This is a genomic window from Streptomyces sp. SX-6 (assembly GCF_059089585.1).
The window spans coordinates 1-54,566 of sequence record NZ_JBTHHU010000040.1 but is presented as its reverse complement, the minus strand read 5'-3'; the positions used below and the strand labels follow the sequence as shown (position 1 = coordinate 54,566).

Below are 54,566 nucleotides of genomic sequence, written 5' to 3'. Positions count from 1 at the left end.
TCGTCGGCGGGCCATTCCGCGGCGAGCGGATGGCCGAAACGCACCGACCGCACGGCGGGGAGGTAGTGCGCGAGGAAGTCCGCGAAGGCCGCGCGCTGGACGACGAAACGGGGATAGGCCGTGCAGCGCTGCTTGGCGTACTCGAAGGTCTTGCGGATCCGGGGCGCGAGGTCCTCCCAGTCGGTGAAGTTCCAGATGCCCCAGGTGTTGAGGCCCTCCTGTTCGAGGATGTGGCGCTTGCCGAGGTCGGCGACGGCGGTGGCGACCCGGGCGCCGGCGTCCCGGCCGCCGACGAAGGAGACGCAGCCGATCTCGGGGGCGCGTATGAGCGCCTCGGACAGCTCGCCGCCGCTGCCGCTGACGAGGGTGACGGGAAGGCCCTCGCGGGCGGCGAGGGCGCAGGCCAGGGTGAGGGTGGCCAGACCGCCGTCCGTCGGGGTCTTGGCGATGACCGCGTTGCCGGCCAGGGCCTGGACGAGCATGGCGTGCACCAACACGCTCATGGGGTAGTTCCAGCTGGCGATGTTCGAGACGGGTCCGGGCAGCGGGCCGCGGCCGGCGAGCATTCCGTCGATCCCGTCCGCGTACCAGCGGACTCCGTCGATCGCCCGGTCCACGTCGGCCCGGGCCAGCCGCCAGGGCTTGCCGATCTCCCAAACGAGGAGGAGGGAGAGGAGGTCGCGGTGCTCGTCGAGCGCGTCGAGGGCGGCGCTCACCCGCGCCGCGCGGTCGGCGAGCGGCACCTGGCGCCAGGCCCGGTGCCGGTCGAGGGAGGCGCGTACGGCCCGGTGGGCGGTGGCCGGGTCGAGCCGGGGCGGGCCCGCGATCGGGGTGCCGTCGACGGGGGTGGTGGCGGGCAGCGGGCGGCCGTCCGCCTGCCAGGCACCGTTCCAGAGGTTGAGGACGCGCTCGTCGCGGAACGCCTCGGGAGCGGCCGCGAGGCAGCGCTGCCAGGCGGTGTCCCATGCGTAACCGGGCTGGAGCAAGAGGGTCTTGAGGGTGGGTGCCATCGTCGGTCTCCGCTCTCGGTGCACAGTCGGGGCGGGGAGGAACAGCACGTACATACCGAACGGTAGCCACCGTGCGGAGCGCCGGGAGTCCGCCCGCGTGCGATGAGGCCGACGTCACGCGGGAGCGCGGCACCGGTCGGCGGACAATGGGGCGGTCCACCGCCGCCACCAGCACCTGGGACTGATCAGCCATGGGACGGGTCACCGAACGCCGCCGCGTCATCCGCATCCGGGACGGGGCGGTGAGCACCCGCCCCGACACGCTCGTGGCGGAGGAGCCGCTGGAGATCCGGCTCAACGGCAAGCCTCTTGCGATCACGATGCGCACCCCGGGCGACGACTTCGCGCTCGCCGCGGGGTTCCTGGTGAGCGAGGGCGTCCTGGGCCGGGCCGAGGAGCTGGCAAACATCGTCTACTGCGCGGGCGCGACCGACGAGGGTGTGAACACCTACAACGTGGTGGACGTCCGGCTGGCCCCCGGTGTGCCCGTCCCCGATGTGAGCCTCGAGCGCAACGTCTACACGACGTCCTCGTGCGGGCTGTGCGGCAAGGCGAGCCTGGACGCCGTACGGACGACCGCGCGCTGGCCGGTCGCGGACGGGCCCACCCCGATGCGGCTCGGCCCGGGTCTGCTCGCCGAGCTCCCGGGCCGTCTGCGCGAGGCGCAGCGGGTCTTCGAGCGCACGGGTGCCCTGCACGGTGCCGCGCTGTTCTCGCCGGACGGCGAACTGCTGGACGTACGCGAGGACGTGGGCCGGCACAACGCGGTCGACAAGATCGTCGGCCGTGCCCTGCAGCAGGGGCTGCTGCCGCTGTCCGGGACCGTGCTGCTCGTCTCGGGGCGGGCCTCCTTCGAGTTGGCGCAGAAGGCGGTCATGGCGGGCATCCCGGTGCTCGCGGCGGTGTCGGCGCCGTCGTCGCTGGCGGTGGACCTGGCCGCGGAGACGGGGCTGACGCTGGTGGGGTTCCTGCGGGGGACGTCGATGAACGTGTACGCCGGGGAGCAGCGGATCGCCCTGGGGTGACGGGCGTCGGCGATCTGGCGTCGGCAATCCAGCGTCAGCGATCCAGTGTCAGCGATCTATTGGCGGTCGTCTTCGACGATGCGCTGGAGGAGCGCCAGGAAGAGTTCGCGCTCGACGGGTGAAAGGGCGGACAGCAGCGCCTCGTTGGCGTCGTCGCCGAGCTCGGTGAGACGGGCGAGGCGCTCGCGGCCCTCGGGGGTGAGGGTGATGGCGTTCTTGCGGCGGTCCTTGGGGTCGGGTGCCCGGGTGACGAGCTGCCGGGCCTGGAGGTCGTTGAGGATGCCGACCATGTCCTTGGGGTCGAAGCCGGTGGTACGGCCGAGTTCGGCCTGGGCGACGGGGCCGAGGTCGGCCACGGCCGACAGGACGGCGTGGTGCGCCATGCGCATGTCGGCCTCGGCGAACGCCTCGGTGACGAGGCGCCGGCCGCGGGCGGAGGCGCGGTTGAGCAGCCAGCTCGGGAGGGTCTGGATGCGGGCGAGGGCGGGCTCGCCGGCCGTGTCTGCGTCGGTGTGTCCCATGCCTCGAGCGTAGCCGGAAAGTCGTTGGAACTCCCCACGGAAAACCATAGGAACTCCCAACGGTTTCGTGTACCGTTGAATCCGTTGGGAATCCCAACGACCGCCTGGCGGCGAGCGCCGCCGTCCTGCCCTGGAGGTGCACCATGCGTCGTGTCCGCTATCACGAGAACGGCGGCCCGGAAGTCCTGCGGCTCGAGGAGGCCGGGGTCCCCACGCCCGGCCCGGGCGAACTGCTGGTGCGCACCCGGGCGGTGGGGGTCACGCTGCCCGTCGTGCGCAAGGTGCGCGAGGGCGGGCTCCCGCTGCCGGCGAGCATCGGCGGCGAGGTGGCCGGCGAGATCGTCGCTCTCGGCCCGGACGTGACGGGCTTTCTGGTCGGCGAGCGCGTCACCGGCCTGTGCTTCGCCGACGGCTATGCGGACTACTCGGTCCTGCACACCGCCATGACCTCGCGCATCCCGGAGCATGCGAGCGCCACCGATGCCGTCGCGCTGGTGCGCTGCGGGCTGGTCGCCATGGGCGCCTATGAGGCGGCCAAGCCCGCCGAGGGCGAGTCCGTGCTGGTGACGGGGGCGGCAGGCGGCGCCGGGCATCTTGCCGTGCAGCTCGCCAAGGCACGCGGCGCCGGGCGCGTCGTGGCGGCGGTGAGTTCTGCCCAGAAGGCCGATTTCGTCAGGTCGTTGGGCGCTGACGAGGTCGTCACCTATGACCAGGACTCCTGGGGCGAACCCGTGGACATCGTGCTGGACGCGGTCGGCGGGGATCTCCTCTCCCCCGCCGTGGCGGCACTCGCACCCGGCGGCCGGCTGGTGGCCTACAGCTCCGGCGGAGGGACGATCTCCGCCTACGACTTGCTGGTGGGCGCCAAATCGGCCATCGGTTTCCAGATGGCGCTCATAGCGCGCAACCGCCCGGCGCTGATGGAGCAGTGGCGGCAGGAGCTGTGGAAGCTGTTCGCCGCGGGGCGGCTGCGGCCGCGCATCCACGCCGAGTTGCCGCTGGAGGATGCCGCCAAGGCACACGAGATCATCGAAGCACGCGTCAACCAGGGCAAGGTGGTGCTGCGTCCGGAGTGACTTCCATGACCCCATGGAGTTCCTTTCGCCTTGCGGTCCTTGAGAGAAGCAGGTCGGCCCCGTACCTTGGCGCACCGGACACAGGGCATGCGGTGTCCGCCCTTCGCTCGCAAAGGACGAACCCATGGCACCGCGTCCCCGTTACGGTCACCGCCGCGCCGCAGGTTCCCTGCTGGCGGGTGCGCTGCTCGTCCTCGCCGCGCATCCGGTGCGGGCGGCACAGCAGCCCGACCCCCCGGCCCAACTCTCCGCCGACCGCGGCGGGTTCGAGGAGCGCGCCCTGTTCAAGGCCGGGCAGGAGCCCGGGTCCGAGTACGCCTGCTTCCGCATTCCGGCGCTCGTCACCACCACCCGGGGCACCCTGCTCGCCTTCGCCGAAGGGAGGAAGAACAACTGCGGTGATGCCACCGACATCGATGTCGTCGTCAAGCGCTCCACCGACGGCGGCCGGACCTGGGGCCCCCTGCGGATCGTCGACGCCGGGGAGGGCGACACCCACGGCAACCCGGCGCCGGTGGTGGACCGCCGCACCGGGCGGATCGCGCTGGCCACGACGTACAACGAGGGCCGCGACGACGACGGCAACTGCGAGACGCCCTGTGACCGCACCCCGCACATGCAGTACAGCGAGGACGACGGCGTCAGCTGGTCGCGTCCGCGCGATGTGACCGCACAACTCAGGCCGCGCGGCTGGAACTCCTGGTACGCCACCGGGCCCGGGCACGGCATCCAGCTCGCCCACGGCCCGCACCGCGGACGGCTGGTCATCGGCATCAACGCCGAGAGCCACAACGGCCGGCGCACCACCGCGAACCACGCGGCACTGGCGCTCAGCGACGACGGCGGGGCCCACTGGCGCCTGGGCGCCGTGGACACCTGGCGGGTGGCGCCCGACGGCACCTACCGGCAGAAGCCCTCCGAACTGACCCTCGCCGAGCGCTCGGACGGCACGGTGTACATCAACGGGCGGGAGCAGGGCGGCACAGACCTCGGCAACCGCGACGAAGCCGTCAGCCACGACGGCGGCCGGACCTTCGCCGCGCCGTTCCGCGCCCTGCCCGACCTGTACACCCCCATGGTGCAGGGAGCCGTCGTGCCGCTGCGCCCGGGCCGCTGGCTGTTCGCGGCACCCGCCGACCCCGACCGCCGCCGCACGATGACCATCCGTTCCTCCTACGACCAGGGGCACACCTGGGAGAGCGCCGAGCGCGGCACCCGCGTCACCGCCGACTGGTCCGGCTACTCCGACATGACGGTCACGACGACCAGGAAGGCCGCGGGCCATGGCGCGGCCGGTCTGCTCTACGAGGCCGGGAAGACGGACGCCCGCCAGGAGATCCGCTTCGCCCGCCTCACCGAGGGCGACCTCGTCCCCCGCCGGGGCCCGGACCCGACCACGGAGGACCGCGCGCCGGGAGCCCCGGGCGCCCTGGTGCTCGGCGGCGCCCGCCGTATCGGCGGCCGGTTCGGCGGCGCGCTCCGCTTCGACGGCGAGGACGCCGCCGTACGCCTCCCCTACCGCCCGCAACTCCCGCTCGGCGCATCGGACTTCACGGCGGTGCTGTGGTTCCGCTACCGCGCCGGGAGCGGCGTGCAGCCGTTCCTGTGGATGGGCGGCATGGGCGGCTCCCCGCAGGTGGCGCTGTTCGGGGAGCCCGCGGCGGAGCGGATCACCGGCCGGGTCACCGCCGTCACCGGCACCGCCCCGGCCCGTACGGCCACGGTGCACTCCGCACCCGGGACCGGCGCCGGCAACGACGGGCAGTGGCACCAGCTCGCGCTGCGCCGCGGGGGCGGGCGGGTCGTGCTCACCGTCGACGGCGAGTCCACGGCCGTCCGCGATGTACCGGGCACCGTGAGCCGTACCTCCACCTTCGGGGTGCATGTGGCACAGCAGCCCGACGCCCGGGCGTTCCTCACCGGGGACCTGGACGAGGTGCGGGTGTACCGAAGGGCGCTGACGGACGAGGAGTTGGCCGCCCTGCGGGAGAAGAACACCCCGCCGGGCGGCCATGAGGGGATGGTGCTGTGGCTGCCGTTCGATCACGTGGACCGTGACCGTGACTGAACGCCCTTACTGCGCCGGGGCGTTCGCCGGTTCCAGGACGGCACCGCCGGCGACGGCATCCGTGCCGTCGCGCGCGTACCGCTTCGCGAGAACCGCGCAGACCATCAGCTGCAGCTGGTGGAAGAGCATCAGCGGCAGCACGGCCAGGCTCGCCTCCGCCCCGAACAGGACGGTGGCCATGGGCAGTCCGGCGGCGAGGCTCTTCTTCGACCCGGCGAAAGTGATCGCGATCCGGTCCTCGCGGTTGAACCCCGCCCACCGCGCCCCGTTGCCGGTGAGCAGCAGCATCACCGCGAGCAGCACCGCCTCCACGCCCAGCAGCGCGAGCAGCCGCCAGGGCGTGACCTGGTGCCAGATCCCCCGGACCATGCCGGCGCTGAACGCCGCGTAGACCACCAGCAGGACCGACCCCCGGTCGACCCGTCCGAGCACCTTGCGGTGACGCCCGAGGAAGCCGCCGACCCACGGCCGCAGCAACTGCCCAGCCAGGAACGGCACCAGCAGCTGGAGCACGATCGACAGCAGCGAGTCGAGCGAGACTCCCCCGCCGCTGCCGCCCAGCAGCAGTGCGGCCAGCAGCGGCGTGAGGACGATGCCCACCAGGCTGGAGAAGGAGCCCGCGCAGATGGCCGCCGCCACATTGCCGCGCGCGATGGAGGTGAAGGCGATCGACGACTGGACGGTGGACGGCACCAGGCACAGGAACAGCAGCCCGGTGTGCAGCTGCGGGGTCAGCACGTACGGCACGAGGCCGTGCGCGGCGAGACCGAGCAGCGGGAAGATCAGGAACGTACAGGCCAGGACCGTCAGATGCAGCCGCCAGTGGCGCATCCCCTCGATCGCCTCGCGGGTGGAGAGCCGGGCGCCGTAGAGGAAGAACAGCAGGGCCACCGCGCCCTTGGTCACGTCGTCCGCGTACACCGCGAACTCGCCCCGGGCGGGCAGCACCACCGCCACCAGGACCGTGCCGAGCAGGGCGGCTATATAGGGATCGACCGGGAGTTTCCTGAGGAAGCTGAGCGCATCGGGACGGGGCATGCCCTCAGCGTGCCTCTGACCTGGGCTCATCCGGAACCCCGTTCAGCATGCTCACTGCTATCACATATGACGATAAGCTTTTCTCATGTTCGAGCCGGTCCAGCTGCGCGCCTTCCTGACCGTCGCCCAGACCCTCAGCTTCACGCAGGCCGCCCACCGCCTTGGAGTGCGGCAGTCGACCGTCAGCCAGCAGATCCGCCGGCTCGAGGACGCGGCCGGGCGGCAGCTGTTCGCCCGGGACACGCACAGCGTGGCGCTCACCGAGGACGGCGAGGCGATGCTCGGCTTCGCCCGCACGATCCTGGAGGCGAACGAGCGGGCCGCGCAGTGGTTCGCGGGCACCAGGCTCCGCGGGCGGCTGCGGTTCGGCGCCTCGGAGGACTTCGTGCTGACCCGGCTGCCCGAGGTCCTCGAGGGCTTCCGCCGCGACCACCCGGAAGTAGACCTGGAACTCACCGTCGACCTGTCCGACACCCTGCACGAACACCTCACGGCCGGACGGTTCGACCTCGTCCTGGTCAAACGCCACCCGGACGAGCCGCACGGCCGCCCGGTCTGGCGCGACCGGCTGGTGTGGATCGGCAGCGAGCGCCTGCGCCTGGACCCGCACCGCCCGCTGCCGCTCGTCGTCCTCCCGCCGCCCGCGGTGACCCGGGCCCGCGCCCTGGAGGTCCTGGAACGCCACGGCCGCCCCTGGCGGATCACCTGCACCAGCCACAGCCTCAGCGGCCTCGTGGCGGCGGCCCGCGCCGGGCTGGGCGTGATGGCCCATACGCACGGCATGATCCCGCCGGGCCTCGAGCGGATCCCGGCCAGGGCCGCCCTGCCCGAGCTCGGCGCCATCGACGTGGTGCTCCTGCACGGCCCCGCCCGGGACCCCGCGGTGCGCGGCAGCGCCGAGGCCCTCGCCCGCGCGATCCTCGCGGCCGGCGACCGGCTGCAGGCCGCGGCCGCCCTCTCCTGAACCCGTAGCTGAACCACACCCCTGAACCCGCTGAACCCGCACCGCGGGCAAGTGAATCCGCGCCGCGGGCAAGCCACGCCGAAGCCGCGAGGAAGGGTTCACTCCGCCACGGGACCGGGTACGGTCACGGGCGCTGTACGGAGTGTCGCGAGGAGCGAGGATTTGCGCGAGTTCACCGTTCCATCCCTGGTACCGGAACCCCGCCCCGGCAATCTCGCGGACACGGTGTTCGACCACGCCGACGAGGCCCCGGACCGCGTCGCGCTCGCCCGCAGGATCGCCGGGCAGTGGCGGGACGTGACCGCCGGCGCGTTCCGCGACGAGGTGCTGGCTCTCGCCAAGGGCCTGCTCGCGCAGGGCGTCGCCGTGGGCGACCGGGTCGCCGTGATCTCCCGCACCCGCTACGAATGGACGCTGTTCGACTACGCGTTGTGGTCCGTCGGCGCCCAGTCCGTGCCGCTGCTCCCCGCCACCTCCGCCGAGCAGGTCTTCTGGATCCTGCGCGAGGCGGGCGTCTCCGCCTGTCTCGTCGAGCACGAGGACCACGCGATGACCATCGGCTCCGTCATCGACGGGCTGCCGCTCCTCACCCGGCTGTGGCAGCTGGACGCGGGCGCCGTCGAGGAGCTGACCGCGGCCGGGGCCGGCATCGCGGACGACGCGGTGCACCGCCGCCGCCTGGCGGTCGCACCGGACTCGCCCGCCACCGTCATCTACACCCCCGGCACCACGGGGCGCCCCAAGGGCTGCGTCCTCACCCACGCCAACATCACGGCCGGCAGCGACACCGTCATCCGGTGCTTCGCACCGGTCTTCGGCTCCCGCCCCGGCCACGAGGCCTCCACGCTGCTCTCGCTGCCGCTCGCCCATGTCTTCGGGCGGATGATCCAGGTCTCCGCGGTGCGCGGCCGGGTCAAGCTCGGGCACCAGTCGCCGCCGCAGGGCGGCTGCTCGCTGCTGTCCGACCTCCGGTCCTTCCGCCCGACGTTCATCGGCGCGCTCCCCCACCTCCTGGAGAAGATCTACACCTCGACCCTGCACACCGCGGAACGCCTGGACAAAAGAGGCCCGTTCGACAAGGCCGTCGACGTGGCGGTGCGCTACACCCAGGCGGTGGAGAACCACGCCTTCGGCACCGGCCGCGGGCCCAGCCCCTCGCTGCGCGTACGACGCCAGCTCTTCGACAAGGTCGTCTACACCGGGATCCGCGAGGCCCTCGGCGGCCGGCTGCGGTACGTCCTGTCGGGCGGGGCCGTCCTGGAGCGCCGCCTGGGGCTGTTCTTCGCGGGCGCGGGCATCACCGTCATCGAGGCGTACGGGCTGACCGAGACCGCCGCCGCCGCGACGGCCAACCCGCTCGAGCGCCCCCGCTTCGGCACGGTCGGCCCGCCGCTGCCCGGCACCACCGTGCACATCGCCGAGGACGGCGAGGTGTGGCTGCGCGGGGACCAGGTCTTCTCCGGCTACCTCGGCGACACCCGGCCCACCGGCTCCGTGCTCAAGGACGGCTGGCTCGCCACCGGCGACCTGGGCGCGCTCGACGAGGACGGCTACCTCACCATCGCCGGACGACGCACGGACCTGCTGGTCACGTCCTTCGGCACGAGCGTCCTGCCGACCGCCCTGGAGGACCGGGTACGGGCGCACCCGCTCGTCGACCGCTGCGTGGTCGTCGGCAACGGCCGCCCGTACCTCGCAGCGCTCGTGACCCTGGACCGGCCCGCGGTCGAGCACTGGCTGGCCATGCGCGGCAGACCTGTGCCGGAAGCGGGTGAGCTCGTGCACGACCCGGACCTGGAGGCCGAGATCCGGCACGCGATCGTGACCGCCAACGCCCTCGTCCCGCAGGCCGAGTCGGTCCGCGCCTTCCGCATCCTCGCGGGACGGTTCACCGAGGAGCTCGGCCTGCTGACGCCGACGCTGAAGCTCAAGCGCCGCGCGATAGAGAAGGCGTACGCCACCGAGGTCGAGGCGCTCTACCAGCGGACCCCTTACCGGGAACCGTAAGGGCCGAAAATTTGTGCACGCCCCCGGGAATGCCCGGGTGGGAGGGCTTGTTGACGCCGGAAGCAAGCCGAAAGCAAATCTCCGAGAGCTTTAAGGATCGATTGCCGGATGAGCAAGGCTCCTTCCATCACCCTCAACAACGGCGTGCAGATGCCCCAGCTCGGCTACGGCGTCTGGCAGGTTCCGGACAACGAGGCGGCCGCGGCCGTCGCGAACGCCCTCGAGGCCGGGTACCGGAGCATCGACACGGCCGCGGTCTACCAGAACGAGGAGGGCACGGGGAAGGCCATTTCCGCATCGGGCATCGCGCGTGACGAACTGTTCGTCACGACGAAGCTGTGGAACAGCGCCTCCGAGACCTGGACGCGCGAGAACGTCCTGCGCGAGTTCGACGCCTCCCTGGACAGGCTCGGCCTCGACTACGTCGACCTCTACCTGCTGCACTGGCCGCGCGCCATGCGCGACGACTACCTGACGATCATGCGCACCTTCGCGGAGATCGCCGAGAGCGGCAGGGCCAGGGCGATCGGCGTGTCCAACTTCCAGCCCGCGCACCTGAAGCGGCTGATCGCCGAAACCTCGGTGGTCCCCGCCGTCAACCAGATCGAGCTGCACCCCTACCTCCAGCAGTCCGAGCTCCGTGCCGTGCACGCCGAGCACGGCATCGCCACGGAGGCATGGTCCCCGCTCGGCCAGGGCAAGGAACTCCTCGGTGAGGCGGTCGTCACCCGCATCGCCGGCAAGCACGGCAGGACCCCGGCACAGATCGTGCTGCGCTGGCACCTCCAGCTCGGCAACGTGGTCATCCCGAAGTCCGTGACCCCCTCCCGCATCCGCGAGAACTTCGACGTCTTCGGCTTCGAGCTGGACGCCGAGGACCTCGCGGCCCTCGGCACCCTCGACAACGGCACCCGACTGGGGCCCGACCCCGACGAGTTCGACCAGTTCTGATCCGCTTCCCTCCGCCGGCCGCCGCACCCACCCGGTGCGGTGGCGGCCGGCCGGGGCTCCGTCCGTGTACCGCGGGGGTAGTACACGGACGGGGCCGCGGATCGCTCCTCAGCGCACGGACCGCTCTCAGCGCACGCCGTGTGCCGGGGCCACCGCCTCGATCCTGCGGGCGAGTTCGAAGTCGAGGCCGGTGACCTTGCCGCCCACGCTGTGCGTGTTCACCTCGAGCATCACCGTGTTGTAGCCGAGCACCAGATCCGAGTGGTGGTTCAACTCCTCCTGGATCCGCGCGATGTTGACCACCATCGCCACCGCCGGGAAGTGCCCGTCGAAGGAGTACGTACGGCTGATCCGCTCGCCGTCGGTGGTCCAGCCGGGCAGTTCCTTCAGACGGTCTTCGACATCCTTCTGCGAGAGCGGTTCGACGGTCATGGCGCATCCCCTTCATCGCGTTCATCTTCATCGTGTTCATCGCGGAGCCCGCGGGTATCGGCAGGGCAAGCCTGCCACGTGAGAGGGACTCTTTCGCGTCAATGTGCGCGGGCAAGGGTTACGGTCGGGTCATGACCACTGTTGCAGCCGCCCCGGGGGTGGGCCCGCTTCTGCGCGAGTGGCGGGACCGACGACGCATCAGCCAGCTGGAACTCGCCCTGCGCGCGGACTCCTCCGCCCGGCACATCAGCTTCATCGAGACGGGACGCGCCCGGCCCAGCCAGGACATGCTGCTGCGCCTCGCGGACCACCTCGACATCCCCGTCAGGGAGCGCAACGCCCTTCTCCTGGCCGCCGGTTACGCCCCGCACTACCCGGAACGTCCCCTGGACGACCCGGCGCTGCACGAGCTGCGCGAGGGCCTGGAGCAGCTGCTGCACGCGTACGAGCCGTTCCCGGCCCTGGTGGTCGACGGTACGTACCAGGTGGTGGCCGCGAACCGCGGCATCACGATGCTGCTGGAGGGCGTGGCCGAGGACCTGCTCGCGGAGCCGCTGAACGCCATGCGGCTCACCCTGCATCCGCGGGGCATGGCTCCCCGCATCCGCAACTACGGCGAGTGGCGCGGCCATCTGCTGCACCAGATGGAGCGTCAGCTCGCGGTGCTGCGGTCGGCGCCGCTGCGTGCCGTCTACGAAGAGGTCAGCGCGTATCCGCCGCCGGAGCCGTGCGGCGAGGAGGTGGCCGCCTCGGGGAGCGGCACGGCGCCGTTCGCCCTGCCGCTGGTGATCGAGCACGGGGGCCGGACGCTGTCGTTCGTCTCGGCCATCGCCACGTTCAACACCCCCATGGACGTGACCGTCTCCGAGCTGGCGCTGGAGACCTTCCTCCCCGCCGACCCGGAGACGGCCGCGTATCTGCACGGGCTCAGGCGCTAGGCACCCGGTCCAGGAAGCCGTGGACGGTACGGATCCGGCCGTCCCCGGCCAGGGTGATCACGTCGGATCCGGCGACGGGCGCGGAACCGTCCGCGAGGGAAACCAGCTCCCACGAGAAGCGGGCGGTGTCGTGATGCCCGTCCACGGTGCCGGCCTGCCGGAACGCGAAGCCGGGGAACTGCTCCTGCGCGCCCGCTATGACGGCCGCGATGCCGTCGTGCCCGCGGACGTCGGCGAGCGGGTCGGTGTAGGAGCCGTCCTCGGTCCAGGCCGCGGCGACGGCCTCGGCGCGGTCCGGGGCGCTGCCGGCGTTCCACGCCTCGAGGTAGCGGGCGACGGCGGTCTCGTACTGCGAGTGCTGCGAGTGCTGCGACATGGCGAATCTCCTTGGCAGGGACGGTCGTTGGAGGCAACCTCCGGACCCGAGTGCGCGGGTCCGAAGGCCATGCCCTCATCCTGTCGGGACCGGTCGAGGAGGGCGATTACCGCGGAGGTAATGCGATCCCCGCGTCCCGTGCGCACAGCGCGGCCTGTACCCGGTTGCCCACCTCCAACGCGGCCAGGATCCGGCTGACATGGGCCTTCACCGTGCTCTCGCGCATGCCCAGCTCCGCGGCGATCTCGGCGTTGGACGCTCCCGCCCCCAGCAGCGCCAGCACGTCCGTCTCCCGGGGCGTCAGCCGCCCGGCCCTGGAGCGTGCCGCCCGGTCGCCCGTACGGGCCGTGTCGTGGTAGCGGTCGATGACGCGGCGGGCGGCCGAGGGGTGCAGCATCGCCTGCCCCGCCGCGACGACCTCGACGGCCCGGACGATCTCGTCCGGCTCGGTGTCCTTGAGCAGAAAGCCCGAGGCCCCGGCGGCGAGGGAGTCGTACACGTACTCGTCGAGGTCGAATGTCGTGAGCATCACGACCTGCGGCGGCGAGGGCAGTGCCCGCAGCCGGGCGGTGGCCTCGATCCCGTCCATGCGCGGCATGCGCACGTCCACGAGCGCCACGTCGATCCGCTGCTCGCCCGCCCGGTCGAGGGCTTCCAGGCCGTCCGCGCCCTCGGCGACGACCGTGATGCCCGGGGCGCCGTCGAGTATGTCGACGAGCGCGAGCCGGACGAGCCGGTCGTCGTCCACGATCATGGTCCGGATCATGCCGCCCCCGAGGCCCGTGAGGTGTGCTGCCCGGCGAGCGGTATGCCCGCGGCGACGCGCCAGCCCCCGCTTCCCGACGGCCCGTACTCCAGCCGGCCGCCCAGCGCCGCGACGCGTTCGGTCAGCCCGATCAGCCCGTACCCGCCGCCGGTCGCGGCGGTCGCGGCCGAGACCCCGGCCGCGTTGCGGACCTCCACCGTGGAGCGCGGCGGACCGTAGCCGACCGTGACCCGGACCGGCGCCCCGGCGGCGTGCTTGCGGGCGTTGGTCAGTGCCTCCTGCACCAGGCGGTGGATCGCGAGCCGGTGGCTGACGGGTACGGCCCCGTCGTCCCCCTCGATGTCCGCCGCGACCTCCTGCCCGGCGGCGCGCGCCTCGGCCAGCAGCTCCGACAGGTCACGCAGGCCCGGTACACGCGAGGCCCTCCCCTCGGTGCCGCGCAGCACTCCGAGCACGTCCCGCAGGTCGTCCAGTGCCTCGGTGGAGGTCGTGCGCAGCAGCGTGATCCGCTCGGCGACCGGCCCGGGCAGGCCGTCGGCGCGGCGTTGCAGTGCGCCGGTGTGCAGGGCCAGCACGGTCAGCCGGTGGGCGAGCACGTCGTGCATCTCGGCCGCGATACGGGCCCGTTCGGTGAGCCGGGCCTGCTGCGCGCGCAACTCGCGTTCCACGCGCAGCCGGTCGACCCGCTCGGCGAGCGAGGTCACGAGCCGCCTGCGGCTGCCCGCCCACAGGCCGAGGGCGAGGACGAGGACGAACGGTGTGAGCGGTCCGTAGAGATGGGCGGCCCAGAGGTTCTGCCAGGAGTCCACGAACCAGTTGCCGGCCATGGCCGCGCCCGCGCACAGCAGACCGGCGCCGACCCGGCCCAGGTGGGCGAGGTGGAAGAGCACGACCAGCAGGGGCAGTACGCTGCCCACCGCCGTGGCGGCGCATACCGCGACCAGTGCCACGGGCACCGGGTGCCTCCGGAGCGCGAGCAGCGCCGCACTCGCGGCCACGGCCAGTGCGACGTCCGGGCTCAGCCAGTGGGCGCCCGCCCGTACGTACGCCTCCTGCGCCGAGAGCCATCCCACCAGGCACAGGACCAACGCCTGGGCCCACCCCGTCCACTTGCCGCTCACCACGTCCGCCACGCGCCCAGCGTAAGCAACGAACTGGAGCCGCCCACCGGCCCTTTGGCCACGGCTACCCCCTCCTTTCGTCGGGGGTGGCCGTGGCACGACGGCCGATGGCCGGAAGCGCGCCGGTTCCTAGCGTCGTTGACCATGAACGCGACACCGACCATGAACGCGACGCCATCCGCATCCGCCCTCGCCTTCCTCCGCGAGGCCACCCGTACCTTCCGTACCACCGGCGCCATCGCGCCGAGCGGCCACAGCCTCGCCTGCCGCCTCGCCGAGCCGCTGAGCTCCATGACGGGGCGGCCCCGGGCGGTGCTCGAGGTCGGCGCGGGCACGGGGACGGTCACCCGGGTGCTGGCCGGCCTCGCCGGACCGGCCGACCGGTTGGACGTGGTCGAGATCAACCCGCGGTTCGTGCGCATGCTGGACGGTCTGCTGCGCACCGACCCGGCGCTGGCCGAGGTCTCGGACCGGGTCCGGATCGTCCCCGGTTCGGTCATGGATCTCGATCTGGGCGAGCGGTGCTACGACGTGATCGTCTCGTGCCTTCCGTTCACCAACTTCGAGCCCGGGGCGGTGCGTTCGATCCTGGCGCAGTACCGGCGGGCGCTCGTCCCCGGCGGGCACCTGACCTGGTTCGGCTATCTCGGACCCCGGCCGCTGCGCTCCCTCTTCGCGAGCCGCGCGGAAGCGGACCGGCATCGCGCGGTCGCCGCCGAGCTCGCGGCGTTCGAGGGCGCATACGACGTCGGGCGGCGCGTTGTCTGGGACAACGTGCCGCCCGCGCGGGTCTTTCATCTGCGGACTCCCGCGGAACGCGGGGCCGCGGTGGTCAGCCCTTGACCGTCTCGGGGACCTTCACCGGCTCGGGGACCTTCACCGGCTCGGCCGCGACCGAGGCGGGCTTCTCCCCCGCCGCCGGGCGGCGGGCAGCCATCCACGCGTAGACGATCACGCCGACGAATAGGAAGAGGACTCCCTGGTAGACCGCCTCGTAACCGGCGCCCGCGACCAGCCAGAAGGAGAAGGCGAACGCGCCCAGCGCGAGCACCATGTCCCTCGTCAGCCGACCCGGGTTGACCTTCTCGCGCTGACCCTTCAGCAGGAAGAACACCTGGGCCGCGGCGGCCAGCAGGTAGGGGATGGTCGCGGAGAAGGTGGTGACCAGCACCAGGATCTCGAAGACCCCGCCGGAGCCGGAGACATAGTTGATCACCGTCAGCCCGGTGGCCAGCACCGCCGCCGCCAGGACGCCGACCGTGGGCACACCGCGCCGCTTGCGGGCGAAGGCCGCCGGGAACAGGCCGTCCTTGGCCGCCGCGTAGGGCATCTGGGCGCTCATGAGCGTCCAGCCGTTGAGCGCGCCCACGATGGAGATCACCGCGCAGGCCGCGATCAGGGTGCCGCCCCAATGGCCGCCGAACATCGCGTTCATGGAGTCCGAGAACGGCGCGGTGGACTGGCCCAGCTTGTCGTGCGGGACGGTGCCGAAGACCGAGACCGTGCCCAGCAGGTACACCACCGCCGCGCCGATGGTGCCGAGCACGCTGGCCCGGCCGACGTTGCGCTTGGGGTCACGGACCTCGCCCGCGCTCATCGCGGCGGACTCGACGCCCACGTAGCTGTAGAGCAGGATCGCCGCGGAGGCGGTCAGGCTGCCGGTCCAGTTGGCGCCGCCCTCGGTGAAGTGACCGAGGTTCTTCGGGTCGAAGTAGAACAGCCCGACCACGGCCACGAACAGCAGCGGCAGGAACTTCATCACCGTCGAGATCAGCTGCACGGCAGCCACCCAGCGCGTACCGGCCAGGTTGGCCAGCGCCGGAAGCCACAGCATCGCCAGGGCGATGGCCAGGTCCGTGCCCTTGGAGGAGGTGCCGCCGGTCAGCACGTGGAAGTAGCCGACGCCGGCCACGGCGAGGGCCGAGTTGCTCACCCAGCTCATGGTCCAGTACGACCACGCCGACAGGAACCCGGCGAAGTCGCCGAACGCCTCACGTGCGTATACATACGGTCCGCCGGTCTTCGGATGGCGCTCTGCGAGCCGCCCGAAAACCAGAGCGAGCGCGATCGCGCCGACCGTCAGCACGCCGAAGGCGAGCAGGCTGACGGTTCCGAACGGGGCGACCGAGGCGGGCAGCAGAAAGATGCCGCCGCCGATGATGTTCCCCATGACCAGCGCGACCGCTGTGGGGAGGCCGAAACGGCGCACGGGTGTGCCGTCGGTGTCTTGCATGGGCTGGTGTGCCTCTCATCCTGCGGGCAGGTCGCAGATCTATGCGACTGAGCACATAGTGAGTGGTCCGGGGCGGGCCGCAAAATCGCAGATTTTTGTCCCGCGGAGCGCCCCTTACAGCCGTAAAACGTGCCGTGATCTTGCCTGTGGGCCGTGATTCGTCCATGTCAGGCGGATCAAGCGGAAGCGAAGGATCCGCCAATGCTTCGCTTACGAGAAACAGCCACGCGTCGGCCATATCCAAGCTAGTGTGGATGTCATGACTGCGGCCTATGAGGACGTGCCCTTCAGCGAACTGCTCCACCACCCCGCCGCGACCACGCGCCGTCTGGACGCCGTCAGAGCGCTGCGGCTGCGGCGGCGCGATGCCGGCGACCTCGCACTCATGCGCGTCGACCAGCTGGAGCGGGACACCACCGTGGTCGACTTCACCGCCCGCCTGCTCGCCGGACTGGTACGCACGGAGAACACCGCCGCGTTGCGCCAGGCTCTGCCCGACGCCTTGCCGTGGACCACGTTCCTCCCGCCGGAGGACGTGGACACGCTGCTCGCCGAGCTCGTCGACACGGCGCGGGGTGCAGCGGCCTTGGAGAACCTGGCTCCGATCGCTCTCCTGCTGACCCAGTGGCGTCACAGCGCCGAGATCTACGCGGACCCGGCCCTGCTCGCCGCCCTCACCCGTGAGCCCGAAGGAGACCTCGGCCCCGTACCGATGCCGCAGGTCACCGAGTGAGCCCGAAGCGAGGCGACCGAGCCGCTCCGCCTCCGCTCGACGACGAGTACGACATCCGGTTCGCCAACACCGAGGCCGCCGATGGCTGGGAGCACCTGTCCCGTCACGCAGCAGGCAACCTCCGCCGCGCCTTCGAGAAGATCCGCTCCGCCCCACGCGCGACGGACAACCCCGAACGTCAGCATCGTCTCAAAGGCAAGCTCGGCACCACCACCTTCAAGGGACAGCCCTTGGAACGCTGGCAGTACGAAGTCACCGGCGGTGGCCGGATCTGGTACCTGCTCGATGACACCAACCGCACGGCCTGGATCACATACGCGGGAACCGGCCACCCCAAGGCCACGGACTGACTCCGGGCGAGGCCCATGGCCACGCGGCAGCACGGAGGCGATGAAGCTGCTCAACACCCCCTTCCGGGGTGGGGTTTCCCCAGGTTCGCCCAGGAGGTTTCCGGGCCTCAGCCGTCGCAGAACCCCATCCGGCAGTCCCAGGGCAGCAGTTCGCCCGCGCTCTCCCGGACGCTCTCCACGCGCTCCCGGTCGGGATCCACGATGGTGAGGATCTCGAACGCGGTACCGGCGTCGGACACGGAGCGGCCCGACGTCACCTCCGCATAGAGCGACCAGATGCCATGGGCAGCGATCTCCTGGCATTGCGCCTCCAGATCGAGCCCGCGCCTGGCCGACTCACTGTCCGTGCCCTCGCCCGCCACCATGATCAGCAGGATGTCGAGGAATTCACTGCGGGCGGATGGGGAGATGTCGTCCGCGAGAGCGGCGAGGGCGACCGCGGTCACCGCGGGAGCGGGCTCCCAGAGAACGGAAGGAATCCACACATGACCTTCCAGGCGGTCGTACTGCCAGGTTCCGCTGTCCGCGAGGCGGAGCAGATCCTCGGCGAGGTGCGCGGCCGAGTCGCCGCACGCGCAGCGCATACGGCTCCAGTTTCTCCGGGAGATCTCCAGCTTTATCAGTCGCATGACGCAACCAGCATAGGCCGGGGCAACTGCCGCCCGGCACACGGAGGATTGGAGACCACCGACCACGCACGAGGTGGCCGGTTCCGCGTATGGACGACTGCCGTCGGCCCGACTAGGCATGACCCCGACATGATGCGCGACCTTCCGGACCCAGGAAAGGACCGTCCATGCCTCGAAGACACGTGGTGATCGGTCTGGCGCTGACGACCGCGCTGCTCACCGGAACAGGACTCGCCACGGCCCAGCCCAGCGGAAGCACCGACGGCGCCCGCACCCTCGGGCAGCGGGTGCAGGCCGGGGTCGTAAGAATCACCAGCCTCTACGGACCGACTCCCGGGCAGTGCCTCGACGCGGATGCCAACGCGGGCGGCAACGGGACCAAGGTGCAGGTGTGGGGGTGCAACCTCAGCGCCCAACAGGCCTGGATCTCCTGGGAGAACGGGTCGCTGGAGAGCGCCCGCTTCCGCGGCATGTGCCTCGATGCCGACACCAACGGCGCCGGCCGCGACGGCACCAGGGTGCAGCTGTGGCAGTGCAACGGATCGGAGCAGCAGCGATGGCTCACGTTCTCGGGTGATCTCGCGATCTACAACGGCCTGTTCTACAACGGTGGCAACACCGTCCTGGACCGCGACATCAACGTGCCCGGTGACGGCGCGCAGGCGCAGTTGTGGGGGAAGAACTTCCAGTCCCAGCAGTGGTGGCGCGTCGACGCCGTGTGATGGGCGAACCGCGGGCGTGCCCACCGGGCACGCCCGCACACTCTTCCTCGGTCAGCGACCGCGCTTCGCCAGGCCGAGACCATCACTCCTGTGCGCCCACAGCGTGGCCCCCGGATCCACATAGGGCAGCCCGCCCGCCGTTTGCGTACGGTCGTGCCCGCACCGCAGAGTGACGCTCGCGTCCGTGGCGCTGGTGAACGCCCCCTGGAGACTCACGGTGGCCACGTACGTCCCCGTACCGGCGCTGCCCGAACCGGGGTCCCCGACCATCGCGGTCGCCCCGCCGACGATCGTATTGCCCACATACAGATTGCACCGCGTGTAGTCGCTGGGAGCCCAGCTCACCAGCGAGGCGTTGGCGGACAGCACCCACGATCCGGCGGGCAGCGACTCCGAGACCACCGTCGACGAGACCCCGCCCGTGGCGCTGAGCTGCACCACGGACGAGCTCTGTCTGACGACGTCCTGCGACGTCGTCAACTCTGGTGCGGTCACCGCGGATTTCGCGGCTCCCGCCGATGCCGAGCCCGTCACCAGGACGCTGCTCAGCAGGACCCCACTGGCACCCAACACCATCATCAACCGGGACGATTTCTTCATCTTCCTGGCCTCCTCCGGGTAAGCGGGTGAATCCTTGCGGGGCAGAGCATGCTGTCCGGGACGACGGCAGGACAGGCTCAGTTCGGCCAACCCGGTTGTGCTCGAGGTGCAGCTGCGGGACACGACAACCTGCGACACGGAGTTGACCATGGGGTCCACGGTGACCATCACCGGCACACGCTCCACAGAGCACCGCGCCAGGGACGCGTACGACGCTCTGTTCCGCGAATTCCTCACCCCATTCGCGACCCCGCACGCACGCTTCTACGTCGGCGGCGCTGTGGGCATCGACGCCCTGTCCCTTGTGTGGCTTGCCGAACAGACCGAGGCACGTATCACCGTCGTGGTCCCCGACACCCTCGACCGCCAGCCTGAGGACGCGAGGCAGGCCATTGCCCGGACCCGAAACAGGATCGACCAGCTCGTCCAGCTCTCGGCAGGTGAACTGACGGCCGCCACCTACCACGCCCGGAACCGGTGGATGGTGGACCACAGCCGAATGACCATCGGGTTCCCACTCCAGGGCAACAGCGATGCATCCGGCACGTGGCAGACCCTGAACTACTGTGCGCAGCGCGCGAAACCACATCTGATCGTGCCTGTGTAGGGCACAACTCAGTGCGCTTCCCGCAGATGGCGCCCCATGGCTACGCACCAGCCCTCCGCTGCCTCATGATTCCCGGCCCGCGAAGCCTCGTAGTACCGCGCCTTGATCCTCACGCACTCCGTACAACACTGCGATGCCTGCAACGGGTTGATCTGCTCCGCACTCACGCCAGCCCACCCCGCCGACTCCTCGCGTTCGCCTCCGCCACCCCGGCCCGCAACCGCTCGGGCCGCCGCCCCTTGTAGGCCCGCAACGCATCGGTCACCAACTGGGCCTCGTCTCCACGAAGCGGCCCGAACACGCTCACGTACACCTCCCCCTCCGTGGGCGGTTCAGGAACGACGTGGATCGCATACCCGTGCACCCGGAACGCGTCATGAAGATCGCGGGCCGTACGGGCCGCGGCCTCCCGGATCCGGTCCGGTGGCTGTTGTGATGGCGGAGACGCCATGGCGGTACCTCTGCTTCGTTCGCTCGGTCGTGCGGCCTTCGCCGCTTGCGCATCGACGATGTCCCCAGCAGCGGTACGTTCAACAGACCCCGGGATTTGACAACCCCAAACGATAAATTCTGCATGGCCGTTGAGCTGGGAGGACCCATGCCGCTCAAGCCCCTCGATCCGTCAACCTCTGCTGCCGCGTTCTACGCCTGGAACCTGCGCGAGGAGCGGATCAAGATGCGGATGACACAGCAGCAGCTGGGTGCGGCCATCCACGTATCGAACACCCGGATCGCTCAGCTCGAGCGGGTCAAGGCGGCTCCGCCGACACTGGACAACTCGCGTGATTTCGACAGGGTGTTCAACAAAGGCAAGTTCTTCGAGTCTCTGTGGCACATGGTCCGACGTGAACGATTCCCGGACAAGTACCGCCGGTTCATGGAGCTCGAGGCGCAGGCTTGCGCGATCTCGGAATATACGGCGGCCTCCATCCCCGGACTGCTGCAAACCGAGGACTACGCACGTGAGCTGCTCCGCCATGGCCTGACCACGTCCGAAGACAAGCGCGAGGACCTGCTGGCAGCACGGCTGGGCCGTCAGACCATGCTCACCACCTCGGACGTGCCTCACTACTGGGCCATCCTGGATGAGGCCGCGCTGCGGCGACCGTGCGGAAGCCGCAGCGTCATGCGCGCTCAGCTACTCCGCCTCTTGGAGGCATGCGAGCAGCCTCGCGTGACCATTCAGGTGCTCCCCTTCGCGAGCGGAGCACACCCGTCCATGGGCGGTTCGATGATTCTGCTGGAGCTGCCGACCGGCAAGCGTGTTGCTTACACAGAGGACGCATTCTCGGGAAGGCTGACAGAGGACAAGCCCGAAGTTGCCCTCTACGCCGTGGCTTACGATCAGCTCCGCGCCATGGCGCTCTCGCCGACCGACTCGGCAGTCCTCATCATGCGTGTGCTGGAGGAAAGTTACCGTGACCCGAATATCCCCACCCGATCTCGGCGCCGCCGTCTGGCGCAAGTCCAGCTACAGCAATCCCGACGGGGGCGCATGCGTCGAAGCTGCTGACGGGGTTCACGGCAGAGTTCCCATACGGGACAGCAAAGCCCCGTATGGCCCGATCCTGATATTTCCCACAACTCCGTGGCACGAATTCGTCGCAGCCGTCAACGGCGGTCGGCTCAGCGGAACTCGTGCACCAGCTGGATCTCGCCGACAATGTGCGCGTTGAACTCCTCGAGCTCCTCGGCCGGAACCCACAGCTCGAGGATCGTCTCCCCGCCCGCCTGCTGCACCGGATAGCGGGCCACAAAGTCGGAGTCGACCTCGAAGCAGGTGACGAAGCCCGCACCGTCGTGCTTGACGTTCCAGTCCCTGGCGATCCGGATCGCGTAGTCCTCGTTGAGCACTGGATAGAAGATCGGCTGCTCGGGCAACCGCGGCGGCCATGCGCGCCAGTCGAGTTCACGGACCAGGTCCAGTTCCTTGGGGCCCGTCGGGCGCCAAAGGGTCGTCGTTGCTCGCCGGCCGGTCATGTGAATCGCTCTCCAACTTCGAACTCGGGGATCGAACAATACCTGCCGGTTGAGGTGTCATGCGTCACAGGATGACGTGCTTCCTCCCCCACCCCCGGGGAAGGATCACCCCATGACGCCGACCCTGCACACCCCCCGCCTCACACTGCGCCGATGGCGCGCCGACGACCTCGAGCCGATGGCCGCCATCAATGCCGACCCGGAGGTGATGCGTTGGATCAGGGACGGGTCCGTGCTGGACCGGCAGGAGACGGCGGCCGGGATCGAGGCGTGGGAGAAGGAGTGGGAGGAGAGCGGGGTCGGGCTGTTCGCGGCGGAAGTACGAGGAGAGGAGCGGGAGTTCGCGGGGTTCGTGGGGTTGACCGTGCCTCGGTATCTGCCGGAGATTCTGCCCGCGGTCGAAATAGGGTGGCGGCTCGGCCGGCGGTTCTGGGGGCGGGGGCTGGCCACTGAAGGGGCGCGTGCCGTGCTGGACTTCGCGTTGCAGGAGCGGGGGCTGGCCCGGATCGTCAGCGTGCACGCGGTCGGGAACACAGCCTCGGAGCGGATCATGGGCAAGCTCGGGATGCGGCTCGAGCGGGAGACCACGCACCCGGAACTGGGAGTGCCGTTGCGGGTGTACGTGCTGGAAACCTAGAGCAGCACCTCCGCATCGACCGGCGGCAGGACGCGCGAGCCGCCGACCGGCAAGTCCCACAGCTCGTCGCGGGGCCGCCCCGTGGCGCCCCACGCCGCGCGGACGCGGCGCAGAGGTTCGAGGGGCGGTTCGGCGGAGAGCAGGAAGGCGCCCCAGTGCATGGGCGCCATCGCGCGGGCGCCCAGGTCCTGGCAGGCCTGGACGGCTTCTTCCGGGTCGGTGTGGACGGGGGCGAGCATCCAGCGCGGGTCGTAGGCCCCGATGGGCAGGATGGTCAGGTCGATGCCGGGGTAGCGGGAGCCGATGCGCTCGAACCAGTGGCCGTAGCCCGTGTCACCCGCGAAGTGGACGCGCCGGCCGCCGGGGGTGGTGATCACCCAGCCGCCCCACAGGGAGCGGCAGGTGTCGGTGAGGGTGCGCTTGCTCCAGTGGTGCGCGGGGACGAAGTCGAAGCGTACGGGCCCGGCCGGGCCGGGCAGTTCGGCCGCCTCCCACCAGTCGAGCTCGGTGACGCGGGTGAAGCGGCGGCGGCGTGCCCAGCGGGCGAGGCCCGCGGGCAGGAAAAGGTGGGTGTCGCGGGGCAGGCGTTTGAGGGTGGGGGCGTCGAGGTGGTCGTAGTGGTTGTGGCTGATGATGACGGCGTCGATGCGCGGTAGGTCCTCCCAGCGCACTCCGACCGGGGTGACGCGGGCCGGGGTGCCGAGGATTCTGCGGGACCAGACGGGGTCGGTGAGCACGGTGAGGCCGCCGATGTTCAGTACCCAGCTGGCGTGTCCGGCCCAGGTGGCGGCGCAGGTGGCGGCGTTGACGACGGGCAGCGGCCCGGGTTCGACGGGCAGGTCGGCCAGTTCGCTCAGGGAGGCGGTGCTGGGGCGCAGGCGGCCCTCGCGGGCGAGGCGGGCGAAGGCGCGTACGCCGGGCAGGGGTGCGGTGAGGCGGTCGGTGAATGACCGGGGCCAGATGCGGATTTCACCGACGGGGCGCGGTTCCGCGAGCGGGCGCTCGGTCTGTTCGGTCATCGAGGGACTCCATTCGGCGAGAACGGCGAGAACCGCGTGAACCGGGTGGCGGTGGCATGCTCATCGACGGTAGGTCAGACAGTGGCGAGTTCGCTGAACGTTCCTCCAAGAGTGGCCAACGCCTGGTCGACGACCGGTGACCGCAGCGGGTCGGGAGTGTCGAGGGCCTGTTGGCGCTGGTCGTCGGTGGTGCCGAGGAGCGGCAGCACGGAGAGCCGGACCCGCAGCGCGTCCGGGGCGTCGCCGAAGCGGTGGCCGCCGGGCACGTGGTGGCCCAGCGCGGCGCCGAGCCGCTCCTCCAGATCGACCGAATCGGCGACCCCGCGGGCCGCGAGGGCCGCGCGCAACTCGCCGAGGTCGGCGTAGATGTGCGGTCCCGCCTGGGGCGGGAGGCTGAGCGCCCCGGCGGCGGTGAGCCGTTCCCGGACGGCGGCGGCCAGGGTGCCGTACAGCCGCCCGGCGGCGGCGGTCCGGGCGGTGACGACTCCGGGTTCGGCCAGGGCGTAGCGGGCGGTGGCGGCCAGTGGCGGCGGGATCTCCGCCCGCAGGGCGGTGAGGACGGAGGCGGCGCGGGCGCGCAGCGGGGTGCCGGACGGGAACAGGGCGACGGCGACGGGCCAGGCCGCGGGCACGAGGGCGCCGGAGAGGTCGGTGAGGACGACGACCCGGTCCCGGTACATCTCCGCGGGGCCGATGAGGACGGTGGCGTGCGGGTCGTGCCGGACGTCGCGCCAGGTCTCGTCGCTGACGACGACCAGATCCTCGGCGATCGCCGCCTCGCAGACCTCGTGCAGGAGCTCGGGCGGGGCCACGGTGCCGGTGATGTCGTCGGCGACGGACAGGACGAGGAAGCGCGGTCTGCCGCCCTCGGCCCGGATCCTGCCCACGGTCTCGAGCAGGGCGAACGGGTCGGGCACGCCGCCGCACTCGGCCGGTACGGGCACGTGGTACGCCAGCCGGCCCGCGAGGCGGGCGAGCGGCGCGTACCAGGTGGCGCAGGGCCTGGTGAGCAGGACCTCGCCGCCGGCCGAGGCGAACAGGGCCAGCAGCAGGCACTGCGCGCCCGGGGCGGCGACGACGTCGGCGGGGTCGGCGGGCATCCCCCGCCGGGCCCAGTAGCCGCAGGCGGCGGCGCGCAGTTCGAGGCTGCCGCCGACCGGTTCGGGCGCGGTGCGGGCGGCGGAGTCGGCGAGCCGCGCGGCGAGTTCCGGCAGCACGGGCAGGCCGCGTTCGGGGGCGGGGAAGGCGGGGGGTGCCGGGAAGCCTTGCCGCATCCGTCCACACCTCCGTGCCGCGCCCCGTCTTCCGTCACCTTCGCAGACCGCAGCCAGACGCGCCGGGTTGGCGCGGGCGTGCGGGTGACGGACCGTCTCGGATCGCAAGACACGCCTCTCGCATCCTGAGAATGGGCGCGTACGGTGGCAGGGACAACGAAGGAGGGGACCACCATGCCCGACGCGCACGAAGAGCCGAAAGGGCGCACGGACGAAGCCGTGTACATCCACGGTCACCACGAGTCCGTACTGCGCTCGCACAGCCGGCGGACGGCCGCCGACTCCGCCGCCTACCTGCTGCCCGAACTGCGGCCGCACCAGCGGATCCTGGACATCGGCTGCGGGCCCGGCACCATCACGGCCGATCTGGCCGCGCTCGTCCCGCAGGGGCGGGTGACCGGCCTGGACCGGGCGGCCGACGTGCTGGAGGAGGCCCGGGCGGTGGCCCGTCAACGCGGCCTGGAGAACGTCGACTTCACGACGGGCAATGTCATGGCCCTCGATTTCCCGGACGGCGCGTTCGACGTCGTCCACGCCCACCAGGTGCTCCAGCACCTCGCCGACCCGGTGGCGGCACTGCGCGAGATGCGCCGCGTGTGCCGGCCCGGCGGGATCGTCGCGGTGCGCGACGGCGACTATGCGGCCATGACCTGGTACCCGCTCGTACCGGGCCTGGACGAGTGGCACCGTCTGTACGAACGGGTCGCCCGTGCGGGTGGCGGTGAACCGGACGCCGGGCGGCGCCTGTTGTCCTGGGCCCGGCGGGCGGGGCTGACGGACATCACCGCCACGGCGAGCGCCTGGTGCTACGCGACCCCGGAGCGACGGGCCTGGTGGAGCGGCCTGTGGGCGGACCGCACGACCGGCTCCGACTTCGCGCGGCTCGCACTGGAGGGCGGGCACGCGGACCGTGCCGCCCTGGAGCGGGTAGCCGCGGCGTGGCACGAGTGGGGGCGGCACGAAGACGGCTGGTTCGCGGTCCCCTGCGGTGAACTGCTGTGCCGCGTTTGAGCGCACCCTCCCCGACCGCGCGCCCCGCCAACTAGCCTGGTTTCCATGAACATTCTGGGGACCTCGCTACGGGTGTGCGTCGGCGATCTGGACGCCGCAATTGCGGTCTACGAACGCCTGACCGGCGCCGAGGCGCTGCGCTTCAAGCGCGGCGGCGTCTCGGTCGCCGCGGTCGGCTGTTTCTTTCTGATGAGCGGCCCCGAGGCCGAGTTGTCCATCCTGCGGAAGATCACGGCCACGATTGCGGTCACGGACGTCGACGAGGCGGTGGCGGATCTGCGCGGGGTGGGTGCCGAGATCATCGCGGGCCCGGTGCCGACACCGATCGGGCGCAACCTCGTGGCCCGCCATCCCGACGGCTCGGTCTTCGAATACGTGGACCGCAAACAGGGCTGACCGTCAGGAGGCCCACTCCGGCGCGTCCGTCCCCCAACGCCCGGGCACCCGGGACCAGTTGCGCGGGCCGCCGTCGAAGGTCACGGGCGGCAGCGCGTACCGCACGGTCCCGAACGGGCCGGGCGCCTCGGTGAGATACGGTCCGGGGTCGTACGCACCGTCCGCACCGTCCGGCACGTCCGCGTCGCGCCCGACGCGGTGCATCAGCCAGTGCGCGGTCCCGGCGAGGGAGAGCGTGGCCAGGTGTGTGCCGCCCGTACGGTGCTGTTCGGTGACCGCGCGCAGCACGGCGGCGGCGAGCAGATACCCGGTGCCGTGGTCGAGCGCCTGCGCGGGCAGTACGCCGGGGCGGCCGTCCGGGCCCGCCTCGAGGTCGGCGATGCCGGTGGCCACCTGCACCAGGCTGTCGAAGCCGCGCCGTCCGCTCCACGGCCCGTCCGCGCCCCAGGCGCCGAGCCGGCCGATCACCAAGCCGGGCCTGCGCCCGGCCAGTTCCCGCGGGGCCAGGCCGTGGGCGTCGAGCGCACCGGGCCGGTAGCCGGTGATCACGACGTCGGCGGTGGCGAGCAGCTCCTCGAACGTCGCCCGGTCCGCGCGGCGCGCGAGGTCGAGTACGGTCGAACGCTTGCCGAATCCGGTGTCGTTGTGCGCGTCCTGGCTCTCGGGCAGGCGCGGCGAGTCGATGCGCAGCACGTCCGCTCCGAGCAGGGCGAGCGTACGGGTGGCGACGGGCCCGGCGATCACCCGCGTGAGGTCGAGCACGCGCAGCCCCGTACCGCTTCCCAACTCTCGTACGGGACCGTCCGCGAGCCGCTCCAGGGCGACGAGCGGGTGCTGTGCGACGGCGGCGCCCTGTGGGTGCGCGGCCCACTCCTGCGGGGTACGGGCGGCGACCGCGAGGCCGCCCGCCGCGTAGACCGTCTCCTCCACGTCCGCGGCCTTGTGGTCCGCCAGTACGGCCGCGACGCGGGCGGCGAGGGCCTCGGCGCCGGAGTCGTCGGAGGAGTCCGGCAGCCCGAGTGCCGCGAGGAGGCGGGCCCGGTGGTGCGGGTAGTTGGCGTGCGTCCGCACCCAGCCGTCTGCGGTGCGCCAGAAACGCGACAGCGGGGCGAAGTTCACCGCCTCCCGTCCGTCGACGCGCAGGTGACGCTCGCTGAGGAACGCGGTCGCCACGGCTCCGTCGTCCACCCGCACCGTCGGCGGCGCACCGCCTCCGCGCCGCGCGGCGGACAGTTCGGCGGCGGCGAGACCGCAGACGGCGACCGTCGCACGGGCGAGCTCCCGTACGGGGAGCCGGGCGGGGAGTCCGGCGCCGGGGCCGCCGTACTCGATCGCGGCGGTGAGCGCGGGGTCACCGCCGAGCAGCGCCCAGACGTGCCGTACATCGTTGATCGATCGCTCGCTCATCCCCGCAGTGTGGCACTCAGTGCCACCTTTTGAGAAGAGCCGGCCCGGGTGTGCGAGAGCACCGGTCCGGCCACCAGGGCCCGTACGACGTTCGCCGGGGCGCTCGCCCAGCCGTTGATCAACCGCTCGTCCGAGAGCAGGACTTGGAGGATCTGTCCGCTGTAACGCTCCGCGGACTCCTTCCCGAACCCCAGTAGTGGCCAGCCCCACACCGGCGCCAGATACACCCCCTCCTCCAGCCGGTACGGGTCGCCGGGATAGGTGCACTCCACGATCGGCTCGACGACCGACCGCCTGGCCGTGGTGCCTCCCACCAGATCGATGACCACGGTGCCGGGGCGCAGGACGGTGCCCAGGTCCTCCTTGGTGATGATGTAGTGGCTGCCGTGGTGATGGGGCGCCCGCTCCACGCCGTTGATGACGAGGTCGCTCGCGTGCAGATACCGGCAGACCTCCGGCCGGCGCGTGGCCCGTTTCGTGAGGATGTCGACGCTCGAAATGCCGTGCCTCATGCATTCGTCGAGCGCCCCGAAGGCCACGTTGCCGTATCCCAGGATGCTGACCCGGAGGTCGTCGACGGTGTGCACGCCCGGTGACTTCCGCAGGGCGAGTTCGATGCCGAACAGGGCGCCGGCCCGGCCCGTTTCGTGCAGGCAGTGGATCCTGCGCCTGCCGCGCATGCCCAGCGGATATCGCGCCCGGTACTCCCCCATGGCCGACCCGTCGATGCCGGAGGCGATTTCGTCGAAGGGATAGTGGCCGACCGGACATCCCCGGTGGGCGAGTCCGACGGATACCGGGAGGTCGTATCCCGGTGGGCCCGGCGCCGACATGCGCAGCGTTCTCGGCCGGCGCCGGGCGACATACTGCAGTGCGCCGAAGGACGCGGGCGTGAATCCCCGGAAAGCGACGTCGAGTTCGGTGTCGTCGCCGGAACCGTTCGGTACGGTCGACAGAATGTGCCGCATTGCCAGCTGGCTGCGCACATAGGCGTCGGTGAGCACTTCCGGGTGCTCGTCGATCAGCTCCATGGCGACGACATTCACCCCTCGCGCATTCGCCACCTCGGCCCGCTCCGGAATGGCGTGCACATGCGCCATGCACAGCAGAGTCGACCCGGGGTCCATGCGCCGCAGGTCCTCGTGTGCGGGCCCCCTGAGCTTGATGACCAGGTCCTTGTCCCGGTAGACGCCCTCCCGCGTCCCGATCGACGCCCCGGCCGCACGATAGGAGCCGTCGGTCCATCCCATCGCCGATCCCGCGCGGGATTCGACCTCGACCGAGCAGCCATGGGCGACGAGTGCCTCCACCGCATCCGGTTTCAGAGCGGCTCTGTTCTCCGAACCGTCGGGATTCTCCGGCGATTTGTGCTCGGCCGCGAGCCCCACACGCCGAAACGGCTCCGCCACTGCTGTCATGTCGAGTGCCCTTCCCCGCACGAGGCCCCGGGGACCGCAATTTGCCTCGAACGAAAGTTTCGGTAGAGTTCCTCCCGCGCCGCTAGCTCAGTTGGCTAGAGCGACTGACTCTTAATCAGTAGGTCCGGGGTTCGAGTCCCTGGTGGCGCACAATTGAGCACAGGGCCCCGTCGGTTGACCGACGGGGCCCTTGCCGTCGTTCACAGCGGAAGCTGCGGCAGCGGGGGAAGCGGCGGCAGGGGCAGCCCGGGATCCGGCAGCGCCGGATCGTCGGGCTGCGCCAGCGGCAGCGTCGGCAGTGTCACCGCCGGCACCGTGGGCAGCGTGGGATCCACGCGCCCCTGCGGTCCGACGTACGCAGCCGCACAGGAGACGTTGTCCAGTGCGGTCTTCTTCTCGACGTGGACGTTTGCCGGTCGCGAGGCCGGCTCCGACGCCGCGGCGATGTCCGTCGCGGTCGTGGAGAGCGTGGTGGCCAGTGCGGCCGCACCGAGAAGGGCGGCTATGCGGTCATGTGTCGAAGAAGTCATGATGCGCTCCCGTAGGTCGTACGTTGTGCGCTTGCGTTCTTCGCACGCTAGGCGGGCCCCCGGCCGGTCGCGATGCCGGGGGCGCTGATCGGGTGACGGACGGCGGCGCGCCGCACCGCCGCGCGTTTCGTATGACAAATGCGGTGGTACCCGTCGCCAAGGGCAGCCCGGTCCCTCGCCGATCCGGAGGTGACTCGATGACCGAGAGCGTTGGTGTGGTCGAGGCGACGGCCACGACTGCGGTGTCCCTGGCGACACAGATGTGCAGGTTCGACGATGTGCTCGGCGCGGCGACGGCCGACCGGCTGCTGGAGGAGGCGTGCCATGCGCTGATGGCGGAGGTGCGCGAGCAGGGCTCCGGCACGGAGATGCTGGTGCCGCCGAACTGGCGCTGCGCGGACCAGACGGCACGCTTCCCGGACCTGGCGAACGCGCTGAACCGCGTGGCACCGATGGTGATGACGATGCTGGGGGTGCCTGTGCCCGGTGCGCGGATCGCCTTCGGCTTCACGATGCACAACCAGTCGTCCCGCGAACCCGTGCACCTGCTTCCGCCGGGCCGGGACGCCGCGGGCCCGGAGGACCCGCGCAGGATCACCTTCCTCTACCACCTGCACCGGCGGCCACGGGGGTTCCTGGGCGGGCAGACACGGGTCTTCGACACCACGGTCCGCGACGGGCATCCCGGCGTCGCCGAGTCCTTCAGGGACGTCCAGCCCGACCACGACTCGCTGGTCTTCTTCCCCTCCGACGCCTGGTATCAGGTGCGGCCCGTGACCTGCCCGTCGGCCAAACTGCTGGACAGCCGCTTCGCCTTCCACGGCTGGCTCACCGCCGTCCAGGACATCCCGTGAACACCATGGCGCTGCCCACGAGGCCCGCGCCGGACGCCGCCGGGGCGGGGAACGCACCCCGGCTGACGGTCGGCATGGCGGTCCACGACGACTACGACGGGGCCTACTTCACGGTCATGGCGCTCCGGCTCTACCACCCCGAGGTCGCGGACCGGGTCGACATCCTCGTCCTCGACAACGACCCGTCGGGGCCTGCCGCGCCGGCGCTGCGGGCGCTCGAGAGCACCGTGCCGGGGGTGCGTTATCTGCCCGTCGGCCACATCAAGGGCACCGGCGTACGGGACCTCGTCTTCCGCGAGGCACGGACCGAGTGGGTCATGTGCGTGGACTGCCATGTGCTGCTGGCACCGGGTGCGCTGGCGCGCTTCCTCGACTACGCCGACACCCACCCGCACTCGCGGGACCTGCTCCAGGGCCCCATGCTCAACGACGACCTGCGGACGGTCCAGACGCACATGGACCCGGTGTTCAACAACCTCTTCGGCGTGTGGGGTTGTGACCCCCGGGGCGCCGACCCCGAGGCGCCGCCCTTCGAGATCGGCCTCCAGGGGCTGGGGCTGTTCGCGTGCCGGAAGGACGCGTGGCTGGGCTTCAACCCCAGGATGCGCGGGCACGGCGGCGAGGAAGGCTACATCCACAAGAAGTACCGGGCGGCGGGTGCGCGGGTGCTGTGCCTGCCATTCCTGCGCTGGACGCACCGCTTCGCCCGGCCGCACGGGGTGAGTTACCCCGTCGACGCCGCCGACCGCTGCCACAACTACCTCGTCGCCTGGGAAGAGACCGGGATGGCCGTCGAGCCGGTCATCGACTACTACCGCGAGACGTGCGGCGACGTCGTCGAGCGCTGGCTGGCCGAATACACCGCCGAGAAGTCCCACCCGCTCAACTACTTCGACGCGGTGGTCTGCATCAACCTCGACGCCGATCCCCAGCGCTGGGCCGCGGTCAGCCGGCGCTTCCGGCGCCTGGGCATCGCCGGGCGCGTCCGGCGGCTGCTGCCGGCCGTGTCCGTGCCGGACGATCCGCATGTGGGGCGGGCGCTCTCGCATCGCGAGGCCATCGCCCAGGCGCGGCAGCAGGGGCTGGAGCACGTCCTGGTCTTCGAGGACAACGTCGCCTTCCACCACGAGGCGCCGGCCATCCTCGCGGCGAACATCGCCGAACTCGTCGGCCAGAGGTGGAGCCTGTGCTACCTCGGCGACTCGCACCACCTGCGGCCCGCTCCCGGCTGCGAGCACCTCCAGGCCGCGCAGGGCCTGACCACCACGACGCACGCCATCGCCTACCACGCCCGCGTCTTCGACCAGCTGCTGGCCGAACTGCCGGACACGGAAAGCGGGATGCGGGAGTGGATCGCCGTCCACACCGCCATCGACCACTACTACGCGCGGCACATCCAGGAGGGCGTCTTCAAGGTCTCGCCGACGGTCGCGACGCAGGACGATCCGCATCGGCGGTACGAGGCGGGGGCGACCGGGGGCTGAGCCCGATTTTTCCGCCGGATTTGCGTCGAACGCGGTAGCGGGTAGTATTCCTCCCGCGCCGCTAGCTCAGTTGGTCAGAGCGACTGACTCTTAATCAGTAGGTCCGGGGTTCGAGTCCCTGGTGGCGCACAAGTTGCTTGAGGCTTCCGCCGGTTGGGATATGGCGGGAGCCTCGGGTGTTTTGCGGGCGAGAAGAAGCCCTCTGACGCTGTTCAGGGAGAGCGGCGTGCCAGGCACACCACATCTCCTCAGTCGGTCGTGAACAACAGAACGGCGTTCTGGCCGCCGAAACCGAACGAGCAGCTGAGGCCCGTGTTCCCGGCCGCCGGGCGCGGTCGGCCGGCGACGACGTTCAGCTTGTGGTCACCGTCCTGGCCGTCGAAGTTCGCCACTGGCGGCACCGTCCGATGACGCAGGGCAAGGACCGTGTACGCCGCCTGGATCGCGCCCGCCGCCCCGAGGGCGTGGCCGATCACGCCCTTGGCGGCCGTCACGGGGGGCGTGTCCGCTCCGAAGACCCGGGTGAGAGCAGCGGCCTCGGCCGCGTCGTTCAGCGGTGTGGAAGTACCGTGCGCGTTGACGAGACTCACGTCTCCCGGGTCGCATGCCCCGTCCTCCAGCGCGGCGCGGATGACCCGTTCCGCTCCATGCCCGTCCGGGTGCGGGGCCACCGGATGGTGTGCGTCCGCTCCGGCGCCGTAGCCGCGCAACACGGCCCGGACCGGTGCCCCGCGGGCGCCGGCGTGGGAGAGGCGTTCCAGGACGAGGACGGCTGCGCCCTCCCCGAGGACGAAGCCGTCCCGTGCCGCGTCGAAGGGACGGCTGGCCAACTGCGGGTGTTCGCGTCGCCGTGACAGCGCCCGCATCCGTGTGAAGCAGGTGGCCGTCATACGGGAGCGCGCGGACTCGCTGCCGCCGGCCAGCACGATGTCACAGGTCCCGGACCGCAGCAGGTCCCGCGCGACCCCGATCGCGGTCGCGCCCGAGGCACAGGCGCTGGACGTGGTGAAGTTCGGCCCGCGGGCGCCCAGATCGATGGCGACCTCGCCCGCGGCCATGCTCGGCACGCTGCGCGGCAGCGCGAGCGGCGAGACCCGCCCGGGTCGGTCCGCGCCGAGATGGCCGAATTCGGTGACGTACGTACTGAGGCTGTTGGACCCGACTCCGAGCACGACTCCGACCCGCTCCGCCGGCCACGTGCCGGTGTCCAGTGCGGCGTCGGCGACGGCCCGTCGTGCGGCGGCCAGGGCGAACTGGATGAACCGGTCCACGCGCCGGGCGAGCGACCGGCCGAGTTCGGCCGCGGCGTCGAATCCGGTCACCTGGCAGGAGAAGTCGACGGGCAGTCCGGCGAGTTCGGGGTCGGGAGCGGCCAGCGAGCGGCCCCGGCACAGGGCCGTCCAGTTCGCCTCCGCCGTATGCCCCGCCGGAGTCACCAGGCCCAGCCCGGTGACCGCGATCTCAGGCCGCATGCTCGAACGCCCGGGCCGCGTCACCGAGCGTGGAGGACGGGAACAGGTCCAACTCGCCCTCGGCAAGGACGATCCCGAACTCCTGCTCCGCCGCCACGACCAGTTCCATCAACGACAGCGAGTCCATCCCGAGGCTTTCGAACGTCGTCGCGGCGGTCAACTGCTCCGGCGCCACCTCGACATCGAGATGACCGGTCAGCAGGGCGACGAGCCGCTCGGGCAGTGCCCGTTCCGTATCCGGTTCCGCTTCCTGCGTCATGCCGTGATCTCCCCTTCCGCCGAATGCCGTGATCCTCGCAGCGCGATGGCCGTGGCATGACGTGCCCGAACCGCGGGGCCGGTCCCGAAGGTGACACCCCGCACCGCGCCGGACCGGGCCACGAACTGCCCGGCTGCGACGGGGCATTGGCGCATCCGGACACATGATCACCGTGGGGGCGCCCGGCGCCTCCCGCGCACGCTCGCCCGTGGGAGTGGACCCTCCGGTACGGCATTGCTGTACACAATCCCGCTCACGCACGATCTTGGGGAATCCAGCGAAGGAGCAGCCGAGCGTGACGCGAACCGGAGCGGTGTTCACCACCCCGTGGCCCCTGCGGATCAACCCGCATCTGGATCAGGCGCGCGAGAGCGCGCTCGTCTGGATGCGGAGATTCGGCCTGCTGGACGGCGAGCGGGCCGAGGAGGACTTCGTCGACTGGCGGCTGGCCGAAGTGGCCGCCTTCTTCTACCCCAACGCCAGTGCCGAGGAGTGCTGTACGGCGGCGCAGATGATGGGCTGGTACTTCCTGCCGTTCGACGACCAGCTGGACGGTGAGATCGGCCGCGATCCCAGCAGAGTGGCAGCCGTCTGCAACGCCCTGATCGACATCGTGCACGGAACGTCCCGGCCGGAGGCGCACGATATGCCGACGGTGCGGGCCTTCGCCGACCTGTGGAGCCGGATGGTGCGGGGGATGTCCCTGCCGCTACGCACGCGCGTGGCGTTCAACTGGGCGTCCTACTTCTCCTCCCAGGTGACGGAGGCGATCGACCGCACGACAGGATTCGCCTACCGCGACCTGGCGGACTACTTCTCGCTGCGGGCCGCCACGACGTGCGCCTTCGGACAGAACGACCTGGGCGAGAAGTGGGGCGGCAACGAGGTGCCGCCCCAGCTGTGGCACCACCCCGTGCTGCAACGCATGCGGCAACTGGGCGCCGACGTGGTCGCGTTGCGGAACGACTCCATGTCGCTCAGGCACGAGGACATCACCGGCGGGCACAACGCGATCCACCTCATTCAGCGCAGCCGCGGCTGCACACGGCAGGAGGCGCTGGCCGAGGCATCCCGCCATGCTCAGCAAAAGGTCGACGAACTCGCGGAGTTGGAGGAGAAGGCTTTGTCACGACTGGTACGAGCCGTCGACCGGAGCCAGCACGCGGCGCTGCGGGGGTATGCGGACATCATTCATGACTGGATCTGCGGTGACTATGAATGGGAGCGGATCACCACACGTCATGACGAGCACCGTGTCATGCCCGACTGGGCTTCCGGTCTGCTCGTGAGCGCGGGGAGCTGAGCAATGACGACGACAAGCCTCCCGGCCCCCCTCGTTCCCGTACCGCGCGCACCCGGTGCCCTGCCCGGCATGGGCCACCTGCGGCAGCTGCTCATCGACCCCACCCGCTTTCTGACCCGTCTGCCGTCCTACGGCGATCTCGTGGAGATCCGGCTCGGCCCCCGTCCCGCCTACGTGGTCTGCAGCCCCGAACTCGTCTCCGAGATCCTCGTGAGCCGCCACCACGACTTCGACAAGGGCGGCCCCTTCTTCGACAACATCTCCGTGTTCTTCGGAGACGGCTTGGCGACCTGCCCCAACGCCAAGCACACCCGGCTGCGCCGACTGACTCAGCCAGCCTTCCACCCGAGCAAGCTGCCCGGGTACGGAGAGCTGGCGGGCCGCGAGATCACGGCTGTCACCCGGGACTGGCACGAGGGACAGGTCCTGGACGTACGCCGGCTGATGCAGGAACTCGCGATGCGGATCACCGTCTCGACGATGCTGGCGTCATGGTTCGACGACACCGGTGCGGACGCCGGCACGGTCCGCCGCACGCTCGGGGACGTGGACGTCCTGGTAAGTGGCGCGTTCCTGCGCATGGTCGCGCCCGGTATCACCCGTCTGCCGCTGCCGACCAACCGGCGCTACGCACAGGCCCGGGACTCCTTGTACGCGCACATCGACGCCACCGTCGCCGCCTACCGCCGCACCGGTGGCGACCAGGGCGACCTGCTGTCCAAGTTCCTGGCCGAGGACAGCGACGGAAACGCGCTGTCGGACACAGAAGTACGCGAGCAGGTGATGACCATGTTCATCGCCGGTATCAGTACGACCGCCGCCATGCTCGCCTGGACCTTGCACTACCTCTCGTTGGACGACGACCTCGACGCGGCCGTCGCGGCCGAGGCACAGAAGGTCTGCGGCGGCGGCCCCGCCCGGCACGAGCACCTGCCACAACTACCCACCCTGATGGCCGTGGTGACGGAGGCCTTCCGGATCAGGCCCTCCGCCTGGCTGTTCAGCAGGACGACCGTCACCGACACGTCCTTGGGCCACTACCGCGTGCCGGACGGCGCCGACGTCCTGATCAGCCCGTACATCATTCACCACCGCCCCGATCTTTTCCCCGAGCCCGACCGGTTCGACCCGGGGCGCTGGAGCGGCGACGGACGTAGCTGGGCCAAGGCCGAGCGGGCCATGACGATGGTGCCCTTCGGGGCCGGGGCCCGTAAGTGCATCGGACACGACTTCACCGTCATGAACATCATGCTGCCCCTGGCCTCCATCCTGGCCGACTGGAAACTCACCCCCGCCACATCCCGCCCGGTCACCCTCATCGGGCGCAGCATCATCGAACCCCGTCACCTCGACCTGCGCCTGCACCGCCGCCAGGCGCCTTAGCAGGGACCGATCCGCTGTCCGCCGTGCCTACTCGCGCAGTACGCGGTGGACAGCCTCCTCGAGGGCGTCGGCCAGGTCGTCGGCCTGCCGCGCGGTGAACCAGTCCGCGGCCATGACCAGGGTGATGTCGAGGCCCGCCGTGCCGTCCTGGCTGCCGGTGAGAAAGACCGAGGGCAGGGGGCCAGGGGGAAGGGCGCATCCCTCGATGGGGCCGGACCTCAGGTCCGGGGGAAGCCGGAGCGGCGGGGTCTTCGTCATCAGATTGCTGACCAGGACACTGATCGGAGCGTGCGCCACTTCGTCCATCAGTTCAGCGGTCGCGGCGATGGCCTTCTGCACCGTGTTGTCCAGGACCGCTTCGCGCAATTGCTCCAGTACATGGCGCCCGATGCCGACCGGATGGCAGTGGGGCCCCACCTCGACCACGGCGGGCGAGGCGGTGGCGGCCAGCACCATCTCGTGCGGGGGCAGGGGCGGCCTGAACCGCCGCCGGAGGTCCAGAGTGGACAAGCACGTCATGGGGACGGTTTCGTCCGGGCAAGGAGTCTGCGAATGGACTGCGCGCAGTGCGATGCCACAGGCCAGCGCATGCAGACTCATGCGTGCCGCCTTGGCCGCGCACGTCAGTTGACCGACGGACTCGGCGGACAGCCGTACCTGCCGCCTGTGGACGTCGGTTCGCGCTCCCGTGCTGTGACCGGCCGCGAAGGCGGGGATGCACGCGGGGACGAGATCCCGCGTCTTCGCCGAGCGGTCCCTCAGGAAGTCGTTCAGCTCCTCGGCGGAGAAGCGCGCGCGGAAGTGTTCCTCGACGGGGCCGGGCAACCCGGCGGCAGGAGGCGGCAGCGCAGGCGTGCGGCCGGCGACGCGTGCGCTGTAGCTGCACCACAGGGTGTGCAGCAGCGCCAGCGCACTGACGCCGTCGCTGATGGCGTGGTGAACCGACAGGGCCAACCGGTAGCGGTTGTCCGCCTCTTCGGCCACGACGGCCCTGAACAGCGGCGCGTCCGGCGCGTAGGGCGCCCCGACCTGGTCGGTACCACCGGCCACGCCCAGACGCGGGCCGGGCACCGACGGATCCAGCCGCAGGACGTGGCCCCGATCCATGGCCACGATCCGCGCGGACAGCACGGGGTGCAGGACGAGCAAGTCCCCGACCGCGGCTTCCAGAGCACCGAGGTCGAGCCGGCCGTGCAGCCGCTGGCTGAAGTGGATCGGCGTACCGAACGAGACGAAGGCCATCTCGCTGGCCGCCAGCGGGCGTTCCTCCAGCGCAGTGGCGTCGGTCAAGATGATCTCCTTGAAAAGGCCGTGGGCCGGCGTCTTGGTCAGGGCCGAGGGCCGACACGGTCGGTGCCCGCGCCACGATGGTGGTGCGCTGTCGGCGCCCACCGCAACGCGAGCTGCTCCCGGTTCACTCCGTCGGGATCCTCACCTGTCAACAGTGCCGGGCGTGCTTCAGCCGAACGGCTCAAAGACCCGGCCGGGCAGCGTGGAAGCCCACCGAACAGAGCCGGTCCGGCCCCGCATTGGCTAGACACATTCCCGGGTAGCCGACGCTGCCGCCCCCAGCCCGCGCGCAAAGGAGCCCGTCCCTCATGAGCAGAGCACGATCCGACTTCCGATTCGCGCACGCTCCGGGAGCGTTGCCGGTACTGGGGCACGCACTGCGCATCTGGAGAACGCCGCTCCCCTTCCTCTGCTCCCTGCCGTCCCAGGGAGATCTCGTACGCGTGCGACTCGGACGGCAGTCCATCTACCTTGCCTGCCACCCGGAGTTGGTTGACCGGGTACTGAGAGACTCCCGCACGTTCGACAAAGGCGGCCCAGCCCACAACGAGGTGCGCGCGCTCCTCGGGGACGGGATCGTCACGTGCCCGAACGCCGTGCACAAGCGGGTACGGCGCCTGGTCCAGCCGGCGTTCCAGCACACTCGCGTCGCCGGATACATCACCACCATGGTCGCCATGACCGACGCGATGACCGGTGGTTGGCGGCCCGGCGTTCCGTTTGACGTGACGCGGGAGATGACGGACATGGCGACGATGACCGGCGTACGCGCGATGTTCGCCGCGGAGATCGCAGAGCATTACCGGGACGAGACCCACGCCTGCCTCGAGGCGATCATCAAAGGCATCCATCGCGAGGCGTTCACCTCAGCACTCGGAGCGCAGTGGCTGTTCCGCCCCCGCACCCGCCGGTTCCACCGGACGCTGGCCAGGTACAAGCAGGTCGTCGACGAAGTGATCCTCGCCTACCGCCGTTCCAGTGCGGAGCATGCGGACATCCTGTCCATGCTGCTGACGGCACGCGACGACGCCGGTGAGCCCATGACCGACCACGAGGTGCGTGAGAACGTCATCAACATCTTCGCCGCGGCGACAGCACCGGGCCACGCCAGCGCCATGGTCTGGGCCCTGCACCTGCTCGACCGCCACCCGGACATCGCCCGTCGTGTCCAGCACGAGATCGACTGTGTCCTTGGAGGCGATCCGCCGGACGAGTCGGCGGTACGACGCCTGGAACTCACCCGGCACGTCGTCCTGGAGACGCTGCGGCTGTACCCGCAGAGCTGGCTCCTCACGCGCTGCGTCACCACTCCCGTCGAACTGGCTGGGCGGACCCTTCCACCGGGCACCAGCGTGGTCGTCAGCCCCTACCAGCTGCATCACCAGTCACACCTCTTCCCGGACCCCGAGCGGTTCGACCCTGCCCGCTGGGCACACGGCACCCCCGGCCCGCGCGGGGCGTATATCCCGTTCGGCAACGGCTCCCGCAAGTGCCCCGGAGACACTTTCGCGCTCACCGAGATCGTCGTCGTCCTCGCCCGGGTTCTGCAGAACTGGACCCTCCAGGGGGAAGCCGCATCGTCGGGCCCCGTCCTGCCCCGGGTCAGCACGATGCTGCAGGCCCCACCCATGGTCATGACGCCTCATCCGCGCAGCTCCCGCCCCACGGCGACACGCGTTTGAACGACCACGCACAGACACGAGGACTCATGCCCCTCTCTCCGCCCACGGCCACCGGCACCGCCCTCAGCGCGCGGGACATTCACAAGGCATTCGGCAAACACGTCGTACTGGCCGGCGTCGACCTCACCGTCCGTCGCGGGGAGACCGTCGGCGTCGTCGGGGAGAACGGCGCCGGAAAGACCACCCTCCTGCGCATCCTGTGCGGTGACCTGCGCCCGGACAAGGGCACCGTCACGGCCGACGGCACGATCAGCCACTGCCCCCAACACCCCGTTCTCAACAACGCCCTTACGGCGCTCCAGCACCTTCGCCTGTTCCAGGAGGCCTTCCGCCTCCCAGACCTCGACCGCGCCCACGAGCTGGTCGACCGGCTCGCCTTCGCCGACCATCTCGACGTTCCCGTCAAGGTCCTCAGCGGCGGCACACGGCAGAAGCTCAGCCTCGTCCTCGCCCTCATGCACGATCCCGACGTGGTGTTGCTCGACGAGCCCTATCAAGGCTTCGACTGGCAGACCTACCTGGCCTTCTGGGACCTCGCCGCCGCCCGCCGCGCGGCCGGGCGCACCACCGTCGTCATCTCCCACCTCGCCTACGACACCGACCGTCTGGACACCGTCATCCAACTCCGCGGCAAAACCGCCGTCATGGCCAAGGGAGCCGATCGGTGAGGGCCTACCGCATCGCGGCCCGGTACAACCTGGCCGAGCTCTCCAAGAACACACTCGCCGCCCTCCTGCTGGCCGTCCTCATCCCGCTGTGGATCCTCGCCGCGCCGCAGATCTTCGCGCCGGCCTCGCTGGCCTTCCGGCTGCGCGCGACCGGCCGGACGCTCACCGCCTCGACGGACCACGTGGGCATGATCCACGGTTGCCTCGGCGTGGTCATGCTCCTGATGGCCTTCCTCACCTTCAGCGCCGCCCGTCAGGCCGGCCCCTTCGACCGTCGGCTCACCGCGGCCGGCTACCCGCGCACCCCGCTCCTGCTGGCCAAGGCGACCTCGCTGCTCTCGGCCGCCGCGCTCGTCGCCCTGTACACCACCGTATGGATGCTGGCCGTATGGTCGCCCCGCCACTTGGAGTTCCTGTGGCTCGGGCTGTTCACCGCATGCCTGGTCTACGGAACGCTCGGACTCGTCCTCGCACTCTTCCTGCCCGGTGAACTCGAGGGCATGGTCGTCATCTTCGTCAGCAGCAACCTTGACCTGCTTCCTCAAAGCCCCCTGGTCAACCCTGATCCGCACGGGTTCCTGGGCACCTTGCTGCCGATGTACGGCTCCATGCAGACCTGCCTCGCCGGCGGCCTTGCCCCCACGACCCCGCTCCGGCCCGCAGCCGCAAGCCTCGCCTGGACAGGGGCCTTTACCCTCATCGCTCTCCTCGCCTTCTGGATCCGCACCCGCGGGCGGCAGCTCAACCTCACCGCCGCCGGATCGTGACAAAGCGCCCCAGCAGCCAGCCCAGCACGAACATCCCCGCCAGCCCCATCCACAGCGGCATCGACACCTCGGGCCCGATGAGGCGGACCTTCACATGCCGTGTGTTCTCGGCGATGAAGACCACCACCAGGACAACGACGACCAGCGCCACAACACGCCCCGGGGTCATCGCGTCGCGGAGGCGGGCGCCGAGGGAGCCGGCGCGCGAGGGGCGGGGCCGGGTCTTGGAGGTCATGCCTTCACGATCCCTCCGGCCCGCGCGGCGGGGATGCCGGGGTTACGCCGAACGGGTGAAGGCGACGGCAACGGCCATGGCCGCGGCGTGGCTCGGGCCGGCGTCGATGTCCGTCAACACCCACCCCGGGGGCGCCCCGGGCTCGGGCCCGGCGCCCACGTACGTGAGCGAGAGGTCCTCCGCGAGGCCCGTCCCCGTGCCCTTGAGGTACGCCTCCTTGCGCGCCCAGCAGCGGGAGAAGGCGGCCGGGCGGGCGGCCTCGGGGAGGGCGTCGAGCTCGGCCGTCTCGCGCGGGTGCAGCGAGCGGGAGACGTCGGTGACGACGGCGAGGTCCTGCTCCTCCTCGACGTCCACGCCGACCGGGACGTCCGCGAAGGCGCAAAGCGCCAGGTCGCCCGCGTGCGAGAGGTTGAAGTGCAGCGAAGCGCCCCGCACCGCCGGACGCCCGTGCGCGGCACCGCAGCACGGGCAGGGCTCGCGGACGAAGGCGACCTCCGCCGGGTCCGTACCCAGATACGCGCCGAGAAGCCGCCGCAGCCCGAGATGAGCGGCGACGTAGCGCTCGCGGTGCGCGTCCTGCCGGAACCCTGCCGCTCGGGCCCGTTCCCCGGGATCGAGCACCCTCTCGTACAGCTCACGGGCGGGCGGCACCGCGTCATCGGCGGTCCTGAGCAGCCACACCTGCGGCGGGCCGGGGACCCACGGGCCGGGCAGCGGATCGCGCCCGAGCACACGGGGGCGTAGGAGTACGGGCGTCACGGTCGGACACGCTACCGGCCTCGGCGGCGGCATCCGCCGAGGCCGGAGTTCACAGGAGCGGCCGGTGCGGGTCCCGGTCGGCGAGCCCGGACAGCAGGTCCAGGAAGTGCCGCCGCCCGTCCGCGAGTTCGGCCTCCGTGTGGAGGGAGGGGTTGGCCTCCCAGTCGATGCGCAGGCCGTCGCCGGTCACGCCGAAGGTGACGGCCAGGTCGCCGACCGGCCCCGAGGCGAGGTGGTGCACGGTCGTACGGGCTCCCGCGAAGGCGATCCGGCGGTCGTCGGGCAGGACGGTGACGAGCGGTCCGGCGACGGCGCGGCTCCCGCGCCGTCGCCTGCGGGCGTCGCGAACGCCCAGGCAGGACTGGCGGGTGAGGTCGGCGAAGGTCGTACCGGCGGTGACGGTGAAGCGCAGCGGCACGACGGTCCCGGCCACGCCGGGCACCTGCGGCGCCGCCGGAGAGACGCGGCCCGCCATCGGCAGGCCGAGGACGACGCCCGTACCGCCCGCACCGCGCGCGGCACGCGAGAAGTGCAGGGCTTGCGCGGCAAGGAGCACGTCCGGCAGGGACGTCCGTACGGAAGCGGCGAGCCGGCGCAGCCCGGCAGCGGCGTCGGAGCCGAGGCGGTCGGTCGCCCGCAGCGGGTCGGCGGTATACGGGCGCGCCCCGACCCGGTCGAGCCAGTAGGCACGGTCACGGTCCTCGGCGGCGAGTCCGACGAGTGCGACGAGCGTGGCGAGCCGCCCGAAGGGGCTCGGCCCGGGGTCGTCGCCGGCGGCGAGGGCGGTGTAGATCTCGGCGGCGCGGCGGGCGACGAGCGAGACACCGTGCGCGTCGAGGACGGCGTGGTGGACGCGCCGGTACCACAGCCAACGACGGCTGCCGACGCGGAAGAGCGCGTGGGAGAACAGCGGCCCGGTCTCGGGCGAGAACGGCACGGCCAGGTCGGCGCGCATCCACGCGAGCGCGATCGCGTCGGGATCGCCCTGGTCGCTCAGGTCGGCGGCGTGCAGGGGGAAGCCGTGCCCCGGGGGCTCGATGGCGATGGGCAGTTGACGGGGCCCCTCACCGGTGTCGGCGATCCGCATGCGCAGGGCATCGGTCTCGCCGGTGGTGCGGTGCAGGGCCTCGGCGAAGCGGACGGGGTCCACGTCGCCGTGGATCTCCAGGTACGAGGCCACGGCCGGACCCCGGGTCCGCCATGCCGCCGCCTGAGCGGCCGTCAACGGCAGGCCCTGCGTGACGCGTTCCGCGCGTACCGACTGCGTCACGAGGACTCCCGACCGTTCACAGACACCAGCGATTAAGGTAAGGCTTACCTTACATGCCCGGCAGTCGGAGCTCTGACACCTCCGGCGCCGCGAAGCCGAAGACCTTCGCGTAGAGCGCAAGTTCCGCCTCCAACGCGCGGATCAACGTCTCCTCGCGCCGGAACCCGTGCCCCTCGCCCTCGAAGGCGAGGTAGGCGTGGGGAACGTCCCCGACCTCGCCCAGCAGCAGCTCGGTCTGGCCGGGCGGGCAGACCCGGTCGTCCAGGCCCTGCAGGAGCAGGAAGGGCGCGGTGATGTGCCGGGCGCGGTGCAGCGGGGAGCGCTCGCGGTAGCGGCCGGGGACCTCGGCCTGCGGGCCGATCAGGGACTCGAGGTAGTGGGACTCGAGGTCGTGGGTGCCGCCCGCCCAGGCCAGGGCGTCCATGACGGGGTAAAGGACGGTGCCGCACGCGTAGCGGTCCGTCGCCGCCAGCGAACAGGCGGAGGTCCAGCCGCCCGCGCTGCCGCCGCGGATCCCCAGCCGGGCGGGGTCGGCCGTCCCCTCCGCCACGAGCGCGGCGGCGACGGCGGCGCAGTCCTCGACGTCGACCACGCCCCACTGCTCCCGCAGCCGCTCGCGATACGCGCGCCCGTAGCCCGTCGAACCGCCGTAGTTGACGTCCGCCACGCCGATCCCGCGCGAGGTGAAGTAGGCGAGCTCCAGGTCGAGGATGAGCGGCGACCGGCCGGTCGGGCCGCCGTGCGCCCACACGACGAAGGGCGGCAGCTCGCCGTCGGAGGCCCGGTGACCGGGGTTCCGCGGCGGGTAGATGTGGGCGTGCACCTCGCGGCCCCCGGGCCCGGCGAAGGTGCGGGCCCGCGCCGCCGGGTAGTACGCGGGGTCCACGACGTCGCGGTGCGCGGCCCCGGCCACCCGGGCGCGGCCCGTACGCGCGTCCAGCTCCACCACCTCGTACCCGCTGACGGGCCCCGCCGCGACGCCCGCGACCCGGCTGCCGTTGGCGTCCAGCGTGACGTGCCACTCCGTCCACGGCCCGTCCGCGTCGGCCAGTTCGCCGGTCTCCGGGTCGAGCACGCCGAGCCTCCAGGCACCGTGGCCGTGGAGGACGGCGATCAACCCGCCGGACAGCGGCGCGAACCACCGGTCCCCCGGCCGCCACAGCGGCCCCGCGAACTCCTCCTCCCGCGGGCAGAGCGCCGTGCTCTCCCCGGTCCGGGGATCGACGCGGTACAGGTTCCACCAGCCCGTACGGTCGCTGACGGCCAGCAGCGAACCGTCCGGCGCCCAGTCCGCCTGCGCCACCGACTCGCTCACGCCGCCCATGACGGTGCGGACGTCCGTGAAGGCGCCGTCCCCGGCCCGGGCGGTCAGCAGCTCGGTGCCGTCCCACGGCATGCGCGGGTGGTCCCAGGCGAGCCAGGCCACGTGCCGGCCGTCGGGGGACGGCCGGGGGCCGGTGACGAAGCGGTGGCGGCCGTCGGTCAGTTCACGGACGGCGGCGCGGTCACCGGCCGCGCCGCCGTCGAGCGGTATGGCGGCGATCACGCGCCGTACGTCACCGGGGCCGGGGCCCGTGAACTCCTCGAGGACGCACCACACTTCGCCGCGTTCCGGGCACGGCACCGGATCGGCCCAGCGCAGCCCCTCGCCGACGTCGCCCAGCGGGGTGAGCGGTCTGGGTGCGGCGCCGTCGGAGGCGTCCGGCTCCCAGGCGTACAGCCGCTGGTCGGCGTAGTGGGCGAAGACCACCAGCGGGCCGCCGGTCTCCCGCGGCACCGCCGCCCAGGGGCGCCCGCCGTACTCCTGCAGGCGCGTGCGCGCGTTCCACGGCGCGGGCAGCGCATCGTGCGCGTCGCCCCCGGGGCGCCGCCGGACCAGCGTCTGCCGGCCCTCCTGCGCGGGACGGCGTTCGACCCACCACAGCTCCTCGCCGACGAAGCCCACGGACTCGGGGCGGCCGCCGTGCGCGGCGGCGAGTGCGGCGGTGACGGGGGACGGCCAGGATCCGTACGGCGACGTGGTCGGCATCATTCCTCCATGACGGACATGACGAAGCGGTCGAGTACGCGAACTCCGAAGTGCAGGGCCTCGACCGGCACGCGCTCGTCCACGCCGTGGAAGAGCGCCTGGTAGTCGAAGCCGACGGGCAGCTTGAGCGGGGCGAAGCCGTAGCAGGCGATGCCGAGCTTGGCGAAGTGCTTGGCGTCGGTTCCGCCGGTCATGCAGAAGGGCACCACCCGCGCCGAGGGGTCGAAGTGCTCGAGGGACTCGCGCATCCGCGCGAAGACCGGGGCGTCGACGGGTGCCTGGAGCGGCGCCTCGTGGGCGACGAACTCCCAGTCCACGTCCGGCCCGGTGAGCCGGTCGAGCGCGGAGATGAACTCCTCGTCCCCGCCGGGGACGATCCGTCCGTCCACGGCCGCGGTGGCCATGCCCGGAATGACGTTGATCTTGTAACCCGCCTCCAGCATGGTCGGGTTGGCGCTGTTGCGCACCGTCGGGGCCACCAGACGGGCGGCGGAGCCCAGCTTCGCCAGCAGTTCGTCGACGTCGAAGCCGGGTACGTCGAGGTCGGCGTCGATGCCGTGCGCGGCGGCGAGCTCGAGCAGGGCGGCCCGCACGGTCGGGCTCAGCCGCACCTCCCACTCGTGATCGGCGATCCGGGCGACGGCCCTGGCCAGCATGGTCACCGCGTTGCGGCGGTTGATCTTGGCCCCGTGCCCGGCGACGCCGCGCGCGGTGAGTCTGCTCCAGCCGCTGCCGCGCTCCCCCGCGGCCACCGGGTAGAGCCGCAGCCCGCCGTCCGCGTGGAAGGTGTACGCGCCCGACTCGCCGATGGCCTCGGTGCACCCCTCGAACAACTCGGCGTGCTCGGCGGCGAGATACGAGGCGCCGGGCACCGACCGGTCCTCCTCGTCGGCGGTGAAGGCGAGGACGATGTCACGCGGTGGCACGACGCCGCCGCGGGCCCAGGAGCGCACCAGGGCGAGGAACATCGCGTCCGTGTTCTTCATGTCGACCGCGCCGCGCCCCCACACCATCCCGTCGCGGATGTCGCCGGAGAAGGGGTGCACGGTCCAGTCGTCCGGCGCGGCGGGCACCACGTCGAGGTGACCGTGCATCAGGAGCGCGCCCGCGCCACGGTCCGCTCCCGGGATCCGGGCGACGACGTTCGTACGGCCGGGGACCTTCTCCAGCACCACCGGCTCGATCCCCGCACCGGCGAGCTGCTCCGCCACGTACTCGGCCGCCGGGCGCTCGCGGCAGTCCCCGCCACCGCGGTTGGTGGTGTCGATCCGGATCAGGTCGGAGGTGAACCGCACCACCTCGTCGAGCGCCTGCTCGTCGACCCGGTCCGCCGTGCCATCAGCCATACTCTTCCTCCGTCGCGGCCGACGCGATGGTCGTCACCGCCTTGAAGCAGCGAAGCGCCTCGTACATGGTCGCGGTCGTGTAGGCGACCCGGCGCTCGCCGGTCTGCTCGACACCGGGGACGCAGGTCACGGCCCCGGCCAGATGCTCGGCGTCGAACTCGAGCTCCACGGTGAACGGCCCGCCCCGCACCGGCTCGTGGCGCACCGCGAGCGCGGCGCCCTTGCACGCCGCGGCCCGGATGTCCGCGGCCGTACGGGCCGGGGTGCGGCACACGGCCGCGTACCGCGAGACGTAGTCCTTGACCGCGGCCACGGGGGCCGCCGGGGCGTACCGCGCGGCGTCCTCGCAGGCCCGGTCGTCGCCGGTCACCAGCACCACCGGCACACCGTATTCGGCGACGACCAGGGAGTTGAGCAGCCCCTCGCTGGCTCGCTCTCCGCTCACCCATACGCCGGTCAGGGAGTTGGCGAGGTAGGTGTGCGCGAGGACCCCCTCCGCGCCGGCCGCCGCGTGGTAGCCGACGAACGCGATGCCGTCGACGTCGCCGTGCTGCACCCCCTCGACCATGCTGAGCGTCTTGTGCTTGCCGGTGAGCATCTGCGCCCGCTCGTCCAGCTTCTCGAGGAGCAGGTTGCGCATGCTCCAGTGCGCCTCGTTGACGAGGACCTCGTCCGCACCGCCGTCGAAGAACCCGGCGATGGCCGCGTTCACGTCGGAGGTGAACAGGTGGCGGCAGCGCTCCCACTGCGGCGTGCCGGGCAGGACGTCGGCGGGCCAGGTGACGCCGGTGGCCCCCTCCATGTCCGCCGAGATGAGGATTTTGGCCATGCGGCAGTCCTACCTCACAGGAGCCGCGCCCACACCGGTTTTGCCCGCCTCAGGGGATGCGCGGCTCCGCGTGCCCGAGCTGAAGATCGCGTTCCGTGCGTCCGCCGCCCGCGACGTGGAGCACGGTCGCGACCGGCGGGTAGCCCGCGGCGATGACCGTGTACTCGCCCGCCGAGAGGTCCGTGAAGCGGAAGCTGCCGTCGGCGCCGGTGATCGTGGAGTCCACGACGTTGCCCCCCGCGTCGAGGAGGGTGACCCGGGCGTCCTCCACGGGCCGTCCCCCGCCGGCCCGTACCGTGCCGCGCAGCACCGCGCCGCCGGCGAGCTCGATGTCCTGGCGGGTCTCGCGGGCGGACTGGACGGTCACCGGCAGCGCGGCGGGCCTGAAGGCCGTCGCGCTGGCGGCGAGCGTGTACTCGCCGGCGACCAACTCGTCGATGACGTACGTGCCTTCGTGGCCGGTGCGGGTGGAGGCGACGACCTCGCCGTGCACATTGGTCAGGGTGACGAGCGCCTCGCACACCGGCGTGCCGTCGGCGGTGTGCACGGTGCCGGCCAGCCGCCCGGCGCCGCCGAGGACCACGTCCAGCTCGACGGGGCGCTCGCCGACGGTGACGGTGACCGCCTGCGGCTGGTGGCCGCCCGCGGCGGCGATGAGGACGTACGAGCCGGTGCCCGGCGTGCTCAGCGCGAACCGGCCGGTCTCGCCGCTGGCTCCCCGCCCGATCTGGCGCCCGTGCGCGTCGATGAGGGTGAGGGCCGCGCGCGGCACGGTGGTGCCGTCGTGGTGCTGGACGGAGCCGGTGACGGGGATGCCCGTGGTCAGGGGCGGCGGATCGGCGGGCGGCTCGACGCGCGCGGCGGGGATGGTGGGCGCTTCGGGGGCGGGGGCGTTGTGGGACACCAGGGGTTTCTCCTTCAGCAGGAAGGCGAGCAGGAAGCCGAGGACGAGCACCGGCACGAGGTAGAGGAAGATCCGCGGCATGGCCTCCGCGTAGGCCCGGATGTAGCCGTCCCGCAGCGGCGCGGGAAGCGCCCGTACGAGCTGCGGGGTGATGGAGTCCGGCGCCGGGAGGCCCGCGCGGTGCGGCAGTTCGGTGGCGAGCCGGGCCGCGAGGCGGTGGGCGAAGAGCGTGCCGAAGACGGCGGCGCCGATCGAACCGCCGGTCTGCCGGAAGAAGTTGCTGACACTGGTCGCGCTGCCCAGGTCGGCGGGGCGGACGGAGTTCTGCACCGCGAGGACGAGGACGGGCAGGCACAGGCCGATGCCCACGCCGAGGATGGCCATCCAGAGGCTGTAGACCAGCCGGCTGGTGTCGGCGCCCAGGTGCGACAGGAGGTACATGCCCTCGGCCGCCAGCGCGGTGCCGAGGATGGGCAGGAGCTTGTAGTGCCCGGTGCGGCTGGTGAGTTGGCCCGCGATGAGGGAGGCGACGACGATGCCGCCCATCATGGGCAGCATCAGCATTCCGGACTCGGTGGCGTCCGCACCGTCGACCATCTGCAGGAAGGTCGGCAGATAGCTGACGGCGCCGAAGAGGCCGACGCCCACGGTCGCGCCGACGAGCCCGGTGACGGTGAAGACAGGGTCGCGGAACAGCCGTGGAGGGATGATCGGTTCCGCGGCGTACTGCTCCACCACGGCGAAGAGCAGCACCGTGCCGAGCGTCGCCGAGGCGAGCCCGATGATGATGCGGGACGTCCAGGCGTACTCGGTGCCGCCCCAACTGGTCAGCAGTACCAGACAGGTTGCGGAGGTGCTCAGCAGCAGTGCCCCGATGACGTCGAACCGGCCCCGGGCACGCGGGCGGGGAACGTGCAGGCCCTTGGCGACGACGGCGAGGGTGACGAGGCCGAAGGGGACGTTGATGTAGAAGCACCAGCGCCACGAGGCGTGGTCGGTGAAGAAGCCGCCGAGGAGCGGCCCCGCGACGGAGGCGAGTCCGAAGGCGGCGCTGATGACCCCCATGAACCGGCCGCGCTCCCGGGGCGGGACGATGTCGGCGATGATGGCCTGAACACCGATCAACAGCCCGCCCGCACCCACGCCTTGGACGGCGCGGAAGGCGATGAGCTGGTCCATCGTCCGGGCGTGGCCCGCCAGCGCGGAGGCCACGACGAAGGTGACGATGGCGAAGACGAAGACCGCCTTGCGCCCGCAGAGGTCGCCGAGCTTGCCGTACAGGGGCAGGACGACCGTGGAGGTCAGCAGATAGGCCGTGACCACCCAGGACATCCGGTCCACGCCGTGGAGTTCGCCGACGACCTTCGGCAGGGCGGTGGCCACGATGGTCTGGTCGAGCGCGGCGAGGAGCAGCGTGAGCATCAGCCCGGCGAACACGAAGCGCACCCGGGCGGGCCCGGGCCGCGCGGGCGCGCCGGGCGGCTCGGTGTCGGGCGCGGGCCGGTCGGGCGTCTGACTGCTCTTCACCAAGGTGGTCTCGCAGGTGGACCCGCCCACGTAACTGCTCCCCTCATCGCGCCTGTTCGCCGCCCATTTCTCGCATTACGCGAGAACAGCGAGCAAGCGCGACGATTTACCGGGAAGTGCTGTACGGGTGGATTTCCGCCGGTCGGAGGCGCTTTTGGCACGTCGGTGCAGCGCCGCGAAAACCACTCGAACCGGTGATGGCGGTCTCTCAGCCCGCGCTCTGCTTGCCCTCCACCTCGGCGGCGAGGCGGGTCAGCACGGCGTCGTAGATGCGGCCGAGCCCCTTGGGCGCGAAGGTCCGCTCGAAGAAGCCGCCGACGCCTCCGGCACCCGTCCAGGTGGTGGTGACGACGACCTTGGCGCTGCCCTCGCCGGCGGGGGTGACGGTCCAGGTCGTGACCATCGAGGAGTTGCGGTCCTTCTCCACGAGCTGCCCGGTCGTCGGCTCCGAGACCTCCAGCAGGCAGTCGCGCACACGCTTGCTGGTGGCCTGGAGCTTCCAGTGCACGAGGGTGCCCTCGCCGTCCCCGCCCTCACGGACCTCGTACTCGCTGAAGTGCTCGGGCAGCAGCTTGGCGCGGGTGCCGCTGTAGTCCGCGAGCGCGTCGAACACCTCCTCCGGATCCGCTGCGATGATCCGCTCCGTGGTGGCCTCGACCTGACCCATGGCTGTCCTCCCGGACGTCGTGCTTGCTGCCTGTGCCCGGACAGCCTTCCATCATCGCCACACCGGCCCAAATCGAGGATTGTCCGCTTCGGGGCGTTCAGGCCTTTCCGCCCCCGACCCTCCCCCGGCCCAGCCGGGCCAGCGCCGCCACCGCCGCGGCTCGTAACCGCTCGTGCTCCCGCGCGGCGAGCAGAGTGCCCTCGGCGCGCCGGTCGCCGAGGGCGCCGAGGCCCTCGACGCAGGCCCTGGCCACCGGCCAGCAGTGGTCGGGGGCGGCCAGCAGCCGCTCCAGCGTGGCCATCAGGGCCGGTACGGACTCGGGCGCGCGCAACTCGCTCAGCAGCCGGACCGGATGGAGGGCGTAGGCGGTGCGCAGCGGGTTGGTGGCGAGCGCGGCGGCGGCGCGGGCGGTGCGGGGGTCGCGCAGCCGTGCGAGGACGTGGGCGGCGGTCGCACAGCGCACGGGCTCGCGGTAGTTGAGGAGGAGGACGAGGGTCTCGAACGCCCGCCGGTCGCCCTGCACTCCGAGCGCGTAGGCCGCTATCTCCCGGGCCCACAACGGGCGTTCGTGCGCCACCAGGACGTCGGCGAGTGCGTCGCGGGCCGCGCGGCCGTCGGTGCGTACGAGCGCGAGGAGCCGCTCGTACGCCGAGAACTCGGCGGGGGAGACCAGTTCGGCCCGCACCCGCTTCAGCAGCGCGCGGAATTCCTCTTCCATTTCCCGCTCTCCTCCCGGCATGTGGCCTGGACCACATCGTAAGACGCGCGCACTTCCCCTGGTGCTCTTGGTTACCGGTGAGTTAATCTCCCGGCAAGAGCAGTGAACTTGCTCGGGCGGCCTGGTGACGCAGCCGCCCTCAGTACTGGCATTCCCCATGTCGGTCTGTCGGTTCGGCACCTCCAGTACGGCACGGCCCCGGGACAGGGCCGGCCGGTTGCACAACTCCCTCTCCGTGGACGCCCTTTACCCGCCCACGGCCCTCATCCATCCATGCAGTACGTCTCCCCGCGCATCCGGGGAAACACCCTCTGGAGTCCCGCGATGGACCGACAGTCCCCCCCTGAGTCAAACCGGCCCCTGACCGACGTCGCCGTGATCGGGCTGGGCACCATGGGCACCGGCATCGCCGAAGTGCTCATCCGCGCCGGCCGCGAGGTCGTCGGCATCGACATCAGCCAGGCCGCCGTGGCACGCGCCGCCACCGCCCTGGAGGCAGCCACCGCCCGTGCGGTCTCGCGCGGACGGATCACCGAGGAGGAGCGCCGCGCCGCGCTGGCCCGCTTCCGTACGTCCTGCGATCTGCACGCCGCGGCCGAGGCCGACCTGGTGATCGAGGTCGTGCCCGAGGACTACGCCCTCAAGCACGAGGTCCTCACCGCCCTCGACGCGATCGTGCGCCCCACGACGATCCTGGCCACCGGCACCAACGCGCTGTCGGTGACCCGGCTGGCCGCCGACTCCGCCCGCCCCGAACGCGTCCTCGGGCTGCACTTCTTCAACCCGGCGCCGGCGATGAAACTGGTCGAGGTGGTCTCCTCGGTGCTCACCGCGCCCGCGACCGTCGCCGCCGTCACCCGGCTCGCCCGCGAACTGGGCAAGGAGCCCGTCGCCGTGGGCGACCGGCCGGGCTTCGTCGCGGACGGCCTGCTGTTCGGCTACCTCAACCAGGCCGCGGCGATGTACGAGTCGCACTACGCCACCCGCGAGGACATCGACGCCGCGATGCGGCTGGGCTGCGGTCTGCCGATGGGACCGCTCGCGCTGCTGGACCTGATCGGCATCGACACCGCCCGCACCGTCCTGGAGGCCATGTACGCGGCCTCCCGCGACCGGCTGCACGCGCCCGCCCCGATCCTCGGCCAGCTCGCCGCGGCCGGGCTGACGGGCCGCAAGGCGGGCCGGGGCTTCTACACGTACGAAGGCCCCTGCTCCGGCACGGCCGTTCCGGACGACCGCACCCCGGCGGCCGCGGCGGCTACCCAAGCGGGCGGCCACGCAGCGGGCCGTCCCGTCCGCGCGGTCGGCGTCGCCGGCTCGGGGACGATGGCGAGCGGCATCGCCGAGGTCTTCGCCAAGGCCGGCTACCCCGTCGTGCTCGCGGCGCGCAGCCTGGAGAAGGCCGAGCGTGCCAAGGAGCGGGTCGCCCGGTCCCTGGCGCGGTCGGTGGAGAAGGGCAGGCTGACGGAGCGCGAACGGGACGCGGCGCTGGCCGGGATCGCCCCGGCCGGTTCGCTCGACGCGTTCATGGAGGTCGACCTCGCCGTCGAGGCCGTCGCGGAGGACCTCGAGGTCAAGCAGCAGTTGTTCGCCGCGCTCGACAAGGCGTGCAAGCCGGGTGCCGTGCTCGCGACGACCACCTCCTCGCTGCCCGTCGTCGCCTGCGCCCGCGCCACCTCGCGCCCGCAGGACGTCGTCGGCATGCACTTCTTCAACCCGGCCCCTGCGATGAAGTTGGTCGAGGTGGTGCGTACGGTCCTCACCGCGGACGACGCGCACGCCACCGTCCGCGAGGTCTGCGCGAAGATCCGCAAGCACCCCGTGGACTGCGGGGACCGGGCCGGGTTCATCGTCAACGCCCTGCTGTTCCCGTACCTCAACAACGCGATCAAGATGGTGCAGGAGCACTACGCCTCGCTGGACGACATCGACGCCGCGATGAAGCTCGGCGGCGGCTACCCCATGGGCCCCTTCGAACTCCTCGATGTCGTCGGCCTCGACGTCTCCCTCGCCATCGAGCGGGTGCTGCACCGCGAGTTCCGCGACCCGGGCCTCGCACCCGCCCCGTTGCTGGAACACCTGGTGGCGGCGGGCTGCCTGGGCCGCAAGACGGGCCGCGGCTTCCGCGAGTATGCGAAGGCCTGAGCACGAAGCCGCGTGGGGCGGTCTGCTCGAACCGTCCGGCAGTCCGCCCCCGCACGTCCCCGCGGGACCGTGTTACGTTCCCCACATGTCCCAGCCCGCCACGTCCGCCCGTTCGCCACGCCGCGCCGCCGCGCAGCGACTCACCATGCGCCGCAAACTCGCGGCGGCCGCGATGGAGTTGTTCGCGACCAAGGGCTACGAAGCGACCACCGTGGACGAGATCGCGGCCACGGCCGGTGTCGCCCGCCGGACCTTCTTCCGCCACTTCCGCTCCAAGGAAGAGGCCATCTTCCCCGACCACGACGACACGCTCGTGCGGGCGTCCGACGTCCTCGAGGCCGCGCCCGCGCACGAGAACCCGCTCGACACGGTGTGCCGCGGCATCAAGGAAGTCATGCGGATGTACGCGGCGTCGCCCGCGGTCTCGGTGGAGCGCTACCGCCTGACGCGGGAGGTCCCCGCCCTCCGCGAGCGCGAGATCGCCTCCGTCGCCCGCTACGAGCGCCTCTTCACCCGCTACCTCCTCGGCCACTTCGACGAGGGCGTCCACCACGACGACGACCCCCTCCTCGCGGAGGTCGCCGCGTCCGCGGTCGTCACCGCCCACAACCACGTCCTGCGCCGCTGGCTCCGGGGCGGCGGCGAGGGCGACCTGGAGGCCCAGCTCGACCACGCCTTCGCGATCGTCCGCGAGACGTTCGGCGCCGGCATCGGCTCCGGCCGCGCCGACGCCACCGCCGTGGCACGCCCGGAGGGCGAGGTCCTGGTGACGGTGGCCCGCACGGATGCCCCGCTGGGCGACGTCATGCGGGCGATCGAAAAGGTACTGCGGCAACAGGGCTGAGGCGGCTGGGGATTGCTGCCCCGGCCCCGCCCTCTCCCCGTCTCCTCCGGGGGCAAGCCCCCGAGGCCCCCGGACCCGCGCTCCGCGCGGTTGTCCGGGGGCTTCGCCCCCTGGGCCCCCTATAGGCGCTCCGCCCCTGCCCCCGTTCCGGGGGCAAGCCCCCGGACCCCCGCAACGCGGCTTCGCCGCGTTGGTCCTCAAACGCCGGACGGGCTGGAGAGTGCCGGGCCGGGCTGGAATTGCGCGCCCGCGCCGGATTTCGGCGCAAGCGCGAAATCGCGTGCGGGCGCGG

The 54,566-nt window shown here is 71.5% G+C and carries 55 protein-coding genes and 2 tRNA genes (1 of these 57 running past the window's edge); 29 read left to right on the top strand and 28 right to left on the bottom strand.

What is annotated here, in order from left to right; genetic code table 11:
- On the bottom strand, positions 1 to 1,010 hold the 5' portion of the coding sequence (locus ACV530_RS32130; RefSeq protein WP_494336206.1) for an aldehyde dehydrogenase family protein. It extends 541 nt beyond the left edge of the window; the window shows 1,010 of its 1,551 coding nt (coding positions 1-1,010); it begins with the start codon at positions 1,008 to 1,010; its stop codon lies beyond the left edge, outside the window.
- Between the two features lie 191 nt (positions 1,011 to 1,201).
- Between ACV530_RS32130 and fdhD the strand changes: the two genes are divergently transcribed.
- Positions 1,202 to 2,035 carry a formate dehydrogenase accessory sulfurtransferase FdhD gene (gene fdhD, locus ACV530_RS32125; RefSeq protein ID WP_494336205.1) on the top strand — a complete coding sequence of 278 codons (834 nt, stop codon included), beginning with the start codon at positions 1,202 to 1,204 and terminating at the stop codon, positions 2,033 to 2,035.
- Positions 2,036 to 2,091: 56 nt separating this feature from the next.
- Here fdhD and ACV530_RS32120 read toward each other — a convergent pair whose 3' ends face one another.
- Entirely contained in the window at positions 2,092 to 2,556 is a 465-nt protein-coding gene (locus tag ACV530_RS32120) for a MarR family winged helix-turn-helix transcriptional regulator (RefSeq protein ID WP_494336204.1), read from the bottom strand.
- A 143-nt stretch (positions 2,557 to 2,699) separates the two neighbouring features.
- On the opposite strand from ACV530_RS32120, the gene ACV530_RS32115 reads away from it, so the two are divergent.
- Positions 2,700 to 3,632: a quinone oxidoreductase family protein gene (locus ACV530_RS32115; protein WP_494336203.1), complete on the top strand. Its 933-nt coding sequence runs from the start codon at positions 2,700 to 2,702 to the stop codon at positions 3,630 to 3,632.
- 124 nt (positions 3,633 to 3,756) lie between these two features.
- Complete coding sequence (locus tag ACV530_RS32110; RefSeq protein ID WP_494336202.1) at positions 3,757 to 5,700, top strand: exo-alpha-sialidase; 1,944 nt, start codon at positions 3,757 to 3,759, stop codon at positions 5,698 to 5,700.
- A gap of 6 nt (positions 5,701 to 5,706) precedes the next feature.
- On the opposite strand, the gene ACV530_RS32105 is transcribed toward ACV530_RS32110, so the two are convergent.
- Entirely contained in the window at positions 5,707 to 6,738 is a 1,032-nt protein-coding gene (locus tag ACV530_RS32105; protein ID WP_494336201.1) for a bile acid:sodium symporter family protein, read from the bottom strand.
- Positions 6,739 to 6,823: 85 nt separating this feature from the next.
- Between ACV530_RS32105 and ACV530_RS32100 the strand changes: the two genes are divergently transcribed.
- The 3 genes from ACV530_RS32100 (at position 6,824) to ACV530_RS32090 (ending at position 10,660) form a co-directional block, all read left to right on the top strand.
- Entirely contained in the window at positions 6,824 to 7,702 is an 879-nt protein-coding gene (locus ACV530_RS32100) for a LysR family transcriptional regulator (RefSeq protein ID WP_494336200.1), read from the top strand.
- 162 nt (positions 7,703 to 7,864) lie between these two features.
- Positions 7,865 to 9,709, top strand: a complete 1,845-nt coding sequence (locus ACV530_RS32095) for an AMP-dependent synthetase/ligase (RefSeq protein WP_494336199.1) — start codon at positions 7,865 to 7,867, stop codon at positions 9,707 to 9,709.
- Positions 9,710 to 9,817: 108 nt separating this feature from the next.
- Entirely contained in the window at positions 9,818 to 10,660 is an 843-nt protein-coding gene (locus ACV530_RS32090; protein WP_494336198.1) for an aldo/keto reductase, read from the top strand.
- Between the two features lie 126 nt (positions 10,661 to 10,786).
- Here ACV530_RS32090 and ACV530_RS32085 read toward each other — a convergent pair whose 3' ends face one another.
- The gene (locus tag ACV530_RS32085) at positions 10,787 to 11,092 is read right to left on the bottom strand and encodes a 4a-hydroxytetrahydrobiopterin dehydratase (RefSeq protein ID WP_494336197.1); all 306 of its coding nucleotides are present in this window, start codon (positions 11,090 to 11,092) and stop codon (positions 10,787 to 10,789) included.
- A 131-nt stretch (positions 11,093 to 11,223) separates the two neighbouring features.
- Here ACV530_RS32085 and ACV530_RS32080 point away from each other — a divergent pair, with 131 nt between their 5' ends.
- Complete coding sequence (locus ACV530_RS32080) at positions 11,224 to 12,030, top strand: helix-turn-helix domain-containing protein (protein ID WP_494336196.1); 807 nt, start codon at positions 11,224 to 11,226, stop codon at positions 12,028 to 12,030.
- Here ACV530_RS32080 and ACV530_RS32075 read toward each other — a convergent pair.
- From ACV530_RS32075 to ACV530_RS32065, 3 genes are all read right to left on the bottom strand, one after another.
- Positions 12,020 to 12,406 (bottom strand): nuclear transport factor 2 family protein, encoded by a 387-nt coding sequence (locus ACV530_RS32075; protein WP_494336195.1) that lies wholly within the window; start codon positions 12,404 to 12,406, stop codon positions 12,020 to 12,022. The genes ACV530_RS32080 and ACV530_RS32075 overlap by 11 nt on opposite strands.
- A gap of 106 nt (positions 12,407 to 12,512) precedes the next feature.
- Positions 12,513 to 13,172, bottom strand: coding sequence for a response regulator (locus ACV530_RS32070; protein WP_494336194.1), 660 nt, complete (start codon positions 13,170 to 13,172; stop codon positions 12,513 to 12,515).
- The gene (locus tag ACV530_RS32065) at positions 13,169 to 14,305 is read right to left on the bottom strand and encodes a sensor histidine kinase (RefSeq protein WP_494336193.1); all 1,137 of its coding nucleotides are present in this window, start codon (positions 14,303 to 14,305) and stop codon (positions 13,169 to 13,171) included. The genes ACV530_RS32070 and ACV530_RS32065 overlap by 4 nt, the downstream gene beginning before the upstream one ends.
- Before the next feature lie 132 nt (positions 14,306 to 14,437).
- Here ACV530_RS32065 and ACV530_RS32060 point away from each other — a divergent pair, with 132 nt between their 5' ends.
- Positions 14,438 to 15,136 (top strand): class I SAM-dependent methyltransferase, encoded by a 699-nt coding sequence (locus ACV530_RS32060; protein WP_494336192.1) that lies wholly within the window; start codon positions 14,438 to 14,440, stop codon positions 15,134 to 15,136.
- Here the strand turns inward: ACV530_RS32060 and ACV530_RS32055 are convergent.
- A complete protein-coding gene (locus ACV530_RS32055) occupies positions 15,126 to 16,526 on the bottom strand; it encodes an amino acid permease (protein ID WP_494336191.1) in 1,401 nt (466 codons plus the stop codon). The genes ACV530_RS32060 and ACV530_RS32055 overlap by 11 nt on opposite strands.
- Before the next feature lie 259 nt (positions 16,527 to 16,785).
- On the opposite strand from ACV530_RS32055, the gene ACV530_RS32050 reads away from it, so the two are divergent.
- Both ACV530_RS32050 and ACV530_RS32045 read left to right on the top strand, forming a co-directional pair.
- Positions 16,786 to 17,259, top strand: a complete 474-nt coding sequence (locus tag ACV530_RS32050) for a hypothetical protein (protein WP_494336190.1) — start codon at positions 16,786 to 16,788, stop codon at positions 17,257 to 17,259.
- Positions 17,256 to 17,609 carry a hypothetical protein gene (locus ACV530_RS32045; protein ID WP_494336189.1) on the top strand — a complete coding sequence of 118 codons (354 nt, stop codon included), beginning with the start codon at positions 17,256 to 17,258 and terminating at the stop codon, positions 17,607 to 17,609. The genes ACV530_RS32050 and ACV530_RS32045 overlap by 4 nt, the downstream gene beginning before the upstream one ends.
- A 107-nt stretch (positions 17,610 to 17,716) precedes the next feature.
- Here the strand turns inward: ACV530_RS32045 and ACV530_RS32040 are convergent, their stop codons facing one another.
- Positions 17,717 to 18,238 (bottom strand): hypothetical protein, encoded by a 522-nt coding sequence (locus ACV530_RS32040; RefSeq protein WP_494336188.1) that lies wholly within the window; start codon positions 18,236 to 18,238, stop codon positions 17,717 to 17,719.
- Between the two features lie 167 nt (positions 18,239 to 18,405).
- On the opposite strand from ACV530_RS32040, the gene ACV530_RS32035 reads away from it, so the two are divergent.
- Entirely contained in the window at positions 18,406 to 18,960 is a 555-nt protein-coding gene (locus ACV530_RS32035; RefSeq protein WP_494336187.1) for an RICIN domain-containing protein, read from the top strand.
- Positions 18,961 to 19,011: 51 nt separating this feature from the next.
- On the opposite strand, the gene ACV530_RS32030 is transcribed toward ACV530_RS32035, so the two are convergent.
- The gene (locus ACV530_RS32030; RefSeq protein WP_494336186.1) at positions 19,012 to 19,263 is read right to left on the bottom strand and encodes a hypothetical protein; all 252 of its coding nucleotides are present in this window, start codon (positions 19,261 to 19,263) and stop codon (positions 19,012 to 19,014) included.
- A 52-nt stretch (positions 19,264 to 19,315) separates the two neighbouring features.
- Between ACV530_RS32030 and ACV530_RS32025 the strand changes: the two genes are divergently transcribed.
- From ACV530_RS32025 to ACV530_RS32010, 4 genes are all read left to right on the top strand, one after another.
- Positions 19,316 to 19,582, top strand: a complete 267-nt coding sequence (locus ACV530_RS32025) for a hypothetical protein (RefSeq protein ID WP_494336185.1) — start codon at positions 19,316 to 19,318, stop codon at positions 19,580 to 19,582.
- 138 nt (positions 19,583 to 19,720) lie between these two features.
- Positions 19,721 to 20,167 (top strand): hypothetical protein, encoded by a 447-nt coding sequence (locus ACV530_RS32020; protein WP_494336184.1) that lies wholly within the window; start codon positions 19,721 to 19,723, stop codon positions 20,165 to 20,167.
- A 574-nt stretch (positions 20,168 to 20,741) separates the two neighbouring features.
- Positions 20,742 to 21,680 (top strand): helix-turn-helix domain-containing protein, encoded by a 939-nt coding sequence (locus tag ACV530_RS32015; RefSeq protein ID WP_494336183.1) that lies wholly within the window; start codon positions 20,742 to 20,744, stop codon positions 21,678 to 21,680.
- Entirely contained in the window at positions 21,565 to 21,843 is a 279-nt protein-coding gene (locus tag ACV530_RS32010; protein WP_494336182.1) for a DUF397 domain-containing protein, read from the top strand. Before ACV530_RS32015 ends, ACV530_RS32010 begins: the two co-directional genes overlap by 116 nt.
- Here the strand turns inward: ACV530_RS32010 and ACV530_RS32005 are convergent.
- Positions 21,794 to 22,147 carry a hypothetical protein gene (locus tag ACV530_RS32005; protein ID WP_494336181.1) on the bottom strand — a complete coding sequence of 118 codons (354 nt, stop codon included), beginning with the start codon at positions 22,145 to 22,147 and terminating at the stop codon, positions 21,794 to 21,796. The two genes, ACV530_RS32010 and ACV530_RS32005, sit on opposite strands and share 50 nt — an antisense overlap.
- A gap of 112 nt (positions 22,148 to 22,259) precedes the next feature.
- On the opposite strand from ACV530_RS32005, the gene ACV530_RS32000 reads away from it, so the two are divergent.
- The gene (locus tag ACV530_RS32000) at positions 22,260 to 22,784 is read left to right on the top strand and encodes a GNAT family N-acetyltransferase (protein ID WP_494336180.1); all 525 of its coding nucleotides are present in this window, start codon (positions 22,260 to 22,262) and stop codon (positions 22,782 to 22,784) included.
- Here the strand turns inward: ACV530_RS32000 and ACV530_RS31995 are convergent.
- Positions 22,781 to 23,803 carry an MBL fold metallo-hydrolase gene (locus ACV530_RS31995; RefSeq protein ID WP_494336179.1) on the bottom strand — a complete coding sequence of 341 codons (1,023 nt, stop codon included), beginning with the start codon at positions 23,801 to 23,803 and terminating at the stop codon, positions 22,781 to 22,783. The two genes, ACV530_RS32000 and ACV530_RS31995, sit on opposite strands and share 4 nt — an antisense overlap.
- Positions 23,804 to 23,877: 74 nt before the next feature.
- Positions 23,878 to 25,077 (bottom strand): pyridoxal phosphate-dependent aminotransferase, encoded by a 1,200-nt coding sequence (locus tag ACV530_RS31990; RefSeq protein ID WP_494336178.1) that lies wholly within the window; start codon positions 25,075 to 25,077, stop codon positions 23,878 to 23,880.
- Positions 25,078 to 25,251: 174 nt separating this feature from the next.
- Here ACV530_RS31990 and ACV530_RS31985 point away from each other — a divergent pair, with 174 nt between their 5' ends.
- A complete protein-coding gene (locus ACV530_RS31985) occupies positions 25,252 to 26,088 on the top strand; it encodes a class I SAM-dependent methyltransferase (protein ID WP_494336177.1) in 837 nt (278 codons plus the stop codon).
- A 45-nt stretch (positions 26,089 to 26,133) separates the two neighbouring features.
- Positions 26,134 to 26,484: a VOC family protein gene (locus ACV530_RS31980; RefSeq protein ID WP_494336176.1), complete on the top strand. Its 351-nt coding sequence runs from the start codon at positions 26,134 to 26,136 to the stop codon at positions 26,482 to 26,484.
- A gap of 3 nt (positions 26,485 to 26,487) precedes the next feature.
- On the opposite strand, the gene ACV530_RS31975 is transcribed toward ACV530_RS31980, so the two are convergent.
- Positions 26,488 to 27,891: a CoA transferase gene (locus ACV530_RS31975; protein ID WP_494336175.1), complete on the bottom strand. Its 1,404-nt coding sequence runs from the start codon at positions 27,889 to 27,891 to the stop codon at positions 26,488 to 26,490.
- A complete protein-coding gene (locus ACV530_RS31970) occupies positions 27,888 to 29,309 on the bottom strand; it encodes a hypothetical protein (RefSeq protein ID WP_494336174.1) in 1,422 nt (473 codons plus the stop codon). The genes ACV530_RS31975 and ACV530_RS31970 overlap by 4 nt, the downstream gene beginning before the upstream one ends.
- 76 nt (positions 29,310 to 29,385) lie before the next feature.
- Between ACV530_RS31970 and ACV530_RS31965 the strand changes: the two genes are divergently transcribed.
- Positions 29,386 to 29,459 (top strand) — tRNA-Lys (locus ACV530_RS31965).
- A gap of 50 nt (positions 29,460 to 29,509) precedes the next feature.
- On the opposite strand, the gene ACV530_RS31960 is transcribed toward ACV530_RS31965, so the two are convergent.
- Positions 29,510 to 29,839: a hypothetical protein gene (locus tag ACV530_RS31960; protein ID WP_494336173.1), complete on the bottom strand. Its 330-nt coding sequence runs from the start codon at positions 29,837 to 29,839 to the stop codon at positions 29,510 to 29,512.
- A 197-nt stretch (positions 29,840 to 30,036) separates the two neighbouring features.
- Between ACV530_RS31960 and ACV530_RS31955 the strand changes: the two genes are divergently transcribed.
- The 3 genes from ACV530_RS31955 to ACV530_RS31945 all read left to right on the top strand — a co-directional run bounded on the left by ACV530_RS31955 (position 30,037) and on the right by ACV530_RS31945 (position 32,306).
- Positions 30,037 to 30,693 carry a 2OG-Fe(II) oxygenase gene (locus ACV530_RS31955; RefSeq protein ID WP_494336172.1) on the top strand — a complete coding sequence of 219 codons (657 nt, stop codon included), beginning with the start codon at positions 30,037 to 30,039 and terminating at the stop codon, positions 30,691 to 30,693.
- On the top strand, positions 30,690 to 32,177 hold the full coding sequence (locus tag ACV530_RS31950) for a glycosyltransferase (protein ID WP_494336171.1): 1,488 nt from the start codon (positions 30,690 to 30,692) through the stop codon (positions 32,175 to 32,177). Before ACV530_RS31955 ends, ACV530_RS31950 begins: the two co-directional genes overlap by 4 nt.
- A 55-nt stretch (positions 32,178 to 32,232) precedes the next feature.
- A tRNA-Lys gene (locus ACV530_RS31945) sits at positions 32,233 to 32,306 on the top strand.
- A gap of 119 nt (positions 32,307 to 32,425) precedes the next feature.
- Here the strand turns inward: ACV530_RS31945 and ACV530_RS31940 are convergent.
- Entirely contained in the window at positions 32,426 to 33,649 is a 1,224-nt protein-coding gene (locus ACV530_RS31940) for a beta-ketoacyl-[acyl-carrier-protein] synthase family protein (protein ID WP_494336170.1), read from the bottom strand.
- Positions 33,639 to 33,908 carry an acyl carrier protein gene (locus tag ACV530_RS31935; RefSeq protein WP_494336169.1) on the bottom strand — a complete coding sequence of 90 codons (270 nt, stop codon included), beginning with the start codon at positions 33,906 to 33,908 and terminating at the stop codon, positions 33,639 to 33,641. Before ACV530_RS31935 ends, ACV530_RS31940 begins: the two co-directional genes overlap by 11 nt.
- Before the next feature lie 295 nt (positions 33,909 to 34,203).
- Between ACV530_RS31935 and ACV530_RS31930 the strand changes: the two genes are divergently transcribed.
- Both ACV530_RS31930 and ACV530_RS31925 read left to right on the top strand, forming a co-directional pair.
- A complete protein-coding gene (locus ACV530_RS31930) occupies positions 34,204 to 35,211 on the top strand; it encodes a terpene synthase family protein (RefSeq protein ID WP_494336168.1) in 1,008 nt (335 codons plus the stop codon).
- Positions 35,212 to 35,214: 3 nt separating this feature from the next.
- Positions 35,215 to 36,594, top strand: a complete 1,380-nt coding sequence (locus ACV530_RS31925; RefSeq protein WP_494336167.1) for a cytochrome P450 — start codon at positions 35,215 to 35,217, stop codon at positions 36,592 to 36,594.
- Positions 36,595 to 36,621: 27 nt separating this feature from the next.
- Here the strand turns inward: ACV530_RS31925 and ACV530_RS31920 are convergent, their stop codons facing one another.
- Entirely contained in the window at positions 36,622 to 37,884 is a 1,263-nt protein-coding gene (locus ACV530_RS31920; RefSeq protein WP_494336166.1) for a phthiocerol/phthiodiolone dimycocerosyl transferase family protein, read from the bottom strand.
- A gap of 308 nt (positions 37,885 to 38,192) precedes the next feature.
- On the opposite strand from ACV530_RS31920, the gene ACV530_RS31915 reads away from it, so the two are divergent.
- Genes ACV530_RS31915 through ACV530_RS31905 form a run of 3 tightly spaced genes read left to right on the top strand, consistent with a single transcriptional unit; the run spans position 38,193 to position 41,001 of the window.
- The gene (locus ACV530_RS31915) at positions 38,193 to 39,566 is read left to right on the top strand and encodes a cytochrome P450 (protein ID WP_494336165.1); all 1,374 of its coding nucleotides are present in this window, start codon (positions 38,193 to 38,195) and stop codon (positions 39,564 to 39,566) included.
- A 26-nt stretch (positions 39,567 to 39,592) separates the two neighbouring features.
- Complete coding sequence (locus ACV530_RS31910) at positions 39,593 to 40,234, top strand: ATP-binding cassette domain-containing protein (protein WP_494336164.1); 642 nt, start codon at positions 39,593 to 39,595, stop codon at positions 40,232 to 40,234.
- Positions 40,231 to 41,001, top strand: coding sequence for a hypothetical protein (locus ACV530_RS31905; protein ID WP_494336163.1), 771 nt, complete (start codon positions 40,231 to 40,233; stop codon positions 40,999 to 41,001). The genes ACV530_RS31910 and ACV530_RS31905 overlap by 4 nt, the downstream gene beginning before the upstream one ends.
- Here the strand turns inward: ACV530_RS31905 and ACV530_RS31900 are convergent.
- From ACV530_RS31900 to ACV530_RS31860, 9 genes are all read right to left on the bottom strand, one after another.
- Positions 40,982 to 41,236 carry a DUF1049 domain-containing protein gene (locus ACV530_RS31900; protein ID WP_494336162.1) on the bottom strand — a complete coding sequence of 85 codons (255 nt, stop codon included), beginning with the start codon at positions 41,234 to 41,236 and terminating at the stop codon, positions 40,982 to 40,984. The genes ACV530_RS31905 and ACV530_RS31900 overlap by 20 nt on opposite strands.
- A 42-nt stretch (positions 41,237 to 41,278) precedes the next feature.
- A complete protein-coding gene (locus tag ACV530_RS31895) occupies positions 41,279 to 41,995 on the bottom strand; it encodes a 4'-phosphopantetheinyl transferase family protein (protein ID WP_494336161.1) in 717 nt (238 codons plus the stop codon).
- Between the two features lie 49 nt (positions 41,996 to 42,044).
- Positions 42,045 to 43,265 carry a condensation domain-containing protein gene (locus tag ACV530_RS31890; RefSeq protein WP_494336160.1) on the bottom strand — a complete coding sequence of 407 codons (1,221 nt, stop codon included), beginning with the start codon at positions 43,263 to 43,265 and terminating at the stop codon, positions 42,045 to 42,047.
- Positions 43,266 to 43,314: 49 nt separating this feature from the next.
- Positions 43,315 to 45,297 carry a prolyl oligopeptidase family serine peptidase gene (locus ACV530_RS31885; RefSeq protein ID WP_494336159.1) on the bottom strand — a complete coding sequence of 661 codons (1,983 nt, stop codon included), beginning with the start codon at positions 45,295 to 45,297 and terminating at the stop codon, positions 43,315 to 43,317.
- Positions 45,294 to 46,640 (bottom strand): M20/M25/M40 family metallo-hydrolase, encoded by a 1,347-nt coding sequence (locus tag ACV530_RS31880; RefSeq protein WP_494336158.1) that lies wholly within the window; start codon positions 46,638 to 46,640, stop codon positions 45,294 to 45,296. The genes ACV530_RS31885 and ACV530_RS31880 overlap by 4 nt, the downstream gene beginning before the upstream one ends.
- A complete protein-coding gene (locus ACV530_RS31875; RefSeq protein WP_494336157.1) occupies positions 46,633 to 47,469 on the bottom strand; it encodes a M55 family metallopeptidase in 837 nt (278 codons plus the stop codon). Before ACV530_RS31875 ends, ACV530_RS31880 begins: the two co-directional genes overlap by 8 nt.
- Positions 47,470 to 47,518: 49 nt before the next feature.
- On the bottom strand, positions 47,519 to 49,930 hold the full coding sequence (locus ACV530_RS31870; RefSeq protein ID WP_494336156.1) for an MFS transporter: 2,412 nt from the start codon (positions 49,928 to 49,930) through the stop codon (positions 47,519 to 47,521).
- Positions 49,931 to 50,108: 178 nt separating this feature from the next.
- Positions 50,109 to 50,567: an SRPBCC family protein gene (locus tag ACV530_RS31865; protein WP_494336155.1), complete on the bottom strand. Its 459-nt coding sequence runs from the start codon at positions 50,565 to 50,567 to the stop codon at positions 50,109 to 50,111.
- 97 nt (positions 50,568 to 50,664) lie between these two features.
- On the bottom strand, positions 50,665 to 51,285 hold the full coding sequence (locus ACV530_RS31860; protein ID WP_494336154.1) for a HEAT repeat domain-containing protein: 621 nt from the start codon (positions 51,283 to 51,285) through the stop codon (positions 50,665 to 50,667).
- Between the two features lie 324 nt (positions 51,286 to 51,609).
- Here ACV530_RS31860 and ACV530_RS31855 point away from each other — a divergent pair, with 324 nt between their 5' ends.
- Both ACV530_RS31855 and ACV530_RS31850 read left to right on the top strand, forming a co-directional pair.
- Positions 51,610 to 53,430 carry a 3-hydroxyacyl-CoA dehydrogenase family protein gene (locus ACV530_RS31855; protein ID WP_494336153.1) on the top strand — a complete coding sequence of 607 codons (1,821 nt, stop codon included), beginning with the start codon at positions 51,610 to 51,612 and terminating at the stop codon, positions 53,428 to 53,430.
- An 85-nt stretch (positions 53,431 to 53,515) separates the two neighbouring features.
- The gene (locus tag ACV530_RS31850) at positions 53,516 to 54,274 is read left to right on the top strand and encodes a TetR family transcriptional regulator (protein ID WP_494336152.1); all 759 of its coding nucleotides are present in this window, start codon (positions 53,516 to 53,518) and stop codon (positions 54,272 to 54,274) included.
- The last annotated feature ends 292 nt before the right edge of the window (positions 54,275 to 54,566 follow it).

What these genes read in the sequence shown, in the direction of transcription:
- fdhD (WP_494336205.1), top strand. Translation starts at nt 1,202, where the DNA reads ATGGGACGGGTCACCGAACGCCGCCGCGTCATCCGCATCCGGGACGGG.
- ACV530_RS32120 (WP_494336204.1), bottom strand. Translation starts at nt 2,556, where the DNA reads ATGGGACACACCGACGCAGACACGGCCGGCGAGCCCGCCCTCGCCCGC.
- ACV530_RS32115 (WP_494336203.1), top strand. Translation starts at nt 2,700, where the DNA reads ATGCGTCGTGTCCGCTATCACGAGAACGGCGGCCCGGAAGTCCTGCGG.
- ACV530_RS32110 (WP_494336202.1), top strand. Translation starts at nt 3,757, where the DNA reads ATGGCACCGCGTCCCCGTTACGGTCACCGCCGCGCCGCAGGTTCCCTG.
- ACV530_RS32105 (WP_494336201.1), bottom strand. Translation starts at nt 6,738, where the DNA reads ATGCCCCGTCCCGATGCGCTCAGCTTCCTCAGGAAACTCCCGGTCGAT.
- ACV530_RS32100 (WP_494336200.1), top strand. Translation starts at nt 6,824, where the DNA reads ATGTTCGAGCCGGTCCAGCTGCGCGCCTTCCTGACCGTCGCCCAGACC.
- ACV530_RS32090 (WP_494336198.1), top strand. Translation starts at nt 9,818, where the DNA reads ATGAGCAAGGCTCCTTCCATCACCCTCAACAACGGCGTGCAGATGCCC.
- ACV530_RS32085 (WP_494336197.1), bottom strand. Translation starts at nt 11,092, where the DNA reads ATGACCGTCGAACCGCTCTCGCAGAAGGATGTCGAAGACCGTCTGAAG.
- ACV530_RS32080 (WP_494336196.1), top strand. Translation starts at nt 11,224, where the DNA reads ATGACCACTGTTGCAGCCGCCCCGGGGGTGGGCCCGCTTCTGCGCGAG.
- ACV530_RS32075 (WP_494336195.1), bottom strand. Translation starts at nt 12,406, where the DNA reads ATGTCGCAGCACTCGCAGCACTCGCAGTACGAGACCGCCGTCGCCCGC.
- ACV530_RS32070 (WP_494336194.1), bottom strand. Translation starts at nt 13,172, where the DNA reads ATGATCCGGACCATGATCGTGGACGACGACCGGCTCGTCCGGCTCGCG.
- ACV530_RS32060 (WP_494336192.1), top strand. Translation starts at nt 14,438, where the DNA reads ATGAACGCGACACCGACCATGAACGCGACGCCATCCGCATCCGCCCTC.
- ACV530_RS32055 (WP_494336191.1), bottom strand. Translation starts at nt 16,526, where the DNA reads ATGCAAGACACCGACGGCACACCCGTGCGCCGTTTCGGCCTCCCCACA.
- ACV530_RS32050 (WP_494336190.1), top strand. Translation starts at nt 16,786, where the DNA reads ATGACTGCGGCCTATGAGGACGTGCCCTTCAGCGAACTGCTCCACCAC.
- ACV530_RS32040 (WP_494336188.1), bottom strand. Translation starts at nt 18,238, where the DNA reads ATGCGACTGATAAAGCTGGAGATCTCCCGGAGAAACTGGAGCCGTATG.
- ACV530_RS32035 (WP_494336187.1), top strand. Translation starts at nt 18,406, where the DNA reads ATGCCTCGAAGACACGTGGTGATCGGTCTGGCGCTGACGACCGCGCTG.
- ACV530_RS32015 (WP_494336183.1), top strand. Translation starts at nt 20,742, where the DNA reads ATGGCCGTTGAGCTGGGAGGACCCATGCCGCTCAAGCCCCTCGATCCG.
- ACV530_RS32005 (WP_494336181.1), bottom strand. Translation starts at nt 22,147, where the DNA reads ATGACCGGCCGGCGAGCAACGACGACCCTTTGGCGCCCGACGGGCCCC.
- ACV530_RS32000 (WP_494336180.1), top strand. Translation starts at nt 22,260, where the DNA reads ATGACGCCGACCCTGCACACCCCCCGCCTCACACTGCGCCGATGGCGC.
- ACV530_RS31995 (WP_494336179.1), bottom strand. Translation starts at nt 23,803, where the DNA reads ATGACCGAACAGACCGAGCGCCCGCTCGCGGAACCGCGCCCCGTCGGT.
- ACV530_RS31990 (WP_494336178.1), bottom strand. Translation starts at nt 25,077, where the DNA reads ATGCGGCAAGGCTTCCCGGCACCCCCCGCCTTCCCCGCCCCCGAACGC.
- ACV530_RS31985 (WP_494336177.1), top strand. Translation starts at nt 25,252, where the DNA reads ATGCCCGACGCGCACGAAGAGCCGAAAGGGCGCACGGACGAAGCCGTG.
- ACV530_RS31980 (WP_494336176.1), top strand. Translation starts at nt 26,134, where the DNA reads ATGAACATTCTGGGGACCTCGCTACGGGTGTGCGTCGGCGATCTGGAC.
- ACV530_RS31975 (WP_494336175.1), bottom strand. Translation starts at nt 27,891, where the DNA reads ATGAGCGAGCGATCGATCAACGATGTACGGCACGTCTGGGCGCTGCTC.
- ACV530_RS31970 (WP_494336174.1), bottom strand. Translation starts at nt 29,309, where the DNA reads ATGACAGCAGTGGCGGAGCCGTTTCGGCGTGTGGGGCTCGCGGCCGAG.
- ACV530_RS31960 (WP_494336173.1), bottom strand. Translation starts at nt 29,839, where the DNA reads ATGACTTCTTCGACACATGACCGCATAGCCGCCCTTCTCGGTGCGGCC.
- ACV530_RS31955 (WP_494336172.1), top strand. Translation starts at nt 30,037, where the DNA reads ATGACCGAGAGCGTTGGTGTGGTCGAGGCGACGGCCACGACTGCGGTG.
- ACV530_RS31940 (WP_494336170.1), bottom strand. Translation starts at nt 33,649, where the DNA reads ATGCGGCCTGAGATCGCGGTCACCGGGCTGGGCCTGGTGACTCCGGCG.
- ACV530_RS31935 (WP_494336169.1), bottom strand. Translation starts at nt 33,908, where the DNA reads ATGACGCAGGAAGCGGAACCGGATACGGAACGGGCACTGCCCGAGCGG.
- ACV530_RS31925 (WP_494336167.1), top strand. Translation starts at nt 35,215, where the DNA reads ATGACGACGACAAGCCTCCCGGCCCCCCTCGTTCCCGTACCGCGCGCA.
- ACV530_RS31915 (WP_494336165.1), top strand. Translation starts at nt 38,193, where the DNA reads ATGAGCAGAGCACGATCCGACTTCCGATTCGCGCACGCTCCGGGAGCG.
- ACV530_RS31910 (WP_494336164.1), top strand. Translation starts at nt 39,593, where the DNA reads ATGCCCCTCTCTCCGCCCACGGCCACCGGCACCGCCCTCAGCGCGCGG.
- ACV530_RS31900 (WP_494336162.1), bottom strand. Translation starts at nt 41,236, where the DNA reads ATGACCTCCAAGACCCGGCCCCGCCCCTCGCGCGCCGGCTCCCTCGGC.
- ACV530_RS31885 (WP_494336159.1), bottom strand. Translation starts at nt 45,297, where the DNA reads ATGATGCCGACCACGTCGCCGTACGGATCCTGGCCGTCCCCCGTCACC.
- ACV530_RS31880 (WP_494336158.1), bottom strand. Translation starts at nt 46,640, where the DNA reads ATGGCTGATGGCACGGCGGACCGGGTCGACGAGCAGGCGCTCGACGAG.
- ACV530_RS31875 (WP_494336157.1), bottom strand. Translation starts at nt 47,469, where the DNA reads ATGGCCAAAATCCTCATCTCGGCGGACATGGAGGGGGCCACCGGCGTC.
- ACV530_RS31865 (WP_494336155.1), bottom strand. Translation starts at nt 50,567, where the DNA reads ATGGGTCAGGTCGAGGCCACCACGGAGCGGATCATCGCAGCGGATCCG.
- ACV530_RS31860 (WP_494336154.1), bottom strand. Translation starts at nt 51,285, where the DNA reads ATGGAAGAGGAATTCCGCGCGCTGCTGAAGCGGGTGCGGGCCGAACTG.
- ACV530_RS31855 (WP_494336153.1), top strand. Translation starts at nt 51,610, where the DNA reads ATGGACCGACAGTCCCCCCCTGAGTCAAACCGGCCCCTGACCGACGTC.
- ACV530_RS31850 (WP_494336152.1), top strand. Translation starts at nt 53,516, where the DNA reads ATGTCCCAGCCCGCCACGTCCGCCCGTTCGCCACGCCGCGCCGCCGCG.